The organism is Desulfosporosinus sp. FKB (assembly GCF_002196705.1).
Classification (GTDB): domain Bacteria; phylum Bacillota; class Desulfitobacteriia; order Desulfitobacteriales; family Desulfitobacteriaceae; genus Desulfosporosinus.
Window position 1 is genome coordinate 1 of record NZ_NADJ01000037.1, and the last position, 57,671, is coordinate 57,671.

Below are 57,671 nucleotides of genomic sequence, written 5' to 3' on the forward strand. Positions count from 1 at the left end.
TCACCTGGATGACCTCCGTTATTTTTGATTGGATTCTGTTGGCCAACAGTCCGTCCTTTCAAAGATTAACGTGAGGTCGTCTTTTTTTCAAAGGTCATTTTTTGTTACTTACAGGAATGCTCCTCGTAAATTTTGTTACAAATAGACTCCTGGTCATCAGGTTTACGACAGTGGCAGACCGTACGGGACTTGAACCCGTCCCTTATTTTTCCTCGCAGCACCAGAACGTATTATATCTTGTGCTTAGAAACAGCCTTTTTCTTTCCTAACCAGTTTCCTGCTCAAAAACAGGAACACGATAAACCCCATCAAAACACGCTGTGCAAAACTCTTTAGGCCGCTGCAAAACTTGAAGCATTCCTTTTAAGCTCAGGTAATGAAGGCTGTCCGAGCCGACATAAAGCCTAATTTCTTCAAGAGTCCGGTGCGCAGCTACAAGCTCATCAGATGAAGGAATATCTATGCCATAAAAACACGGAAAGCTTAAGGGAGGAGAAGCCACCAGAAGATGTACCTCTTTTGCGCCTGCTTCTCTGAGCATTTGGACAATTTGACGGCTGGTGGTTCCCCGGACAAGAGAATCGTCCACTACCACTACCCGTTGCCCTTGAATTATATCGCCAATGACATTAAATTTTATCCTGACAGCCAGTTCCCGGTTCTTCTGCCCAGGCTTGATAAAAGTCCTCCCCATGTATCTGTTTCTGATTAAACCTTCTCGAAAGGGTAGATCACGTTGTTCAGCGTATCCCATTGCCACAGCCGTACCAGACTCGGGAATAGAAATTACCACGTCCCCATCAACTTGATGCTCTTTAGCCAGTTCCTTGCCAAAATCTCTACGAACTGAATTTACTGTTCTGCCGTCAATCACACTATCTGAACGTGTAAAGTAAATGTATTCAAAAATACATAGGCATCTACGCCGTCCTGAACAGTTTTGGATGTAATTAACTCCATCTTCATTGATAATCACGCCCTCACCAGGATTAATTTCCCTAACCACTTCACCACCCGCAGCCCCAATTGCACACGTTTCTGAAGCTAATATATAACCAGATTCGGATCCTTTCAGTTTTCCTAAACATAATGGCCGCATTCCGAAAGGATCTCGCAAGCCAATAAGACTGTTTTCTGTCATCATTACCAACGAATAAGAACCCGATATTTCATTCAGATAGAGTTCGAGAAGTTTCTGAAGAGAGAGATTCCTGTAATGGGAGATAAATCTCAAGAAAATTTCACTATCTGAGTTTATTGATCCGGAAATCTTTGTTAGAGTAAACTTCTTTTCCAGTTTATGGACATTGGTTATATTTCCATTATGGGCCACTGCTATACTGCCCTTGTCATCCGTATATACCAAAGGCTGAGCATTTGCTTCCGAACTGTCGCCACTAGTCGAATACCTTACATGTCCTATGGCTACATTTCCCTTTAATTTAGATAATAGATCTCTACTAAAAACTTCCGTAACTAACCCCATTTTCTTGTGTACTTGAATTTTCAGCTCGTCCGAAACTGCCATACCGGCGCTTTCCTCTCCCCTATGTTGCAGCGCATTGAGACCAAGGTACACTTTTAGGGCAACACTATCACCTGGTGCATAGATGCCAAATACACCGCATTCATCACGTGGTTTATCATAAAATTCCCAAGGGCACATTTTCCCTTCCTCCTTAGAAATTGATAACGTTAATTCTTAAAACAAAAAAATCCGCAACTCATTAAGAGCGCGGATTTTTCCATCATCCTCACCAAAATCGACTTAAACACGAAGTCGATGCTAAGTATTTTACAGGCAGGTCTCCTGACTCAGGTTCATAGCTTCCTTGCCTCCTTCCTCCTTACAGAGTGGTCATGGCAATAGCTCCCCTTTACAGTGGCGGGTCCGTCCGGGACTTACACCCGGTTCCCTATTCTCCCTTATCGGGCACCTGTAAAATTCTGTTTAATTACGACCAATACTACTTAAGAAAATAGAATATGTCAAGTATAATTTTCGCCTGTTATTAAAGTTCTTGAACTTATCAAAAAGCATGCTCAAACTGGCATGAATAATCATCTTAAACTCGTTATCTTTTACAAATTCTAAAAGAGTTTTAGTACTAATCATTGAATCGTATCTGAAAACCAAACCTGTCCATATTGAATAAGCTTCACCTAATGAAATTTTATTTTGATTTTCTTCAAAATCTTTACTTAAACCCAATATATTACAGAGGTGAAATTTAAAAGGATGGCAGATCCCGCAGGCTGCGTCAAGGACGACATGATCATCGTTTACAAATGAACTTGCCCATGCGTACTCATACGTCCTACTCCACCAAATCTCCGGCAGTTCAAGGATTACCTTTTTCAGTTGGGGATCATCAAAGGTAATAAAACGCGAAGTCTTTATTTCATTCAAAAGCTCACATCCTTATAAATTTATTCAATCAACTATATTACTTATCAATGCATGATATGTCGCTTGAATATAAGACGTTTTCCAATCACCAAGAGGATAAACATCGTTTAACCAAGACTAAGATCAAGGAGAACCGACATGAACACAAAATTATCCTCGGAATTAAATGTTACAAATAATTGTGTCAATAGTAGTGAAGAAGAAAAAAAACGCGCAAATAACGCGCGACAATTTACTGCAGATATGTTTGAAATAGTAAAGATCTTAAATAATCAAGGGCATAAAGCTTTAATTCTTTATCTTATACCTGAACAAGAGAAGCCCAAGCAAAATTTGATCCGACTCTTAAGGGATATGGCTGCCCAAAACTTTTTATGTTTTGTTTGTTGTCATTCTTTAGATCAAAATAGTTTGAATAGGATTGAAACTTTGGGGCAAAACCTGTTTCTTGTTGAACAAGGGCTTTGTTGGGTTGCCAGGATGTGGCATGGAATCTGTGCCCCTAAACAACATACTATAGCAGTTGTAAAGAACCGCAATTGGATATAATGAAATTACGAAGGAGGACGTACCTTACTTTTTCTCTAACACCTCAAAGCTCCCGACGTGGCGGTTGAAATGTGCATCTCAACATATCATGCTAATTCCACTTTTATCCTTTATTTCATTCAATATGAACACAAAAAAGAGAGTCCAAAAGCGCTCCTTTAATTCACCACCAGTCCAGCTCCGTTAAGAACTCATCGAGTACTTCTACAGCTTCTCCTTCTGGAACACTTTTATCATAAATATCCCTCGTCATAAGAACTCCGAAAGGCTTTACCTTGTCAACGATTTTCAAGATTTCTTTCAAGATATACTTCTGATCCTCCATCATGCTGAACTCGTTTATCCATTTGCCACAAGCAGATCTGCGAGGTGCAACAGTTTCATGGAATTCCTCCCTGCTTTTAAAGGTAGTTTAGGATTTCAAGCCCCAAAAAGTAATCTGAATTACCTGATTGCTCCATTGAATGATGTTTTTATCTAGATGAATCATCTCAGATAAATTTAGCCCTTCCGTATTTATACTGTTTGATATCGCCAATGAGCGTCGCGATTTCGCTTTCGTATTCCTCCAAGTTTGCTTCCTTAAATTTATAACTGGAACAAAAGCTTTTTGCCGCTAAACAGAAGTCTTCCTCACAATAGAAAAAAGAAAAATACGAGATATTCTCAGTCCACTTTTCAATATCTTTATGTATTTTGATTTTGTATTGTAGATAAAAGTTCAAAATAAAGTCTTTGCTTTTAGGGTATCTATTTTGGATTTCTTCCCCAAGCTTGTCCATAGTATGTTTTAGCTTAATTATTTCAGCATCGCATGTCTCCATAGTTAGATATTCGTTAAAGTAAGACATCACGTATTTCATGACAGCAGCCATGTTTTCCGACTGCTTTAAGGAATCGAATTCATCCAGTTTGTCGGTTTTTTTCAATTCAGCAATATACTCATCAATCGTTAGCATGTTCTCACTTCCTTAGAATTAATAAGATTAACCTTATAACCATCGGGACCTATGCAATAACCATATTAATTTAATTCACAGACAGTAGCGAAAAAAACAAAAGCCGATTTTCTATCGGAAAATCGACTTTGCTTAGAGTTGGTACAAAGTCAAATACAGGGCTTAAGGGTGCAGTTAAGCCAATATTTGGAACGGTACCTGCAAGGTAATATAGTAATGAGGGTAAAATCATTTGTCGATAAGTAGACTAGTTATTGGTAAACAGAAAAAGGTTATAGGCATGAAGAAGAGTCATAGGAAGAAGGGGATTGATGGAATAGTGGCTGTTAACTAACCGACTTTTGCCAGTACTTAGTATTCATAGATCTCAATTGGGGCATCAATAGCCGAAGTATCGCCGTCCATAACTATTTCCGCTACAGCCCAAACGTTGGGAACGACGTTGCGCAGGTAGTATCTGGCACTAGCGACTTTACCGGAGTAGAAGTTATAATCAAAGTGACTTGGTCCGATTTCCTGAGCTTTTTTATCTGCCAAAACAGCCTGATCAAGAAGCAGACGACCGCTATATAATTGGGCTGTAGCAGTCAGGATGCGGTGGGAATAAAGAGGAACCATACTCATGTTGCTTTGGCTGGCTTCAGTGAGAGACTTAAGCATCTCTTGATAAGCCTTTAGAGCCTTGCCCAAATTGGCAAATTCTTTGCTTAAGCTTTCATGACCCTTATTAGCTTCATAGAAATCAACCATTTCCTGAACCCAAGCGCTGAAGACGGAGCCGCCTTTCATTTTCATCTTGCGGCCAAGTAAGTCTAAGGATTGGATATAGTTTGTGCCTTCCCAAATGGAGTAAATCTTCATGTCTCGAGCAATTTGAGATACAGGATACTCTTCGCAGAAGCCATAGCCGCCATAGGATTGGATTGCTTCGCCAATAAGCCACCATCCTTCATCAGAAGGATATGCTTTACAAAGTGGGGTGGTAATTTCAATCAGATCGCTGGCTGCTTGCCTTACTGCAGGATCGGGATCACGGTGCCGTTGGTCAAAGGCCAGATAAACCCGGTACATCATAGCCCGCATGGCGTCGATGTAAGCTTTACCCATCATCAGTGTGCGTTTGATGTCTTCGTGATTGATAATTGCTACCCGGCCCGCTTTAGGATTGGTCAGCAAGCGGCCCTGAACTCTTTCTTTGGCATTATCCCTGGCGTTGGCAAAGGCGTTAGCGATGCAGGACAGAGCCATATGACCTGTTTCCATGCGAGCCAAGTTCATCATTTGGAACATTTGAGCCATACCTTCGCCCTTGCCGTTATTTTCCCGCGGGTCGATACCCAGCAGCCAGCCGCGGCACTTACCGTTCTCCCCGGCGGATAAAGCGGCAGTGACTGAACCGTGGAGCCCCATTTTATGCTCTACGCCTGTGGTGATGAAATCGTTGTCCTCCAAACTGCCGTCTTCGTTAACCCACAGCTTAGGAACTACGAACAGAGAAATGCCGCCGGTGCCCGGTTTGGCACCTTCGATACGCGCCAGGAAGAGATGGATAATATTTTCCGAAAAGTCATTATCCCCACCAGTTATGAAAAGTTTATTGCCAACAATGTTAAAAACTCGAGGGTTATCGGTTGGATAAGCTTTGGATGTGATATCCCCGACATCTGAACCGGCACCGGGTTCGGTGAGGCACATGGTTCCGGCCCAAGTTCCGTTCATCATTTTAGGAAGAAACATTTGCTTTAATTTTTCATCGCCATAGGATTGAATCAGATTGGCCGATCCGGTAGTCAGCATAACGTAGGGCATAAAAGCTGGATTAGCTGCACAAATCATTTCCCAAACAGCTGCATTGATCATTTCCGGCATAACCATGGCATCGGGGGAGTCATCAATATTGCTGGTGCCCCAGCCCTCTTCCTGCAGCTTGCGGAAAAGGGCCCCATAGCTCGGCGGAGTGGTAACCATGCCGTCAGCATAGGTTACTGGGTGAGTCTCGTTTTCATCGTTAGTCGGTTCAATCACTATCTTGCACATTTTTAAGATGGGTTCGAGGACTGATTTTACATCATCTCTGGAATAATAATCAGCAAACTGCGGGTAGTTAAAAACTCCTTCCGTCGGAAGCCACTCTTGGATTATAAATTCAAAATCCCGAATATTATTAATGGCAAAATTAGAAGCCATGTTTACGTTCCTCCACTTCAATTTATTATCGCCAATTCATTTATCTTACGTCTGATAAAGCTTGACAATGAGGCTACGATAAATCAAAAGCCATCGCCTACGCTTAATTCGGATAGAACGCTAAACTTTAGCTACACATCTCTTGTCCACAGGGAGGCCAAAGATGCACCGCCGCCAACGCATAGGGAAGCGCCGCCAACTGTCTTACCAAGCCGTTCCAGTTCATAATACAGGCTGACGATGATGCGCAGTCCGGTACAACCTACCGGGTGTCCCAAGGCAATTCCTGAACCATTGTTGTTAACATTGCCATCTTGCTCGATGGTTCCTATATTCATGTCAATGCCTGATTCTTCCTTCAGTTTCCGGCCAACGCCAAGAACTTGGGCTGCGAAGGCTTCGTTGATTTCCCAGTAGTCGACATCTCCATAGTTCATACCTGCTTCGCGCAAACATCTGGGAATGGCAACCGCCGGTCCTAAACCCATAACGCGGGCTTCCACGCCTTCATCACAGATATTAATCAATTTCATCAGCGGTTTGAGTCCCAATTCTTTTGCTTTTTGCTTTGTCATTAAAACTGCGGCGGCAGCAGCATCGTTAAGACCGGAAGCATTAGCAGCAGTTACCACTCCGTCTTTTTTAAAGGCTGGTTTTAACTTAGCCATACTTTCGAGACTGGCATCCCGAATAGGATGTTCATCTTGGGAGAAGAGGTACTCTTTCTTTCTTTCTTTAACCGGTACAGGAACAATCTCTCTATTGAAACGGCCTTCATCAATAGCCCTTACTGCTCTGCGATGGCTTATCAGGGCCAGCTGGTCACATTCTTCCCGCGTAATGCCGTACAGTTCTGCAATATTTTCAGCTGTAACGCCCATGTGGGAGCCAGCTAATTGGCATACCAGTCCGTCAGCAAGCATGGCATCCATGAGTTTGACATCGCCCATTCTGGCTCCCCATCTGGCTGTCGGGTCAATGTAGGGGATGTTGCTCATACTTTCCGTACCCGTTACCAAGGCAATATCATATTTACCTAGTTGGAGTTTCATAGCTGCAATTTCCAAAGCTCTCATAGCTGAGGCGCAGTTTTGATTAACCATGCAGGCGCTTGATTTAGGATCCATACCTATTTGCATGGCCACGATACGTGGCGGGCAAGAACCATTGCCATGACCTAAGCACATTCCGGCCACGATTTCGTCCACTTGTTTCGGCTCAATTCCCGCCCGCCTAATCGCTTCGGTAGCAACTACTTTGGTCAATTCATTGGCCGGTACAGGTTTGAGAGAACCGCCATAATCCCCGATCGGTGTTCTGCAGGCACTAACCAGTACTACTTCATTAGCTTCGATTGCCATTTAAGCCATCTCCTTTTTGCTTTTCTTAAATTTGAGCGAAAGGCTAACTTATCTTATTTGATCTAACCCAAATTTTTTGGGCATCAGCCTCTTTGATAAGTTTTTCGCGGAAGTCAGGATGAGCAATATTTATCAAGGCTTCGGCTCTTTGCCACGTGCTTTTTCCCTTCAGCATGGCAATACCGTATTCTGTGATGACATAATAATTAATACTTCTGGGAACAGTAACAATCGATCCAGGGGTAAGGGTTGGTTTAATGCGCGATTGGAGGTTGCCTTCTTTGTCGCGGAAGGTAGAGGATAGACAGATCAGGCCTTTCCCTCCTTTAGATTTAAACGATCCATAGATAAAGTCTAACTGACCGCCGGTTCCGGATATCTGTCGTATACCTGAGGTTTCTGAGGCAGCCTGTCCGTAAAGATCAACTTCAATCGCATTATTAATGCAAATCATGTTGTCATTTTGGCAAATTACATCCGGGTCATTGGTATAATCGACGGGATAACTTGCACAAATCGGGTTGCTATTCAGAAAATCATAGAGTTTATTGGTTCCCATGGCAAAGGTATAGACCATTTTTCCCTTGTCGAGCTGTTTGCGCAGACCCGTAATCCTTCCGGCTTCGTACATATCTACGAATGAATCGACCAGCATTTCGGTATGAACGCCTAAGTCTTTGAGGTCTGACTGGGCAATCATTGCGCCGACAACATTGGGCATAGCCCCGATTCCTAACTGCAGGCAGGCGCCATCTTCGATTTGTTCCAAGACAATTTGAGCGATCGCCTTATCTACATCGGATATAGGAGTTTTAGGAAGCTGTATAAGGGGGCGATTGTCGCCTTCTACAAAGTAGTCAATTTCGGAAACATGCAAGGTTTCTCTTGTGCCGCCTAAACATCTCGGTACAGATTCATTTATCTCGGCGACAACTGTTTTGGCAGCATCACAGAAGGCATGAGTAATGGAATTAGAAGTGCCTACGTTCACAAAACCATGCTGATCGGGTGGAGTGACCTTGATTAAAGCAACGTCAACAGGCACCCACCCCCGATCGAAAATGCTGGGACCTTCGTGATAATTCAGCGGAATATAGTTGCATAAATTTTTATCATGAAGTTTTCTGCTGGTGCCGCTGAAATGCCAGTCATTGTAAATAAAATGTTTCCTTTCCGGATCATTTATAACGGTTTGAGGCATAAAAGGACAGGTCACTGTTCGAATGTTTACCCCTTCCAACTCACCTCTTCTTTTGGCTAAGGCGGCATCTAAAATATGTGAAGCCATCATAAATTCGCCATAATGAACAAGATCTCCGGACTTGACAACCTTGACCGCTTCATCAGCAGAAACTAGTTTGTTCAGATATTCACTTTTATAATCCAAATTCATCCCTCCTTTTTAGCCTTTGTCAAATATCAGACTCAACGCCCATAACAGCTCACTGTTAACCTGCAAGCTTTGATAATGCTTAGCTAGGCCTAGTTCAACTGCTAACGGTGCCTTGGTCTGTTTTTAGGAATTTTTCCAGCTTCGTCATTACACAAGCCAAATTCAGACTCAACGCCCACAGCAGCGTCACTGTTAACCTGCAAGCTTTGATAATGCTTAGCTAGGCCTAATTCAACTGCCAACGGTGCCCTGGTAACATTTTTCGGCTTGTATCTGCTAAATCAAGCAATTAAGGAGAGATAAAGAACGTCGTACACTTAATTATTTAGTTACTTGCCCTCAAATTTTGGTTTTCTCTTTTCGACAAAAGCGCCCATACCTTCAGCTTTATCAGAAGTTGCGCAGCATATTCCAAACATATCAGACTCAATGCCCATAGCCGTATCAATGTCAGCTTGTAAGCCCTTGTTTATAGCGTATTTGGCATAACCAACCGCTAATGGTGCCTTGCTGGCAATTTTTTGGGCTAATTTTTTAGCTTCATCAATTAATTGATCAAGGGGATAAACATGGTTTACTAAACCGATGCGGTAGGCTTCTTCGGCATTTATTATATCGCCTGTAAAGGTTAGTTCTTTGGCACGTCCTTCACCAATTAAACGAGGAAGGCGCTGTGTTCCTCCAAAGCCGGGTATGACGCCAAGGCCAACTTCAGGTTGACCAAAAGCCGCATTTTCTGAGGCTAGTCTGATGTCGCAAGACATGGCCAGCTCACACCCTCCTCCGAGAGCAAAGCCGTTAATGGCTGCAATTACAGGCTTTTCCAGTAATTCTACTTGCCGCATTACCCGTTCTCCTACATCGGAGAAAAATCTGCCTTCAATAGGCGTAAACGGCAACATGAACGTGATATCGGCTCCGGCCACAAATGATTTATCTCCTGTCCCGGTTATAATCATAACCTTGATATTGGTATCGTCCTTTACCTCTTTTACCGCTGCTTCTAGTTCATACAAGGTATCGGCGTTAAGAGCATTCATTGCTTTAGGACGGTTGATAGAGAGTATGGCTAGATAATCTTCTTTTTCGAAGATTATATTTTTAAATTCCATAGTTTTACCTCCCTTCCATCGGTAACAAATAAGCTTAGAAATTATTTACCTATCGTTTTTCGTTTAATTGCTGTAATCATAAAATCCTTTGCCGGTTTTCCGGCCAAGTTGTCCGGCACGAACCTTTTGTTTGAATGCCAGTGAAGGTCGATATTTGGAATCGCCAAATTCATTGTAAAAAAATTCACAAACAGCCAAGACGATATCGATTCCGACCATATCTGCCAGCGCCAAAGGTCCCATTGGCATTCCGGCACCCAGTTTCATAGCCTTATCAATCTCTTCTAATGTAGCGATACCTTCTTGATAAACGTTTGCAGCTTCATTCATATAGGGAACCAGGATGCGGTTAACGATGAATCCTGGACTTTCCTTGGCTAATACGGGGTCTTTGCCAATTTTCTTGGCAACTTCTATGACAGTATGGGCTGTTTCATCAGCGGTCACGATGCCCGGAATGACTTCTACTAATTTCATCATGACTACCGGATTGAAGAAATGCATTCCAACGAATTTATCTGGACGGTTAGTAGCAGCGGCAATCTCAGTAATACTCAGTGCTGAAGTGTTGCTCGCTAAAATAGCTTCAGACTTGCAAATTTCGCCGAGTTGTTTATGGGCTTTTTTCTTAACATCAATATTTTCTACAATTGCCTCGATTACCATGTCAACATCCTTAAAATCATTGACGTCTGTACTGCTAGTAACTAGAGTCTTATAATTAGCCACGACTTCAGCAGTCGCCTTACCTTTTTCTATCGCCTTGGCCCAAGCTTTATCTAAACCGACGAGTGCCTTATCTACAATTCCTGGTACGATATCTATTAAAACGACATTATAACCTGCTTGTATGCATACTTGAGCAATTCCTGCACCCATGGTGCCAGCACCTAATACTCCTATTTTTTTGATCTCCATGTCTGCCATCTCCTTTACTTCTGTTAAAATAGGATCTTTTCTACATCTAGGTATTCCCTCCCCACCTCCTTAGCTTGTTGCTATTTATCTATAAAGCAATAAGTATGCCAACAAACCTGTGGGGAACTCTCTTTATCAAAATGCCATATATATCGGCTTTCTGGAGTTTCAGCTTCCTTTTTTGTTCAGAATTAACTTCCATTGGATGCAAAATGAGACTATTTTTTAAATTTAAGGGTTCCAAAAGGAGACTAAGGGTTTAATATTGGGACGGTTTTGGGGCGGATTAAATTAGTAACGTGGAGAAAGATTTCACAAGTTAGGACATAAAATTATATTTTTTTAGTTTTCGATATAAGACCGATTTATTCAACCCTAGGATTTTAGCAGTTTGAGCTTTATTATTATGAGTTTTCTGCAAAACTCGCTTTATGGTTTCAACCTCTATTTTTCCAATTGCTTCTTCTAAGTTGTCGACACTCTCCCTTGTCTCGATCTCAACCGGCTGGGTGGCTGGTTCTAGTTGCACAGCCGGTCTCATTAATGAAGGGAAGTATTGCGGGGTGAGACAAGAGTCTTGATTAAAGTCCGCTAAATTAATGGCTCTTTCCAGTAAATTTTCCAATTCCCGCACATTGCCTGGCCAATCATAATTACAAAGAAGCAGAATGCCTTCCTGAGATATTTTCTCTACCCGGGTATGCAAGCGTTTGTTTAATTGAGGTAAAAGATAATTGACCAAAAGAATAATATCTTTTGGTCTTTCCCGCAGGGACGGAATATTTAAAGTTACAACATTCAAGCGGTAATAGAGGTCTGCGCGAAATTTACCTCTTTTAACCATTTGTTCTAAATTACGGTTTGTAGCTGCGATAACCTGAACGTCGACTCGAATGGGCTTTGTTCCTCCGACTCGCTCAACTTCACGTTCCTGCAAGACAATCAACAACTTAGCTTGCATTGCCAGTGGCATATCGCCGATTTCGTCAAGGAAAATCGTACCGTGATTGGCTATTTCAAATTTGCCCGGCTTACCTCCCTTGCGAGCTCCGGTAAATGCTCCTTCTTCATAACCGAATAGTTCTGATTCTAAAAGATTATCAGGCAGTGCTGCACAGTTGACTCTGACAAAGGGATAATTTGTACGCGGACCGGCTTTATGAATGGCGTTGGCAAAAAGTTCCTTGCCGGTACCACTTTCTCCCATGATTAAAACCGTTGAACGAGTTCTCGATGCCCGCAGAGCCAGAGACTTAATTTTGCGCAGAGTTTCATCTTTACCGACAATATTTTCGAAACAATATTTGGCACAGTAGATGCTACCGCTTATTTCTTTACAAGCTGCAATTTCCCTTTCTAAGTAGACAAGGCTTTGCTCCATGGCCCCAATTAATTTCCCTTCCGAATATAGGGGCGTTCGAAAAGCAACGGGATCCTGCCCTTTTGCCGTCCAATAATTAGGAAGTTGAACCTCTCTGGTTTTTAGTACTTCCGGAAGTTTTGAGTGAGGTATGATCTCTAAGATGTGCTTATTCAATACATCAGTTTCATTCATGTTTAGTATTCCGAGATAGGTTTTGTTAACTTTTTTAATGCAGCCCTCGGTATCAACTATAATAATCCCAATGTAGGGATTTTCCATAATCCCATTCAAAATTTCAACAAATATCTCGTTTTTCATATCCCTCACTGTCTCACCCTCTTGTATTTTGTCTGGATTAAGTTTTAAAGGAGCTTAGTACCGCCTTAAAATACCATTGAAAGATACCCACCTCGCAGTCAAGTTTACTTTATACAGATATGATTATACGAACTATTTCAATAGCTATTTGGGGATTCCTGCCTAATTTACCGGTATTAATTAATAAGATCATCAACGCTTGAACAGGCGATCCTCTAAGTGAAGTTCGGCATTGCGAATAGCATAAATGGGCGTTATTGAATACGCGTCAGATAACCCAGCGGATAGAAAAGGAGCTGTTTCGAAATGCATACCCCTCATTAAACAAAACCCTGCATAAATAGTGGTTTAAATCCACTTATATGCAGGGTTTTATTTATAAAAACGGATAGATATTCATTATGCAACGCCCCCTTTTGGCAAGCTTCTTGAAAATTACCACAACATTAGAGTATAAAACATATCGTCTTAAAGATTTTAAGTTACCGCATCCCTGGTGTAATCCATGTTATAATTTTGTTAGTCACATTTTTCAGCAGTCTTCGCGGCTGCTTTTTTTAGTTACAGAATACTTTTTATGATAATGTCAACAGTTTTAGGTCTCTCCTTCATATACAATCCTTTCTGCTTGTGAAAAATATCTTTAATCACTTAGCTAAATGGTAACACTGTAGACAATACAATGTCTATAGGAAATACATATGTTAGTGATTATATTTCTCTATTGCAATGTGTTGATTGCCTCTTTTCATTCCTTCAATAACCCAAAGACAAAGGTTACTTGATATTAAGCCTTACTCCATCCAAATATGTTAAACTTCTCGCTATGCTCTGAACATTATGGGTCCCTTCACGAATCATAAGAAGGCGTTCTAAGCCGAATCCAATCCCCACCCATGGTTCAAAGATTCCCCATTTTTCATCGAGAAAATGGGGACCCATTGCACCGGAACCAAGCTCAATCTCATCTTTCATGACATCAACGGTATCCCCGTAGACGACAGAGGATTCTGTTATCAGTTCATAATTTTCGATGCCGGCAGCATTCATCGCCCAATCAACCATTTCTTTTAGTCGCTGATGTCTCTGTTCGAGTGAAGTACCTAATTCTGTTACATTTAACATTGTAAATTCATTAAGATGCTGTGATCCTTGTGACTCTTTTCGATAACAAGTGCCTATCTCAAATATCCGTATTGGTTTTTTCCATAATCGATTAAGATCTTTCCATAGTGTATATAGATTCGGTGCTAACATTGGGCGAAGGCATCTTTTCTCATCTAGCCAAAAAACTTGATTAAATAACGGATGATCATCCGAAATAGTCATTTTCGCTAAAGAAACCTTCGAAATAATCGTTGGTGTAATGACCTGAACAAACCCTTCCTTCCTGAGTGTTTCAGCCAATTGATTTTCCAGTTCGAGTAAAGCGGGCCGACGCTTTTCAAGCCGTAATAGGTTTAATTTTGTCTTACCTTGGTTTACTAACTGATGTTCTACTTTCTGAAACATACGGTCACGGATTATTGATTCAGTAAAGTTCATTTCTAATATCTCTTGGGATGCATTTAGTTCCTTCAAACGTTGTAATTGGATCGTAGTCCATGAGTCACCCATGTTCAAGAACCCCCTATCACTTTTGTCAATTTATGGCGTCATACATCGGGTATAATTACCCTGCTTGATAATTTACAAGTGTACTCCATAGTGCTGATTCATAACTGTTGACGAGTACTTTTGTAGTTTCCACTCTGGAACCTTGCAGTTAGGGCATACTTCAAAAAACCATTTATTTCGTATCCAGCGTGCAGCTCGGCTATGTTTTGAATTATTAATAACAAAGCGTTTATTACAATGAGTTAAGATCTCTGCCGTATCCCCTCTTCGGTTCATTGCCCTAATTCCATGCAATGTTCCTCCACGAGATGGCCAAAGTTTGATCTTATCAACAAGGTTGAAAAAATCCACATTTTTTCGATAATAACGTTTTTTTTCATTTGAAATTTGTGCCATTTTGAACATACTCCCTTGAAACTCGATATCAACGATCTGATCTACAAAACGAATATATTCCTATAATTCTTTAAGAATACATCGGCAACACTGCAATTGGGACGGGAACAACTACTTTTGTCGGATCCATTCCAACGGCACGAGCAGCAATTTCGGATAGTGAATAATTGGTTTTACTTACTAATTCATCATTGTACTCTTTACTCAACCATATTAACTCCCGTAGAGTAATAAACAGCCGTCGGAGTCTGACTCGGTAAACGTGCATCAATTTCTAAAACTTTGAGCTTTCCATTTTGAAGAATGGTCTCTACATCCATGATCCCATTAAGTGAAAGATCACTTGCTAATTTAAGGGTAATCTTTTCGAATTCTCTTATTAGCTGATCACCAAGCTCCACTGGAGCAAGAACTCTCTTACAATCATAATCCCCGTCCATTTCCAACTCTGTGATCTGAAAAACTTGATAATTTCCTGCAATTCCTATGACTTCAATAGAATAAGATGGCCCCTCTAGATATTCTTCAATAACTAAATTCCGAGATATTTGGTGATTCAAGATAGAATTAAATTCTTTACTAGTGCGAATAACTTTAACTCCTTCACTACCACTTCGGTCTGAAGGTTTTACAAGAATCGGAAACTGACAATTTGGCCAAGGCCAGGGAGCTGGGATTAATTAAATCCACACCCTCAAGGCAGGAAATAAATTGGTTCGAATTCTTAATTATATCGAAACAGAAGAATAAGTCAGCAAGAAGGGCTGTTTGAGCTTGCTCTCTTTGATCAAACAGTATAACTTCCCATCCTGCTTTTTTTGCCAAATAAGTAGCCTCAACCCCTTGCAGCTTCCCGCCGATTATTGCTAACCGCATTGTATTGCACCATTTCCTTCTGCATTTAAGATACTTCGTCGCGATTCGACCCAGCTTTGGTATTCAAAGCGAGTGGCAGGTTCCAATTGAATATTCTTTAAGACAGGAATAATTTTCTCGAGGGATCGATTTCCGTCATCAATATCCAAGGTACTTTGAGATACTCCCGCAAATCCTAACGATGGCGGAATGATTGAAGTAATCACATTTGCTCCAGAATTTAGTCTTTGTTCTAATCCATTTATACCGTCCACATCAAGCGACGCAGGTATCAAGCGGTCTGGCATGACTAAACGCATGACTGCGATTATTAGAAGCTCACGAAAATGTGAATTGGTTTTCCAATTAGCCAAGGGAGTATTTGCTTGAGGGATAAAGCTCATGACCCTTATCTGATCAGCCTTCATATTTTTCATGATAAATATTGAATCTGCAATGTCTTCATCGGTATCCCCAACACCAGCTAACAAACCCTCTTCAATTAAATACCCCATTTCCTTTGCTTTTACTTTTTGACCCATCCGTTCATCATAACTTTGTTCAATTCGCAATCGGTTATAAAGTGACCGATTATGCGTTTCTTGATAACATGCATACCAGTCAGTACCCGCTTCTCTAAAATTCATTAAAATTTCCGTAGATACGACCCCTGGTGAGATCATTATTGCCGTTTTTGTTTCGCGCTTTATCTCTTTTACTAATTGAATTAGCCCATAAAACCCCTGAGTTCTATCATGAAACAACGGATCCTCACCCATCGTAAAATCCAAAAGATGTACTCCAGAATCAACTAATGCACGAGCTGTTGACAAGATTTCCTCATGGTTTTTCCGATAACGTTTAATCCTGCTATTTGATTTGCGATAGAGGCAAAACGTACAATCATTTCGGCAGTAGGTTGAAAAATACACAAAACCATAGAGAAATAATTTATTCTTAAAATATCTAAAGCGAAGTTTCCGAGCAGTAAGACAAATCTTTTGTAAATCTTCCATAGTCGTGATTTTTAATAACTTTAATACTTCACCTCGTTTAATCGGCATTTCTTGGTCAGCTTTTTCCAGAATCTCTTCTAGGATTATATTCCCCACTATTCATGCCCCCTGTGCTTCGTTGTTACTTTCTTCATACTGATAATTTCAACATAGTATAATGACCGAAGGCGCTTATTAAAAAAGCCCAGTTTAACTGAGCAATTTGTATTCTTTTAAATTTTCTAAAGACCATAATGCAGGAACTATGTATCTTCGAGGCCATTTTAGGGCAGCCAGGATTCACTAAAGATAAGGCAACAATATCTACGTCGGTAAGCTGGCTATCCGAGCGTTCCTGTAACCTAACGAAGCAGCCCAACGAGAATTCGATCCACTGAAAAGGCAACTCCTATTAATAGATAACCCTTATTTATAAATGGCGGGGAGTACGGGAGTTTCACCCGCCTGCACGAATTTAGAGTCCGTGTGATCAATTCGATCTACCCCCCTCGATAAGATTATTTAATAATGTTCGGAATTTAACCACCAAAGAATAATCTTTTCATTTAGCGGTTAAATCTAGATTCGCTGGGTTAAAACTCAAATTTTTCTGATCGATATGCTCTTAGATAATTACTGCAATAATCATCCCGTCCAGATAACATTTCAGCTGTAATTAGGTTGGCCATGATTCTCTTATCTAGTGGATTGATAATCAAACCATCGAGACCTTTAGCAATAGCCATTACTGCGAATGCTTGATTAATAAACTTTCGATTTGGTAATCCATAAGAAATATTGGACAATCCACACATTGTATGAACACCCTTAAATTCGGTAGAAATAGCCTCAACCGCCTTAAGAAATTCGATTCCAAAAGTTTTATTGGTTGCTACGGGTTGAACTAGAGGATCAACATAGATATTATCGATTTTCATATTATTTTGTACTAATCCATTAATGAGTCTATCTGCAATTTTGAGCCGTTGCTCGGCTGTTTCCGGCATTCCCTCATCACTCATGCATAAAGCGATAACCTTAAGATCTGTTCCTGCAATGACAGGAATCAAAGCATCATAGCGAGCTTTTTCCATAGAAATTGAATTTATCATCGCTGTCCCCTTGTGCACGGACAATGCTGCTTGAATAGCTGCCGGATCTGGGCTATCTAAGCAACAGGGTGCATCAACGACCTCTTGAACTGTTGTTACCAGCCACTGAAGGTATTCCGATTCTTTCCCTACAAAAATACCGGCATTGACATCAATAAAATTTGCACCTGCTTCATATTGATCAATGGCAACCTTTTTTACCGCTTCTGCGTCTTGAATTGAGATCGCTTCGCCAATAGCTTTTCGGCTTGCATTAATTAGTTCTCCTACAATTAACATTTTCCTCATCCCTTTATCATTCGTTTACATCGTGGTCTGCTTATGCACTTAATAATTGCTTACAAAGGTCAACCGCAGAAGCTGCATCTGGTGCAAAACCATCTGCTCCAATCTTATCTGCATAGTCTTTAGAGACCGGTGCACCACCAATGATACATTTAACGTTTAATCCTTCTTCTTTAATTAATTCAATCGTATCCTTCATACCTAACATAGTCGTGGTAAGAAGAGCCGACATAGCCACGATATCCGCTTTATATTCTTTAACGGCCAGTACAAATGCTTCTGGAGCAATGTCAATTCCTAAATTCACGACCCTAAATCCACCACTTTCAAGCAGCATACCGACTAAATTTTTACCGATATCATGAAGGTCACCTTTCACGGTTCCTAGCACGATCGTACCCATTGAAGGCAATTCTTTATCGGTCATAAGTGGTTTTACAAGTGCAATCCCAGCTGACATTGCTTTTGCAGACATTAGTACTTCCGGAACAAACATGTCACCTGCTTTAAAACGAGGTCCAACGATATTCATTCCAGCAATTAATCCTTGGTTGATAACATCCAAGGGGTCCGCACCAGCGTTAATCATTTCCTGTACTTGCTCTTTAACTTGTGCCTCTCTTCCGGCAATAACACTTTGAGCTAAGGATTCAAAACTAACCATAGGCTTTCTTCCTCCTTATAATTGTCATGCTTATCTAACCTTGAGAAGCCTCACATCAATGCCTTTTTAGCTGCAGCTATAATGGTTGTGAACTCTTTTTCTACCTCCTCACCAAGAGGCGCCGGCTGATGGACAGCTAGAAGATTCTTGGCCTTATCTTTTGCCATATCCTCAATTTTTTGGCCTTGTGCCGCCCATTGTTCAAATGTTTGTCTCTTGCTCAGAGGAGGTATCCAAAGTTCCCCTGAACGCATATATTTTCTAGTGTGTTTATGGCCGAGGAAGTTATCATTTTTTTCAATAATCTCAGCAATAACATTCACTGCTAAGTTATCATCGTTAACATCAAATTCCCTGATTGTTCTTTTAACAACTGAAGAAATTTCATCATCCATAACAAGCATGGTGTAGCATTCAACTAAAGCATTATCCAGTGAACCCGCCGAACCAATGATATCACTGCCAGCAAGAGCTTCCATCAAGGCATTATAGAGATGCTCATAACCGCTCTGCGCATCTGCAATCTTAGAGCTTCCGCAATATCCACCCGGAGCAACCGGTATGTTATAGTAACGGCCCAATTGATTCAGACCAGCGGACATAAGACCCATTTCCGGCATAGCCCATAATGCAAGACCCGTTCTCATATCCATAAACGTGGCACGTGAAGACATGGTTAAAGGACAACCCGGTTTATACAATTGAGCTGCAATGACACCGGCTAAAATCTCCGCATTGTGCATGGCCACGAGACCATTCATGCTCATCGGACCTGTAGCACCCATCTGCGGGCAAGGCTCTATACCTAAAGGCAGGCCCGCTTCGACTATATCCAATAAGGCCTCCGCTGGACCAAATCCGTACTCCAAAGGGCTAACCGGGGATACCGGTAAAGTGGCAATTGGTTTTTCCCTAAGAGCCTGTTCACTCCCTGCAGTTGCGATGAGAAGTTCTTTGATAAATTTCAACTCACGTGAAGACTCTACGCAAATACTTAAGGGTTTGGAAGTACTCCGAAGGCAGGTAGCTGTTTCAATAGTTAATATGATCTCTTGGGGGACGTCCCTAGGAAAGAGAGGCGAAATAATATCGATGTTATCTAATGCATCGGCCAAGCGAGTCGTATCCTCTAAATCTTTCACGAGGGCATCCCTACGTTCGCCGCTCTCTAAATCAATTACAGATGGAGCACCAACTAATGTTTGACAGTAAGCCTTTTTCTGACCAATTTCTAATTGATGGAGATCATTTCGTCCGCATAACTTAAAAACTGCCGGTACAGTCTTCAGCCCTTTATCAATGACATCCTGTGTAAAAAGGATTCTCTTACTCTTTTCAATGCAGCCATTATCTAAAAGTAGGGCCCGAAACCTTTCAGAACTCGTACTAATCCCTACTTTTTTTAGAAGATCTAGGCTTGCTTCATGAACTTTCAACAATTGTTCTTCGGAATAATAATCGAACCTCATCGTTCTACCTCCATTTATATTAACCTCTTATCAATTTCCTCTATGCCAAAAGTCGTTTTGCAACATCAACAGCTACTGATGCATCTTCTGCATATCCGTCGGCCCCTATTGTATTCGCCCAATTCTGATTAATCGGTGCCCCGCCAATCATCACCTTAACCTTACCTTTAAGACCTTCCTCTTCCAGAAGCTCAATTATCTCTTTTTGGCGTCCAACAGTTGTTGTTAAAAGTGCCGAGATTCCAATGATATCAGGTTTGAATTCGCGCGCTTTCTCAATGAATTTTTTCGCAGGAACATCGACCCCTAAATCCAGCACCTCAAAACCAGCCGTTTTCAGCATCATGATGACAATATTTTTTCCGATTTCATGCAGATCCCCTTCAACAGTTCCCATGAGCACCCGGCCTACATAATCCCTTTTTTGATCTACCATAAGTGGCTCTATAACTTTGATTCCCGCATCCATTGCTTTAGCACCAAGCAATAAGTCCGGCAAAAAATAAGTTCCATTCCCGAACAAGGTACCAACTGCTTGAATGCCTTTGGTAAGTCCATCATTGATCACCACAAGCGGCTCGATTCCTGTTGCAATCGCTTTATTAGTCCACTCAAAAACCTTGTCCTCGTCGCCCTCCTTTACCCCTTCTATAATAGTATTTAAAATCTCCTCATTCGTCATTTAAATCGCTCCCATTTAATTATTTCTAAGGAAAGAGTGGTAACAGTTATTCCTTTTTCGCTGCGTACTCTTTTTCAGCTTCCTCAACAATACTGTGAATCTTTTCCATAATATCTTCAGACAAAGGTAAAGGCGTGTAATTGTTAAGAATGTCATTAGCCTCGGCATAAGCTCGCTCAGTCAAATTAGTCTCACCATCAATTACCCAGGTTTCCCGCATGGAACGATCAAATAATTTGCTATGGGATTGTTCCTTCTTAAAGTTATCGAAAGTATGCTGCTGAGTGAGAAATTCACCGCCAGGACCAATCTCCTTGATTATGTCCACAGCCATGTTCGCATCAGTAACACTAATTCCATCGATAACCTTCCGGATCATTTTAAATATTTCGTTGTCTATTACAAATTGGGCAAAATCGAAGGTCATTCCCATGTCAAGCATGCCCGCTCCGTAGATCAGATTCGCGCCACCCTGGGCAGCGAGGAGACCAGTCAGAGTTTTTTCATGTGCAGCCTGAGCATCAGGTACTTTACTGTCTGCCTATCCACCGGCAACAAAGCTGGGAAGATTATAATATTGAGCCATCTTAGCAACCGCGGCACTAATCATTCCCAGCTCTGGAGAACCTACCGGTGCCGTCGTTTTCCGCATATCCATGATCGTCGTTGAACTTCCATAAATACAAGGTGCTCCCTTACAGGCCAATTGGCTGAGTACGATGGTGCTTAACACTTCTGCGTTGTGAGTAATTACTGTTCCCGCCAGAGTCACGGGTGAGGTCGCACCTGCCATAGCCATGGAGATAATGTTAACCGGGATTCCAGCTCTAGCTGCTTCAATCACCACGTCCGTACATTCTGGAATCAGCTTCAACAAACTGGTCGGACAAACATTAAAACTAATTAAAGGCCTTTCTTTTAATTTTTCACATCCACCGGTAACTACTGCTGCCATATCTATTAATTTGCGGGCATTTTTCACTCCGTCAGCGCCAATAAAAAAGTGTTTGCTGGTATTAGGAAAAATTGCTTCTGCATTATGCAAGGCCTGTGCTGGCCCTGGATAATCTTGAGCAACCACTGCACGATAACTGATATCCATCTCGGAAAGATAATCGCTCATTTTAGCAGCATTAGCGACATCTTGCTTTTTGCTGGGACGATATTTCCTTGTAACAGGATCGATGACATTCGTCCCTTCGCCAAAATTAACAAAACCAACCCGTTTGCTTTCCAGTATATAATCTTTCTTTGGATCTCTGGCAGCAAGCAAAATTGTTTTGGGAGCTGAACGAACAGCTTCCTCAACCATATAGGGAGGGATTTTTACAATATCATCCTTTGGATCGACCTTGGCCCCACCGGCTGCAAATATTTCTTGAGCTTCCTTACTTTTCACACTTATTCCTGTATGCTGTAAGACATCAAGAGTTGCACAATGAATAGCATAAAGCTCATCCTGTGAAAAAACATCGACGCCGAAACTACCCGAACGGGTAAAGCTGGAATGTGAATTCCTAGACATTTTCTACCTCCATTTTAATTTTTTTGATGTAACAGTAATTGTTCATCTGTCTACGTAGTAATTGCAAAAGCCATACCAAAACTTTGATCACCTAAGAAATTTTATAAAATTTTATTTTTTACAGTTTTAATTTTGAATTACCTGGTTTCATACGGTTCAAAATTGATTTTTCTTTTTTCTTTCAGTTTCCTTCGTTATTACTAATAAAAAAAGAGAAAAGCAGTGTAGAAATTCGCAAATTTTCTTTGAACAAATTTCTACACCGCTCATATATACAGGATTGATTAAGAATTATCTATTAATACCGAGTTTGTTCATTCGGTAGTACAAAACCTGTCTGCTTACACCGAGTTCTTTAGCCGCTTTTGTAATATTTCCGCCATGTCTTTTTAATGCGTTGACCACTCTCGTGTATTCCTGTTCCCTCATTTCAGTAAAAATGTTTTCTTTTTTTAACTCTTCATCCTTTAGCGTTGTCATAAAGGACTTAAAACTTCTAGGCAAGTGCTTTTTGCCAAAAACGGGCTCATCCTCCGGAACCATATTCATTGCAGATTCAATCCAGTTCCTCAACTGTCTTACATTCCCAGGCCAATCATAACTTTGCAACAATTCAAGAACTTCAGGAGAAATTTCACAGACATTTTTTTTCATTTTAGAATTAAAATATTGTACGAAAGAATGGGCAAGAAGATAAACATCCTCCTTCCTTTCACGCAAAGACGGAACCTCCAAGTTAATCACCGCAAGGCGATAATATAAATCGGTTCGCATTAGATTCTGCCGAATGACTTCTTTGGGTTCGACATTGCATGTGCTAATAATTCGTACATCAATAGGTATTTCATGCTTTCCTCCCAGGCGCCGTATTTTTCTTTCTTCCAAAGCCCGAAGTAATTTACTTTGCAGGCAAAGCGGCATTGAATTTATTTCGTCTAAAAGAAGGGTACCACCATCCGCTTCTTCAAATACACCTTTTCGGTCTATGGCTCCCGTAAATGCACCTTTGACTGTACCAAAAATTATGCCCTCCAATAATGTTTCAGGAATTGCAGCACAGTTAATAGACACGAATGGCTTCTGCCATCGATTACTGTTACTGTGAATACTTTGTGCGAACATTTCTTTACCTGTACCTGTTTCACCATATATAAAAACAGATGAATCTGATTTTGCTGCACTTCTAGCCCAACTGATACTTTCTAAAATACTAGTACTATTACCTCGGATATCCTCAAACGTAAAATATTTTTTGTCTGCTAAGTTATTCACTGGGACAAGATCGCAATCTTGCTGATCAAACTTCAATCCTTTATTAAGTTCAATTAATTTGTTTTCAAATATATTACTTATCTGTAAATTTCTATAGATAGCTACAGCCCCAGCCAACTTATTATCATATTTAACGGGAAAGTTATTACCAGTGACACGAACAAATTGACCATTTGATTTATAAAATTGAACATATGGTCCAATGAAGTTTTCCTTCTTTAAACATTTTCCCAAGGTGCTTATTTCCGGATCAAAGTTATAAACCTCTGAGGCATGTTGACCAATAACTTCTTCAATTTTCAATCCATCAAACTCAAGCTGAACACTATTACAGTAAATAATTTGATTCTTTGAGTCAACAATCATGACTCCTTCATCAATATTATCTAAAACCTCTTTAAAAGCTTCATTTAATAAAAGATGCATTTGTTCATTATGTTCGGCAATTTCAGATACGATAACTATATAATATTCACTCGTACTTTCCTTTCCAATAAAAAGTGTACTAATGCTAATTCTCTTTAAAGATTCAAAAATAATAACCTTAGTTCCTAAATATTGCTTATTAAAGCTAGGAATGACCTCAATAATTCTTTTGTTCTTTAGCTCGTTATACTCTCTATTAAAAATTCTAGCGAAACTCGAATTGTACATTTCGAACTTGCCATCAAAATCAATAATGGCAACTCCTTGATCTATTTCAGAAATAAAAACCCTAAGAAAGTCTTTAAGGAGAGAAACGTCTACTTTCATTAAGACACCTGCTTTCTTAAAATTTTTCACTTTCAAATACGCAAATACTCGCTTATGAGACGGTCAAATAAAGTCTTATGAAGTAGTCCCCCCGATAATGATTTTTCTGAAAACTAATCTTTATATCAGTATTCTGATAATATTTGCTGAATTCTTATATTCTCTCAATAATAGGATTTTCCTGCTCACTTTATATGACATATGGTAATCTTTGTATTTTATTGAGATTGTTTTACCTAACCCTCTATGTTTACTGAGGATGTGTTCTAATGATTTGTTCCATGCATTCTTAGTTTTGCACATATAAAAAGCGTCCACTCTAACGTTATTAAAGGGACGCTTTAACTTTCCAGTTACTCTTCTTATAAACTCTTAGCGTGGTTTCTTCTTGTTTTTCTATACTAATACTATCTAAAACGAGTGTTCCTCAAACTCCTTAATAATTTCATCCATTCTACGGATAGCATCAGAGGAAACAGGTGCTGCTTTGTATGTCGTTAATATTCGATCCGTCTCTGCATAAGCAGGTTCAGTAACATCTTTGCCGCCCGCATACTCCATCCAAACCTCACGTTTTCTACGGTCAAAAACGGTAGACATGGACATTTCGCGCATGTGTTTAAATGTATGAGGATGGGTCATAAATTCTCCCCCTGGGCCAACCTCTTTAATAATATCCAAAGCAAGTGACTCATCACTTAAATCGATTCCGGCAATCACTTTGTGCACTCGTCTGAAGTTTTCGATGTCTAGAACAAATTTAGCAAAATCAAAGGTTAATCCCGATTCCAAACAACCTGCACCATAAGTAATATTTGCACCGGAGAGTGTTGTTAAAAGCATTGTTAATGATGATTCATAACCAGCTTGTGCATCAACCAATTTACTGTCCGTCTGACCGCCATTCCCCCAGAACGGTAAATTGTAATACTGGGCAACGCTGGCCAATGCAGCGCTGAGTATTCCCCATTCCGGTGCACCCACAGCGGCCACTGTGAATCGCAAGTCCATAATGGTGCTGCAAGTAGAATACATGGTCGGTGTTCCCTTTCTGGTCAATTGGGCTAAGACTAAATTACTTAATACCTCGGCATTATGTTGCACTAATGTTCCTCCTAAGGTTGCTGGTGCAGTCGCGCCGCTTAATGCCATTGGGATAATTGCCACACCTCCGCCGCCTCTCGCCGCAGTAATCGTACCTTCACAGCATTGTTTGCTTAAAACCAAGGGACTGGTGGGACAGACAAATGCGGAAACAAAAGGACGTTTCTCAAAATTTTCTTTACTTCCAGCGACTGCATACGCCATTTGTAGAACTTTTTTAGCGCTTTCCTCTCTACCAATGGAAAGGAAAAGATGCTTGGAGGTATGGGTAACCATTGCTTCAAAATTATGCAGTGCTTGAGCGTCAGGGTTTTTATCACCGGAACATAATGCCCGCTCAACCACGGGTACCTCGTCATAGTAGTCACACATTAAGGTCGCCTGAGCCAAATCTTCCTTAAACGATCTCCTCACGGTCCGGCTAAACCGGTCAATTACTTGAACATTCTCACCAAAGGGACTGATACCCGTACGTTTGCCGTCCACAGCATAATCGTTTTTCGGGTCACGACCGTAAAAAACGATATTGCTTGGCGCCCAATGCAAACAATCTTCGATCACATAGGCAGGAATCTTAACAATTGAATAGTCATCGTTTTTTTCGATCATACAACCTGCACCTGCAAAAATTTCTGTTGCTTCTGCTAGTTCAACCTTAACTCCGGAATCCCTCAAAATTTCTAAAGTAGCAAAATGAATTAAATCCAATTGCTCCTTAGTAAACGTATTTAAACTAAAACCCGACATCATTGGAATGCCTGCTCTTAATGTTCTTAAACCCATAATAATTCTCCTCCTTAGATCGATTGAGTAAATAAGTTTTCCTCGATTACTTTAGAGAATCCAATATTGATGATGAAGGATAAACAGCATTCGTAACGATACTATAGGATAGACACGTCATCTAAGGTAGGAATCTATGGAACTCGATTGAGCTAGTGTCAACCCCTTGGTTTCAGGTGCCCAAGCGATTGATGCAATAAGGCCTATCACGGTAATTCCTGCACTAATAAGCATCGTCGGCCCAATCCCAAACGTCTTTATACAATAGGGAAGACCAAACATTGCAAGAAAAGTACAAATTTTACTACATGAAACTGCAACCCCTACCGCCGAGGCTCGAATATCTGTTGGGAAAAGTTCATTGGGATAAAGCCATTCCAATATTCCAGGTCCTCCAGAGAAAAAGGAATAGATAGCGAATGCCCCAAGGATTATGAAAATCGAAGCCGTTGGAAATAACCCAAGGATACTCATTGCTATAGCCATGATTGCAAATCCACCGATAAGCAAAGGTCGGCGGCCGATTGAATTCAACAAGAACATAGCAGGAATACAGCCAAGTAAAAAGAAAAAGCTTATGACAATATCCCCCAAAATTGCTTTATTTCCAGATCCTAATCCGAAAGCATCCAGGATTTGTGGACCGAAAGTATAGATGGCATACATAGGTAATACCTGCGCCGTGTAAAGAATAACAACAAACAAGGTCCTTTTTAGATAACCCTTCTTAAATACTTTGATAAACTGTGTTTTCTCTACAGTCTCATCTAAATCAGGTTCAGCGTCAGGACCGAATACTTGCTTTACAATTTTTCTTGCTTCTTCGATCTTTCCTTTACTTATAAGCCAACGTGGGGATTCAGGCGTCCCCCAGCGGCCTATGATGAGTAATAATGCCGGAATTGCGGAACTTCCTAGCATCCACTTCCAGCCTCCTGGAACATCGACTAATAAGTAGCCAACAATATCTGCTGCTGTAGCGCCTATATACCAGACTGCAGCAATAAATCCCATTGTTAAAGCCCGATGTTTACGGGGTGTAAATTCAGCAACAAGGGCTGTAGTAATAGGGTAATCTGCTCCAACCGCGATTCCCACGCCAAAACGGAGTAAGAAAAGCTCCATCGGAGTTGTGATAAACATCTGTAAGATTGAAAGGAAAATAATCGCGATTAAATCGATGGTGAACATTAACTGCCGCCCTATCAAATCTGTAACGTACCCAAAAATCAAACCACCGACGAACAGTCCTGCTAGTCCTGATGCTCCAATCAATCCCGTCCAAAACACGTTAAGATGAAGATGTGGGCCAAGCTGTGTGAGTGCCAGTCCAATGATTACCATGATATATCCATCGAGGAAGCAGCCCCCACCGGAGAATAGGGTTAATTTTTTCAGGAATGGCGTGAACTCTATATCCTCAAATGAGAATTTCATTTCCATTAAATCTTATCCCCCTATTTCAGGATAATGTCCGTTGCTGATTGAAAGAGTTAGGATTTCCTAAGCAGCAAAGTGTTTAAATCCTTATTGTTTCAAATTCCCCTTTTAGACTGATTGGCTGTAGGATTTCTCTACAGTATCAACATCGGTTGTTGATTTTTTAGTTTTAGCCGCATTACGTTGGAAATTTCCCCAATCGTCTTCTTTAATCACTTTGAAGAAACCAATGAAAATGATGATAAAGATAAACAGCATGGGTAAGGATACTAGAACACTGGATGTTTGTACCGCTTTTAAACCGCCGATAGCCATAAGAACCAATGCCAGGATGCCTAAGACAACGGCCCATGAAATCCGGTTCCAACCGGCAGGCTCTTGCTCCCCAGTAATTCTCTTGGTGCTAAGTATGGCTAGAGTATAAGCTGTGCCATTTATCAAGGTAATCGTTGCCAATAGTGTCATTAGCAGCATAGCGAAGAGGAATACCTTTGGCAGAGGCAGCGTCGACCAGACCTGAACTACAGCTGAAGCATTGCCTAAATTATTTAAGGTGTCTGCCAACTGCGGTAAACGCTCATGTATAAATGTGTGTAAAGTGTAATTGCCGAAAACGGCAAAGAAAATCCAAACGCCTAGTCCTGTAGCTGTCAAAATAGCGATGCAAAATTCCCTAACTGTACGTCCTTTGGAGATCCGGGCAAAGTAAATTCCCATTTGTGATGCATAACTTGCCCACCAGGCCCAGTAGAAAATTGTCCACCATTGGGGGAAACCGTTAAAACTCTTGTTGTCAAAAGGTTCAGTATAAAAACTCATTTTGAAGAAATCATTCATCATATTTCCCAAGCCTTCACAAAAATTATTCAATATGAAGACCTTAGGTCCTACTATAAAGACATAAGTTAATACCGCAAAGATTAACCACATCCGTACATTACTGATCAATTTAATTCCTTTATGTAGTCCAGAGTATACGCAGAGAGAAATGATAATAATCCAGAAAATAATCAAGCTAACGTCCATCGCCATCGAACGATGAATTCCGAATACAGAAACAATCAGTTCGCTGGCCAATGGAGTTGCCAACCCTAAGGTTGTAGCTATTCCTCCTATAATTGAAAGTATCAGCAAAATATCGATTACTTTTCCGATCCAGTTGTTTGCGATTTTATCGCCCAAGAGCATCGCACATGCACTACTTGCTCTATTTACATCTTTCTTACGCACCCAGAACATATAACCAAAGGCTACACCCAAGGCGCAGTACATGGAATTACCTGTAAAACCCCAATGAAACAAGGGATACGCAGTCGCCCATCGGTAAGCTTCAGTAGTATATGGCTTCACACCAAAAGGAGGCCCAATCAGATAATAAAACGGTTCGATGGTAGCCCACAAAACTAACGATCCACCCAAAGCTGCAGTAAAAATCATAGATAGCCAGCTGAAAGTTGAAAATTCCGGTTGTCCCTCGCCAAATTTAAGAGCGCTATATTTGCCAAAAATCATGTATAAACAAATTACTAAACATGCAAATGTAAAGAACTGATAAAACCAACTAAAAGTTCCTGTAACGAAAGCGAAAGTATTATTAATCACCTCACTGGCCCTTTTAAGGTCGAGGCCTAAGTAAATGCAAACTCCTATAACTATGATGATCGGCAAGAAGAACAGAATTTTGTCTGTCTCTAACTTCTCAATTGTTTTCTTAGTGCTCATTAACATCCTCCTTTCTAATTCCCATCGCAAATTTCAGTTTCTAAAAAATAAATTGAATAATTCTCATCCCCTTTCGTCTAAGTGTCCGGCAACAACTCCCAATAACGCGTTGATAACTGAAAGATTATTATCGCAAGATTTATGCCAAAAAGATTGTATGACATAACTTTTGTAAAATCTTTCAAAACAAAACAAATAGCTCTAGAAGAGCTATTATAAATGCGTATTTTTATGAAATATAGATAGACTCAATTGATGACATTACAGCTCCTACAATTGAGTGTAAAAATAAGAAAAAAAGTGTAAAAAAAAGATAAGAAAATTTATACATCTAAGGTATCAGATAAATAGCTAAAGAATTCTTTAGCCCTAGTACCTAATCCCTAAAAATCCATATTAACGAAACGTAATAATGGCATAAAACCTGCATTGTGCTATAAGAAGGATGAATTACATAACATAATCCGCTTAGAAAGGGTGTGTCTATGATTGAACCTGTAGTTCTCCATCTTCCTTACGAAATTAGTGAGAAACAGCTTCTTATGAAACTTTGTCTGCGTGAAAATAGCCCTTACATAAACCGTATATTAGAGCTCGCATTGAAGGCCAAGGAAATAGCGAAGCCTAAGGGACTTATAAAAGCTTCTTTTATCGAATCAAAGGCTAATGATTGCGTAATTATTGACAGTATCGAATTCAGGAGTCGAATACTACGGATCAATTTAGAAGAAGTTCATAGAGTTTTCCCCTTTGTCGTGACATGTGGACATGAATTGGATCTATGGTCAAAAGAAATAACAGATATATTCGAGAGTTACGCAGCCGATGTTATAAAAGAAATGATCCTTTATTCTGCTTCTGCAAACCTTAAATCTTATATTGATCAAAAGTTCAGCCTATCTTCTGCTTCAAATATGAATCCCGGGTCACTACCTGATTGGCCAATTAATGAACAGAGATCTTTGTTTCAACTTTTGGGAAGTGTTCAGGAACTCATCGGCGTAGAACTTACAGACAGTTTTCTCCTCATTCCGGTTAAATCTATATCCGGCATTCGTTTTGCCAAGGAAGGAACGTACGAGAACTGTCAACTTTGCCCTCGAGAAAAATGTCCAGGACGAAAGACTCCCTACGATCCTGATTTGTATGAGCAAAAGTATAAGTAAAAATCAGCAACAGCTGCCATCTGAGCAATCGCAACTCGGCTCAGTTCCGGTTAACCACCCCTTAATGATGGCGGCGGCACAACCTACTCCAGGCTTAACTTCTAACGCTTTAAACGGGCAGTTCTTAACACACGCACCGCATTCAATACAACGATCCTTATCCACGATTATCGATTTCCCTTTACTCATAACAAAAACATGATGCGGGCAAACTTCCAGACACATTCCACAGCCCGTACATTTACCGGAGTCCATTCTCAATGTAGAAACATTTTTTAAATAGCTGTGTTTCATCGCTTACACCTCTTTAACGCTTAAATAAAACTGTTAACCAAAATCAGAATTGCTCCTAGACCGATGGAAATAATCATCGCGGGAATGGCTATCTTCATCTCCTTCAAGACTCCGGAAAATGAGGTATACGTTGATGAGCCGGTAAAATTCATTGCTAAGTAGGCAGATACTGGCGGCAATATCAATAGATAACCCAGAGCCTTTAAGACGCTATATTCAGAAGATGGCCATCCCATCAGTAAATTGACAATAACCCAGATAAATCCTAGAAACCAGCCTTTCCATGCGAAAGCTCGTCCGGGTATCCAGGGTAACAATACCGGGGTAAGTACACTTCCAATAATTACGGCACCAACGTAAGCGTAGAAATCTACAGCGCCAAAAGGGCCAATGCCTATAAGATTCAAAAGAAAGAGCACTCCAAAAATCATGAGTGAAATTCTAAAAGTACTTACTAGTTCAATAGGAGTTAATACAAGCCGATCATAAGCACTAAACGTAACAGTCCGCATTTCATCTGTGGCTTTCATTCCTGATTGAATAAACTCTTTGATATCCTTTGCTCTCACTGGTCCATAGACTACTTTAAACCCAGAAAACTTTTGGATGTCGTGTGCACAGACACCCGATGCTCCTAATTGAGGCAGGATTAAGGTTTTATGAGATACAACGTTATCTAATTGAACCACCGCAAGGCGATTTAGAAGTTCAGTTGTTCCAAATGTACCCTTGCCGGCGGCACACCAAACATTAACCCCCTTAGTATCCAGCACTAGAATCCAGGCATCAAAATTAGTCAATTCTTTTCTCAGAGCATCGAAGGTCATCTTATAATTAGCTGTTACCAGTACTGGAGCATTTGGATCAGGATTACCCAACCGATAAAGTCCCGGCTCAACTTTATAATTCATTCGATTGATTCCCCACCTGGCCTTCCAAGCTCCTAAAATGTCCTGGGTTGTTAATTGACTTGAGGTTGGGTTAATCTTAATTTCCCTATTCAAAACGATATCCAACATACATCGTACTCCTTTTCTAACTTAGACCTATTATTTCATTATTAGATATTCGTTGCATTAAGTCTTAGTTCTTGCCTTCCATTTTTCTTGCGTCCTCACAAGAGCTCATCGTCACCCTTACTTTCAGGTCTCCAAGGTCCCACTCTTCCCTATTGCCATTGTCTTTAACCCTCGTTAGATCATCAAGAAGATTTTTAGCCGCTTCGCATCCCTCTTGACTCAATGAATAATACATCCACTTTCCCTCCGGGCGACCTGCCACAATCCCAGATTCAATAAGTATTTTCATATGGTGTGATAAAGTGGATTGTCCTATATGGAGCCCTTCTAAAATTTCGCAAGCGCATCTTTCACCAGTTTGAAGCATTTTAATAATCATTAGACGGTTAGAATCGCAAAGTGCTTTAAATACTTTAGCGTTCCTTTCGTATTGATTTCGTGTGTTCATTTCAACACCTCAAATCTAATATTTTCGATATGTTAAGTATATGCTTCATATTGAAAAACATCAATATATCTTTTTGCTGGATGCCAATAATTTTCGTTTCGTAAATTCAGTACACAAAACTGCACAAAAGAACCCCCGCCATCATCAGGCAGGGACGAAAAACCACTAAATCCCTGTTTTAAATTATATCTAAAACATGGAATCCGTTTTTGCTGTTTATTTCGCCTTGTTAACTATAATAAAGTGCTTTAGAAATGCACTGGAGTTTAACCTTACCTTAAAATCATAATAAAAAGCAACTAAGTCCAATGCTTAGTTGCAATATGTTTTAGGTTGGACTTGGCGTCTTGCAAATACTAGATTATTCGACGAGCACCAAGGTAACAACTAGTATAGTAAGCATCATCAAGTTTCGAAATACAAATACCTTTATTTGAATCAGCTGCAATAAACCTTCCGCCACCGATATAAATACCTACGTGGGATGCTCCCGGAGCATACGTTGAAAAGAATACCAAATCACCAACTTGTAGTTGCTCCCGGTTCACTGAGACTCCCAATTTAAATTGTTCTGCAGCAGTTCTTGGTAAAGAAATACCTACACCCTTAAATACGTATTGGGTATAACCTGAGCAATCAAACCCACTACGACTGTTTCCTCCAAAAACATAGGGAACTCCTATTAAGCTTAGGGCATCGTCCACAAGTTTTGAACTATCTGACCGTGAAACTTCTGTCACGGAGGTTGTATCCGTGACAGTCTTCACTGTTAGGTATAATCCGGATACCCATCCATTTTGACCATTGTATTTCACGTTATACCAATCATTGGTGTTTTTGGAAATCACATCAACTTGAGCGTTTTTAGGAATAGTAGTAAGTACTGCTGATGTGGCTACATCTGTTTTACGTAGATTTAGTGCTGATGCTGTTACTATCCCAACTGTCTTAGTAACACCTGATATAGTTTCACTGCTCCCGGAAATCGTATCTGTTGTGATTTCTGACGATGTATCAGTAACCGTCTTAACTATTAGATAGGCTCCCGAAACCCAACCAGTCTGACCATTGTACTTTACATTGTACCAATTGTTGGCGTTTTTGGAAATTACATCAACTTGAGTGTTTTTAGGAATGGCAGTAAGTACTGTCGAGGTAAACACATCTGTCTTACGTAAATTAAGTGCAGATGCTGTTACTATTCCAACTGTCTTAGTAACACCTGATATAGTTTCACTATTCTCGGACGTTGTAGCTAGTGAAATTCGAGGTGATGCCAGTATAAGTATGCTCATGACGATAACTACCAATGTAAATGCTTTTTTCAACCATTTCACCCATCTCTATTACTTGATTCTTTTATATATTCTTCATTTCTCCAATATTTCCTTTAGGGATTTAATATTTTGATTTCCGAGAAATTTGGTTAAAGGCAAATATTCTCCTTCATGATTCCGATAAGCCTTATAAGCAAAAATTCATACGCTGCTAGACAAATAATACCAAATTAATACACTTTCTCAATTAATTTGCAAGTGCTCGTGGGATACATATTCCTGGTAAAAAAATATCCTACAACCAATGGCCGTAGGATATGATATCTTAGGAATTATTTATTCATTTCTTTCTTTTCAATGAAATTACTTAATTTATAATAACCCCATGTAGCTACTGAAAACCAAAATATAAAAGCAATCAAGGGAACGAAGAACCTGTCATAACAGTGAAAGACTCCCAAACTTATAACTAGGTTTGTGTAGAGAATGCTAAAAATTATTGCAGTTGCCATATAAATATAGTTCAAAGGTTTGTATTTTGGCAAGAAGTAAAAATATAAAATAAAAAAAATTCCCCACGACACCGGCGAAAAAATTTGAATACCCATATACCCAAGTGGACCGTGGGCATACCATCCATATAACCCAGTTAATTTTCCGAGCATATGAAGTATAACTTCAAAAACGCCGCCAAATATAATTCCATGAATCGATAAGCGCTGAATATCCTTTCTTGGCACACAAACTGATAATATCACTGCAAATACTGCTGCATATAAAGGATAAATAAGATACTTTGGCATTTAATAATCACCATTACCCATTTTTTAAAAATAGTATTGGAACAATTGCAATTTTTAATACATTAAACGACTTAAATTAGCATGTTTGGTTAGATTATCCTACTAACTGTAATTTCTAGTAAGTTTAACACGCTACGCAAAGATACCCCGACAACATTATAGCCGCCGGGGTTTATGGGCTGGATTACCATGATTTGACAAATCCGCTTTATAGGTTTGCCAATCCACCGTTGTAATGTCGCCACTCTGGAGCACATTAACAATCAATCAATTTATCTATGCGATCTTGGGATTAAATATAGTTTCTTTTTCTTTTTTACTGTTAAATGAAACATAAGCGACAAGAGCAAGAATGATTATTGTTGATACCAGACTTACTGGACCTGTTCCAAGGCCACGTTCGTGTGCCAGCCAATCTGCAAAGGAGGCTCCAAGAGGCCGTGTAATTATATAAGCAAACCAAAAGGACGCTATTTCATTCATACCAAATAACTTATAGGCAACAGCTGGAACAGCAATCAAACCGATGAACATCAATCCCGATACAAAATTTCCTAAGTGGAGACTCATAGCGGTGAAATCACCCAGAGCAGTTCCAAGCATAAAAGTGGCAAGTACTGTAGCCCAGTAAAAAATCTCACGGCGGAGTGTATTGATATTATGAACATCCAACGTCTTTTCCGTTATATACCAAGTTATTAGGACAACTGCCAAGATTGCCGCAAATACAGAAGATGTAATCATCAAAGAGCCCAAATGCACAGCATCTGCTGCAGCAGTACCAAAAACGGCGACTGCTGCGACATTTAACCAATATTTCCATGGTTCATAGTGTTTTGATCGGATCTGTATTATCATCGTTAAGATTAGAACTGAACACATGATTCCCATGAATGGAGTAAAGGATATTGACATACCTGACTGAGGGCCTCCTGGTCCATGCCCCATTCCCGAAGGCGGTCCCCCACGGTGTTCGCCCAGGCTTGACAGAAAGTCTGATGCTGCCTCCCCCATAAATGTGGACAACAGTTTAATAATCCAAAACATGATGGTAACTTCCGGAACCTTATTTAGGACATTCTTCAAGGGAGTCATTGTGTTTGATAAAGGTTTACTCATTAATGCTTTCTTCCTTTCTTATTTATTAAAGTTGCCTAACCAATAGTTGCTTTTCTATCCTTCTGTCTGACGTGATTATGTACTGCGAAATCCATGATACCCCACTGAAGGACACTGTTATTATAAAATTACTAGCTGAATTCGATCTGAGGAAAAGCTGAATAATAACTGAAAAAAAGGCTCCCTCCAAGGAGAGAGCCTTTTGATTTCCTCAAAAGCAAGGTCATTTTTTATTTAAATATTACTTTGGTCATTCTATGCTGGCAATTAATTAAGGTTGGGCCGTAAATTCTTCGTGAACTTTTTTAAGTAAGAAGGGTATATTTAGACCCTGTGGGCATTGCTTCATACAAAGTTCGCAAGATATACATTGATCTGCACCAGAACCTGAAGGCAACAAGCTGATTCGATAGACCCCTTTGTCAACCCAATGGGATTTCATAAGCTGGTTACTATTATAGAGACGGAATATTTCAGGAATACTGACACCTTGGGGGCAGGGCATACAATATCTACAGCCTGTACAACCAATGCTATTTTTCGACTCAAAAATTCCTCTTATCTTTTTAATGAGATTTTGATCCTGTTCTGACATAACATTCGATGCGGAATCATTAAAGATTCTCAAATTATCCTTTAACTGTTCCAAATTACTTGTTCCACTTAAAATAACGGATACTTCAGGCATATTATAAAGCCACCGGAAACACCACTCAACAAGAGAGCGTTTTTCTGGATATTGGCTAATTAAATCGTATACCTCTTCGGGTACATTATTGAGCATGAATCCTCCTCTTAACGGTTCCATGATGACCATGGCCAATCCTTTATCTGCCGCATAGTTTAAACCTTCAACCCCCGCTTGCAGGGTTTCGTCTAAAATATTTAACTGGATTTGCGCCATTTCCCAGTCAGAAGTGTCTACAATTTCTTTAAATGCGGTTAATGTTCCATGAAAAGAAAAAGCTTTGTGCCGAATTTTTCCTTTTTGGACCATTTTGTCCAGGAACGTAAAGCCGTCAAATTTTTTGACTTTCTCCCAATTGCCATGACTTAAATTATGGAGAAGATAAACGTCAATATAATCTGTTCTAAGACGCTTTAGTTCCTCATCCAAGTATTTTTCAAAGTCTTCATGTTTATTAATGTGCCAGATAGGGTTTTTCGTAGCTAAGTATGTCTTATTTCTATAACCATCTTGAAGAGCTTTGCCAGTGATTAATTCGCTATCCTTATACATGTAAGCGGTATCAATGTAGTTTACTCCATGATCTAGTGCATACCTAACCATTTCGATCGCATCTTTCTCACTTGAGGGGAATCGCATACAACCGAGCCCAAACCTGGAAACGTTAAGTCCTGTTTTTCCAAATTGCGTATACTGCATTTGACGCACTCCTTTTCTAATATTTATTTCTGGTAGGTAAGGGGCACATAATAACACTCTAAATCAATAACTATTTTTAAAGTACTATTAACTGTATTACTATTACACAAAGGACTTTTATAATGGTAATTTTATTTCATAGTATTTATTTTGTCAAAGATATTCGCTTGTGCCTTGGCAAAGACCGAGGCGAAGCCCACAGTAGAAGCCGGACTCTCGATACAATAGTGTGATTGATCTGAAGGATAAAGCTAAGTGCTTTAATATTCTGGAAGAAAAGTGAAAATCTTAGAAAACTATATCCCATATAGCTATTTTGTATAACACAGTTTTAGACAGAGGCCTTATAATTTAAAAATGACTATTGAGAATATTGTCGAAAGGAACGACATTATTGCAGTTATTCCAGAATATAGTCATTATCGTAATTTGCTTATAATTTGGAGGAGGGCTTAATGCATGAAATTTTAGAAGTATACAATCACGATTTCGAGTGATCTCTTTACATTATCTAATTTTCCATTGCTTATTGAGTGGAAAGGAAGTTCAATCATGAGTAATAAAGAACAAACACCGGTTTCTTCTGAACGCACTATCGATTGGAAGCAGGGCCTGGCCATCGCAATGGGTGTACCCCTGCTGATTCTGCCATCCATCGGTTACTTTACAAAATATGTTCTGGGTTTTTCAATCATTGTCTGGGTCCTTTCCATAGTTCAGGGTTTCATGCAAAATACGGCATATGGCGAAATGGCTTCGGTTTTCCCCCAGGCATCCGGTTTGCCTGGCTTCTCTCAGGAAGCCTTCAAGGGAACCACCATTGGCAAATATGACGTTGGCAAACTTGTGGGTGGATTCAGCGCCTGGGGCTACTGGTTCTCCTGGAACTCCGTTTTGGCCGTATACGCCATGTTGATCGGCCAGTATCTGCATAACCTGTTGCCCGTATTTGCAAATGTCGATACCACAATTTTATCGATCCTTTCCGGTCTCGTTGTGTTTTCTCTTTTAATTATGGTCTGTTATCGCGGTCTGGCCAGTGGAGCCGTCCTCGGCTATATTCTAAGTGTCATTTCCATCGTTCCATTGGTGGTGCTCTCTGTCGCTCCGATGCTGAACGGAAAATTCCATCTCAGCAATATCACGCAAAATATGCTCCCCACTGCCTGGAGCTGGAGCAGCGGCCGGGATCTTCTGATATTTGTAGGAATTATGGCCATGGCTGAATGGAGCGCCTGCGGCTGGGAAACCGCGGCTATCTACGGACCGGAGTATAAAAATCCCAAGAAGGATATCCCCAAATCCCTGTTCACTTGCGGCATTATCTGCGCTTTTATTTATGTTTTCGTACAGGCAGCCTGTATCGGAGCGCTTGGGACTGATGCCGTAATCAATGAACCTAACTCGCCCATGCTGTTGCTCGCCAAGCAGTCTTTCGGAAGCGTCGGTGCGATGATTGCCGTATTTATGCTGATCGCCTCTATGATTCTGATCATCCAGACCGCATTTTTCGGTTCTGCCAGAGCGATGGAGTCCATGGCGAAGGAGGAGAATCTTCCGGCAATTTTCGGAAAAACGAATAAGTATGGAACTCCAGTGATTGCAATGGTGGTCACGGCGCTTTTCAATATAGCGCTAATCACGCTAAAATCCCCTGCGGCGGTTCTTGCCGCTTCGGCAATTGGCTACATTTGTGCCAACGGCATCAGCCTCTTCGCCTATGTAAAAGTATACTCCGACAAAAAGTTTCGTTCGCTGCCCAGAGAATTCAAGGCTCCATCCGGATGGAAAATCATCGCGCTGATTTGCGCTCTGGTCAATATTCCTCTGTACCTAGTTGGAATTACGTATCTGAACGCCCTGGACTCCGGCTGGTCGTCCACACTTGTGGGACTGGGTGTACTGCTTTTATATATCCCGCTGTGGTTTTATACCCAGCACCTTGTCTCGGAAAATCAACAAACCCCTGTTAGCAAATCAAAAGCAGCCTAAGCGTTTCATACCCAGCTCTTTGTTCGAAAAATACGCCCCTTCCTCCATAGTAGCTTACATACGAGGACGAGTGAGCAGACCTTATTCACAAAAAAGCACGTGTCAGGAGAACTCCGGACACGTGCTTTTTTGTGCTTTTGAAAGGACGATTATTCCCCATTTATAGATTATAATAGCGGACTCTTTTGCTCCATCATACCAACTATTTAGAACGTTTTAGTTCTTCCTTACCGGCTCGATAAGACTCAGCCAAAATTTGAACAGTATGCAATACTTCTCGGTCAAATTCAGCATTTTCGACCCCACTTTGCAGCTGTAACCGACATGCCGGACAACCCGTTGCTACTGTATCCGTATTGGTCGTCTGGATATCTGCTGTTTTGCGATCAGAAATTTGTCCAGAGAGATTCGGGTGTACAAGGCTGAATGATCCAGCCATACCACAGCAACGGCCCGGTTCTTTCATTTCAATCAACTCCACCCCGGGAATGCTTTTTAGAATTTCGCGCGGTTCTTTACTAATCCCCTGTCCACGGTTTAAGTGACAAGGTTCGTGATACGTCACTTTACGCGCTACTCGACCCAAACCTTCTTTCTTAAAGGGAACTTGATGAATCAGGAACTCAGAAATATCATAGGATTTTTTAGCCCATTTATCCGCCAAGGCTTTAAGTTCGTGATCATTTTCAAGCAACTCTCCATAAACATGCTTCCAAGCAGTACCACCTGAAGAACAGGCGACAACTAAGGCATCCGCACCCATTCTCTCAAACGCCCGCAAATTGCGCTTGGCCAAAGTACGTGCTGAAGCCACATCCCCATTGACCGAGGCTGGGATACCACAACAAGCCTGGGACTTAGGAATGACAACTTCGATGTCATTTTCCCTAAGCACCTCGATCACCGCTCTGCCAATGTCCGTGTAAAAATAATTGATCATGCAGCCTGTGAAAAACCCAACTCTCATCTTTGGGTTTTTAATCGTAATCACGTCAGGAAACTCGGAACGCAAGGTCTTCTTAGACAACATTGGGAACACTTTCTCCTTACCTATCCCAACGTCCACGCGCATACGTGCTAATTTGCTGTGTCTATTCGGTACGTTTTTTAAGGCAACACCCTGGAAGATACTTCCCGCCTTCATCCCGAAATTAAACACTCGCTGCATCTTCAAGGCGGTAAAGGCAATTTTTTTGACTGGATGGAGCCCCTTTTTACGGACGGCTTCCGCTCTTGCTGCAAGAATAATTTTATCAAACCGAACCCCGCAGGGACAGTTGGTATTACAAGCCATACAGGTCGTACAAAGGGAAAACCGATCCCCCATTCCCTTAGTCATCTCTGCTTCTCCCGAGAGAATGTATTCCGCTAAACTAATCTTTCCCCTTGCAACTCCGACTTCTTTGCGTGTTTCCTTGTAAATGGGACATACCGCCATGCAATTTCCGCATTTCATACATTTATGGAGTTCTTCGGTAATCGAATCCAGTGAATCATATACGGACACGATCAGTCCCTCCTTACCATCTTCCAAGGGTTCAACAAATAGTTGGGATCCATAGCTTCTTTAATGCGCCGCAAGGCCGCCACACCTGCTTCTCCGAATTCCAAATCAAGATATTTCATTTTGGCGATACCAATCCCATGTTCACCGGAAAGGGTTCCTCCAAGCGCTATCGCTGTTTCGAAAATCTCGTCTACTGCCAGGTGCACTCTTTTCATTTCTTCTAATTCACGCTCATCTGTTAAAATTGTGGGATGTAGATTTCCGTCTCCTGCATGGCCGAATGTAGCAATTTGCAGACTATATTTGGTTGCAATTCTACGAATTGCTTTAAGCATATCCGGAATTTTACTTCGGGGAACGGTCGCATCTTCAAGTACCGTCGTCGGTCGTTTTTGAGCGAGAGCAGGAAGCGCGCTGCGACGAGCCAACCACAAAAGATCGCGCTCTTTATCATCTTTAGCGATTTTTACCTGAACGGCTCCTTCTTCTTGCAAAATTCGTTCTACCAAAACAGCCTCTCGTTGGACGACTTCCTTGTAGCCGTCCACTTCACATAAGAGGACCGCTTCCGCGTCCATCGGAAGTCCCGCATGCACAAAGTTTTCCACGGTCTGAATCGTCGCATTATCCAAGATTTCTAGCGTCGCAGGAATAACTTTATTGCGAATTATGGCTGCAATGGCCCTCCCAGCTTTATCAATGTCATCAAAGACCGCTAAAATGCTCTTACGTGCTTCTGGAGCCGGAATTAGTTTGACGATTATTTCCGTGATAATCCCCAACGTTCCTTCAGCCCCAGTAAAGAGAGCCACTAAATCATACCCTGTAACGTTCTTGACCGTTTTTCCTCCCCAACGAATGACTTCACCATTCGCCAAGACCAATTGCAAGCCCATAATATAATGTTTGGTTACACCGTATTTCAGACCACGCAATCCACCCGAACACTCCGAAACCGAGCCACCCATTGTTGCAGTGGTGACTGTACCAGGATCCGGCGGATACAATAAACCGTATTTTCCTGCTTCATCATTGAGAGCCTGAATGATCACCCCAGGTTGAACTGTTGCCGTTAAGTTATCCTGATCTACTTCCAGAATTTTATTTAGATTAAGCATTGAGAGAACAATCCCCCCTTCAATGGGAATAGTTCCCCCACTAAGGTTCGTTCCAGAACCACGAGGATAAATAGGGACATGGTGACGGAGGGCGATTTTAACGACATCTGCCACCTGTTCTGTAGATAGAGGTGCAACCACAACATCCGGCTTATGATGTTTCATCGCCGCAGTTGCGTCATAGGCATAGGTCAATAAGTCTTCCTGCTCTGTGAGTACATTTTCACGACCGAGCACTTGAACAAGTTCTTCCAAGACTTCACGAGCTAACATCCTTATACCTCCTTTATAACGCTTGGATATGTACGCCGGTCAGACCACTTTATGTAAAATCAATTTAAGCAAAACTTCAATAAGTAACTATAATTCTCAACTGAACAAACTAAGTGGGAAGGGTCAAATACTACCTCTTCCCACTTAGTCATGATACAAACAAGCAACAAGAGACATAACTTAAAGAGATACACCTTAAATTTCTATTCACTTAGAAATAAGTTCTATGCACTTAGAAATTACAGCATTTCACTAAAGCTTTGAACTCTGGTTTTAGTCTGTTCAAAGGATGTTGTTTCCAGGTCAATTTCGATGAATAAGCTCTTAATTCCAGCCTCTTCCAACTGTCTGTAGTAGATTGGATAGTCAAATTCTTCTGGGTCACAGAACTTCATCATGCAAACCACAACTGCATCTGCCTTAGATGCTTTAACCGTATCTATAAGCATTGGGCCTCTTGATTTTTTCGCATCTGTAGCAAGAGAACAACCATCGAATTCTTGCCACCATTTAGCCAATCTATAGAGTGGGTCTGTGCCTAATGGAACATCATTTCTGAACTGTCTTGATTCCTGTGCAAGGTCGTCTGCAACAACAGCAAAACCGTTTTCTTTTAAAATTTCTAATACTTCATTTGGTTCAGCCATAATTCCCGTTAAAACAACCCTTTTACCAGTAAAGTCTTCAACAGGTAAAGATTTAAGCTCTGAATTCAATTCTTTTACCATAGCGGTATGTTTGGATTTTTCCATAAAAGATCTTGCTTTTATAATAGCATGACGTTTTATTGGATCAATAATCTGAGGATAAGCAGCAGCTATGTCTGTAAATTCACGCATTACTTTACGATTTTCGTTATAAATGTCAATGCTTTTGTGTAGTGCTTCATCTGAAATCTTAACATCCAATATTCTTTCTAGTTTTTCACGAACAAGCCTATATTCCTCAGCAAGAAACTTATTTGCTGCTTCTAGTTTTCTGTTCTGAGGATGAGTAAATACGATAACAGGTGATGTTCCTTTCCATTTTTGGCTAAGACATTTTAATGTGTCACAAGGAACGGGGAAAAGTATAGCTTCTAAATTATCATATACACCTTCCAGCTGCATTTCCATAACTGATTGCATAATCGAACAAGCAAATGGAGGTAAATAGGCACGGGCTTTAGAAATACTCTTCTGTCCTCCCCAAATACCTACTGGAAGAAGACCTGCGGCATGAATTATTTCTTCAGGAGCATAATAAGGCATAACACCTACTGCCCCCTTGCCGGTTTCTTTTTTATAATCCTCCATAGCCTTTCGAGGATTATTTGAAATTGAAGATAATTCACTGATAATAGTTTCAATTCTACTCATTAGAAACTCCCTCCTTATTCTGCTTCATCATTTCATCTAATGCCTGTATACGTGTATCAAACTGTGCAGGAGCAAAGTTACGAGGATCAGTTTGGTCTCCATCAAAGCTTACATATGGTAAATGATTTTGTTTTTGTAGTATATCAGCAGTTTCTACGTTTAGAAAACTCATTAGTTTACAGCTTCTGTTCTGATGATAAATAACTCCGTCACACTTTCCGCCACTGATTATGTCACTAAGAACCTTAACTTTGTTATCAAGACAAGTATTAATATAAATTCTAGTATAAGCTTCTGCCATTGAACTCATATCACCTGGTGTATAAGAAAGATTCCACAGACCAGGATAGGCTGAACCTGTCATTATATTTCCAAGATTCTTTAATCCTTTAAATGTATGTCCAAGGTGTGGCCAAACAGCGATACCCTCCCAAGTTACACGCTTTTGTTCATTTCCTTTAAATGCGAAGATACCATTTTTAAGATTTTCCTCAAGTTCATCTGCAAACTTTTTAAATGTAATTTCAGCGTAGTCTCTACTTCTTGCACAAACGATGAGTGCCATATAGTTGAAAAGATCAAAACCGTTTAACGGTGATGGTTTATGTGATGACAAAGAAGCGATTCTGTTCCATTGGGCAACAGAACGTTGTGTTTGTTCCTGTACTTTTAAAAATTTGTCGTAGTCGAATTTCCTACCGCAAATTTCCTCAAGCTGAGAAATAGCATTCTTAAACTGTTCCGCGATATAGTCCTTAGAATACTGTGGAATGGGCATTGTATGATTAAATGGAACATCAATGATGATGAGAGGAATATTTAATTCAACGGCAAGATTCTCATACCATTTAAGCAATGTGTTACAAATGTTGTTACATGTTATTACCAAATCGGGAAGTGGAATTCTTGCCGCTGGGGACTTTTCAAGCTTTTCTGGTGTTTTTCCTGTTAAAGCTTCTTGTTTTAAAAGTTCCATATAACCCATATTCACTCTTGCATAAGAGCAAGTATCCACGTTATAGCCTTTTTCATCTGCAACCTCAAGCACATCTAAGGCACCTTTTCTTGCACCAATACCCGCAGCATGTGTTTCAGGATAGATCATAGCAATATCCATAGCTACGCAAAACTCCGAAGGAGCAACAGATGCAGACCAGCAAACAAGTTTTCCTTCTTTTTTTGCCCGTCTCGCTTCTTCATACAATTCTTCTTGATAGAAACCTAACAACTCTTTGGCACTCATATTTGTTGTATCCGTCATTTACCATACCTCTTTCCTTTTATTTATTAGTTCCCATGACTTCTTCGAAGGCAAATATTGCGGCTCCAAGGGCAGCTGTAATTTGTGGATTAGGCGCAACAATTACGGGTTTTTTTAGTTCTTTGCTTATTGCCCTTACAACTCCCTCGTCTTTAGCAACACCTCCGCACATAACAATGTCCTCTTCCACCCCACATCTATAGGCAAGTCCACAGGCTTTGCTAGCAACTGACTGGTGAACCCCTGCAATAATGTTCTCTTTAGCAACTCCGTTTGAAAGTTGAGATATTACCTCAGATTCTGCAAAAACTGTGCAAGTGCTGCTGACAGTAGCAGGTTCTGTTGCACGAGAATCGTATTCTGCCATTTCATTAAGATTAACTTCAAGTACTCGTGACATAACATCGAGAAAACGTCCTGTTCCGGCGGCACATTTATCATTCATAAAAAACTGCTTAACGCAGCCTTTACTGTCAAGTTTAATTGCCTTAACATCTTGACCGCCGATATCAATAATTACTTTTGCTGAAGGAACTAAAAAGAAAACGCCCTTAGCCTGACAACTGATTTCGCTAATTTGTTTGTGCGCTTCGTCCACAGAAGATCTTCCGTAGCCTGTAGCAATAATTCTAGCCATGTCTTGCAATTTAAGACTTGATTTTGAAAGAGCTTCATCTAGTACACGTTTAGGTCCCGTAGAACCTGTTCCAATCTGAATAACTTCTCCAGCGATAATATTAAATCCATCTTCAAGTATTACAACCTTTGAGGATGATGACCCAATATCAATCCCCATAGTAAACATAGATTAATCTCCTTCTTTAATTATTTCTTCAATTATTTCAATCATTATTTCTTCAAGCCCATTTTTTCTTCCCCAAAAAGTCTTGAGTCCATAATCTTAATATTTTTGTCAACCGTAGGGACAAAATCCATTAAATCTATAATTTGTGTTTGAATATCAATTCCAGGAGCAACTTCTATTAAGTTAAGCCCACCTTCTTTTAATTCAAATACAGCTCGTTCTGTAATATATAAAACAGGTTGTTCAATTTTAAGTGCATATTTTCCGCTAAATGTAACCTGTTCAACGTGTTTAATAAATTTCCTTTGCTTACCTTCTTGGTCTATTATTAGCTTGCCATCTACGATTCTTTCTTTTAAGCCTCCCGCTGTAAAAGTACCTAAGAAGAATACTTTTTTGGCATTTTGGGTGATATTGATGAAACCGCCACATCCAGGTATCTTGGGGCCAAATTTGCTAACATTAATGTTACCCTCTTCATCACATTCAGCTAAGCCTAAAAATGCCAAGTCAAGACCGCCGCCATCATAAAAATCAAACTGACTATTTTGATCAATAATAGCGTCAGGATTTAAAGTCGCACCAAATCTAGCTCCACCTTGAGGACTGCCGCCTATTGCCCCTGATTCAACAGTTAATGTCATATAACTTGCTATTCCTTCTTCACTTGCAACTTGAGCAACATACTCAGGTGTTCCTACACCTAAATTAACAACTGTATCCTCTTCTAATTCCATAGCGGCTCTTCTGCCGATAACTTTTTTAATTGTCAAGGGGGTCATTTCCACGTTACCTTCAGGTGCTCTTACTGCCCCACAAAGTGCTGGATTATATTCATGTCCAACACTTTGTTCATGATCTTTCATATCAACTACTTCTACAACAGCATGAACATAAATGCCAGGTATTTGAACCAATCGCGGGTCTAAAGTACCACCTTTTACAACCTTTTCCACTTGCACAATTACTTTTCCACCATTATTTATAACTGCCTGTGCTATAGATGTAACCTCAATAGTAGCTACTTCTTTTTCCAGGGTTACATTACCATACTCATCTGCATAAGTACCTCTAAGGAAGGCGATATCTATAGGAAATGATTTGTAGAAAAGCTTTTCTTCATCGCCGATTTTTATAACTTCTACTAAATCTTCTGTCGTCCTGGCGTTAATTTTACCGCCTTCATTTCTTGGATCAACAAAAGTACCTAAGCCAACATGTGTAATTGTACCAGGCCTATGACCCGCAGCATCTCTAATAATATATTCCAAAGTACCTTGGGGTAAGTTATAACCTTCACATTTATTAGCTAGACACAGTTCGCCTAACTTTGGAGCAGTATTTAAATGACCTGCTATTACTCTTTTAACTAAACCTTCGTGAGCAAAATGATCACCGCCTGTGCCGTTCCTGCTGCCTTGTGATGCTGGGTAAAACAACGTTATATTTTGAGGATAGCCGGTCTCTAGGAATTTCTTTTCTATAGCCTTAAAAAGTGCTTCTGGAAGTAAATTTCCAACAAATCCACATGTACAAAGAGTGGTCCCATCTTTTACTAAATCAACAGCCTCTTCTGCTGTCAGAATAGCAACCTTCTTCATATATGCCCCTCCTCCAATGTTTTCCTCAGTGACTTAACCTGCCCCGCAGATTGCGTGCGGGGCATTTGATACGGATATTCCGATTATTAAATTACAGTGGACACGTCAGTCATGATTCCGTTAAATTTTAAAAAGGATCTGAGATCAGAGTCGTCAAGCAATTCTCATATGGTTGACATTGATCTTAGTAAATATGGGCGTTTCCGCCCATACTCCTAGCCGGAACCGTACGTGCCCTATTAAGGCGTATGGCTACTGGTTAGATATTACCTGATAGGATTTTCCTACTATATGTTAATAACTTACTAATAAATACAGAATAATAGAACAACTTACATTTCAAGAGGATAGATCACACCTTGGCGTGCTGCTTCACAACTCGCACCTGAATACTAAACTATCACTTAGAGAGATCTCATTAATTCAGTATTCAAAATACAAGTTGACTTGAGTATACGACTCATCTATTATTGATAAGTACTTCAAAGGGTCTATAGAGTCAATTTTCTGTATTAAGGCAAACATGAACATGATATGATAATACCCGTCCCTGTCTTAATAAGTAACTGAGAAAAATACTTTAATTCCGCTTATAGGTGATAGATAGGAGCGTAATAACGGCGGCGTTATGGGGACGAGTATTCATTCCACTTGCGGCCTTATTCATCTATTTGATAGCAGTTTTCTTAAAAATAGTCCTCAGCGTAAAGGTTTATGAATCCACAATTTAAACAAACAAACTTTATTATCTTTTGACTTTGTGGAGGACTAACAACTACTTCGCTATTCTCAATTAATGTAAATTCGTCATCTCTTGTTATGATATCCACCTGTTTTAATTGTCCTGAATGACAAGCAATACACTCTTTCATTCATATCTCTCCTATCAACTTAACGACATCACTCCACAAACCGTCGGTTGATCTTAAAAAAATAAATTATTTAAAAATAGCTCCGGCAATAATCATTCTCATGATTTGATTTGTTCCTTCATAGATCTGAGTGATCTTAGAATCTCTCATCATTCTTTCAACATGATAATCCTTCATGTAGCCATTTCCGCCAAGCATCTGAACGCATTCTACAGTTACATGCATCGCTGCATCTGTACAAGCCATTTTTGCCTTCGCTGCTGAAACTGAATAAGGTCTTCCAGCTTGTTTATCAAGAACTCCTTTGTATAAGAGGTACTTAGCTTGTTCAATTTCGATCTCTAATTCAGCCATTTTAAATGCTAAATACTGATTCTTGTATAAAGGCTTGCCAAACTGGATTCTATCTTTCAAATATTGTTTCGCAATATCAAATGCTCCTTCTGCGAGACCAAGTCCTTGTGCTGCGACTCCGAATCTTCCGCCATCAAGAGTCTTCATTGCAATGCCAAAACCTTTTCCTTCTTGTCCTACTAAGTTTTCAGCTGGGACAATACAGTCATCAAAAAGCAGTTCTGAAACTTGAGTAGCTCTGATCCCACATTTGTTTTCAATAGTGCCTATTGAAAATCCCGGGAAACTTTTTTCAACAATAAACGCTGATAATCCTTTTGTTCCTTGACTTATATCCGTTGAAGCAAATACTAAGAAGGTCTCTGAGAGAGGACCATTTGTAATAAAGCATTTAGAACCATTTAATACATAGTGATCTCCATCTCTTTTAGCTGTAGTTCTTACACCAGCTGCATCTGAGCCCGCATTTGGCTCAGTTAATCCGAAGGAACCAAATTTCTTTCCAGAACATAGATCTGGAAGATATTTTTTCTTTTGTTCCTCTGAAGCATTTTGATATATTCCTCCCATACAGAGAGAGGTACTTACCGAATATGAGATACCAACGGCACTATGCACTTTGGAAATTTCTTCGACGGCTAAAATGTAGGATAAGTAATCTCCGTCGGAACCACCATATTCTGATGAGAACGGTAAGCCCAACAAACCCATCTCGCCCATCTTCTTATACTGTTCTACAGGAAATATACTATTTGCATCGCTCTCATAGACAATAGGTTGAAGTTCCTTTTGTGCAAATGATCTTGCCGTGTTCATAATCATTTCCTGTTCTTCTGATAAACTAAAAGAATTAACATCCATTTTTAATTGCCTCCTCCTAAATTTTAAATAGCCTCTCGGCATTTGCCGAGGCAGTTGGGACAAGAGTTTCCTTGAACCAACTTTATTTTCCCCGGTGTTGGTACCTTCTACGACTTCTTCAAACGCCTTTGGACTGCCAGTAGAAACAATCTCAAACCCTAAAAAAGGCCGAGGAGACGCAAGAAGAAAACTAAGAGAGGTAAAAAGGGAGAAAAGGCTCAACGACCACGCCGGGTAAAGTTAACGTTTGGTCGAGTGGATGACATCTCTGCGAATCATGGTTTACTTGGAGACGTTAACGCGCTTACTGTCAGCCGGGGATGAGACCCCCATCGCCACTTCTGCTACAAGCGTGAAAAGATCGATGTTTGTTACATTTCTCTTTGAGCTTCACTAATTCCAAGTTATTTTCAGGGAATTTTTCCATTTCAGCTCTCGAAATGCCTAATTGTTCGCTACTTGTCTAGAAATATTGAATTTTCATTCAGCCTACTTAAAAACGGATACTAAAATCCAATAACACCTCCAATATTTTGCAATTTAATAAAATATTCAGATATGCTTGACTATTATATATTACATCGAATTTTCAATTAAATCAATATTTAAAATTTATTGAATATTATACTTAATTGTCGTGTCCTGTCGCTTCTCCCCTCACAAGGCGTTCTGTCTCTTGCCGTCAATGGCGAAAGAATTGTCCTGACACGTCCCAAAACCAGTAGAATTCTTCCGTCAATAGTTGCCTTTGCCTATTTCAGTCAATGTAATGTGTCCTTAATTTTAATCCCCTAAACTCTCTTTAGAAATTAAACCTTCTTCCAAACTTTTCAAAAATACTGGAACAACGTTAGGATCGAATTGTTTTCCGGAATTTATTTAGATTTCATATAAAGCCTGTTCTTGGCGATTTCTTCTTCAAACGCTCATTGATCTCTTTAACTCTGCATTAGACTGTTCGAGCATATAGTTTGCCGTAATTTAAACAATGTTGATTTCATCATGGCAAAACTGAACCACTGGCGACTATAATATAAATACCAGTGGTCCTAATTAATAAACTCAATATTCGAATTAAAAGTAACTTATCAAATAATGTATGTTTTTATATAAAAATTTATGATTAATGAATAATCCGATTCAAACAAAACTATAATTCAATTTTATAAAGTATATAAATAAAAACATTTTTTTAAGCATTGTAAGCTAATTTTAAATATGTAATAATTAGTACAAATAGAAGGAAGTATAGATTTAACAAAAAACACTATAATGTACTATATAGGGTGCCCTGTATATAAAAAGGAGTCGAATTAGAATGCTTAATAAAAGCTTTTTAAGCGATGTTCGGAAAGCTTTGACAACAAATCAGAAATTTAACGAAAATAACTTTTTAGTTAAGGAAGTTGAAACCCAATCGGATATTACTCTTTCTATCATTTATCGTTTTGACCCGGAGTTCTATTTCCAAGCTAGGGTATCTAAGTCAGGTGAAAATAGTATTCCAACCCAATTTAGCCCTCAAGCCACAGAAAACGGTGAATTGAAGAGAGTTACTGATTTGAAAAATTCTATATCTTTATGGACTGAGCAAATATACAAAGAACTAATGATACGATTTTATAACTAGTCCTATAATGGAGGATGAGAGAGCAGACCTTATTCACTTAAAGCACGTGTCAGGAGGACCCCGGACACGTGCTTTTTTATGCTTTTGAAAGGGTGATTATTCCCCTGACAAATTAAGGACGAACTCTTTTGTTCCCTCCAAAAAAACTCAAGACCATCAGCTATTGGTCGAGGGATAAGGAGCAAAGGATGACAATGTCCCCATCGCTTCTGGTATTCATAATAATATACCTAAATCATTTAAATTGACCTGATTTACTTGCCCTGTTACGAGGATATTTTTCTCTTTTTGCCACTGGCAAACGGATTTCTCTGTTCGTCCTTCGAATATCCCGTCACAAATACCACCATAATACCCTTGCTCTTTTAATGCTTGTTGAATTAATTGTACCAAATTGCCACGCGATCCGTTAACAGAAAGGTTATAGGCGATTGGACCTTTGATATAAACTTTAGTACCTAGTTCTACCTGTTCATAAACTTCTTCTACATCCCTATTATGCATTCTGATACATCCATGGCTAACTTGCTTACCAATTGAATCTGGTCGATTTGTTCCGTGAATACCATATGTCCCCCATGGAACACTTAGCTGCATCCATCTGGTGCCAAAACCACCTCCCCAATGGGCCTTATTAATGACGTTATAGTTGCCGACCGGACTAGGGGTTTTCTTGGCCCCAACTGCCACTGGGTATGCTTTGATAATTTTATCCTCTTTGCACAACTCCAATTTACATTTAATTAAGTCAATAAAGATTTCTAGCAGCATATCATTACCTTCTTTTTGTATTAGTTTATGTTAGAAAGTTTAATGTGTAATTTGTGCAGAAATCTTACCAACGTTGTCTCTTCCTCTAATGAAATTTAGGTTAGCCCAATATTATAGGGATCGAGGCGCTTTGATATAGAGGTTTATTTTTTGCAGTAACGGGAAAAATCTTTTAATGTAAATTCATTTGAATAAAGAGGTGAGCCTATTGAACGTTCCGGGTGAAATTAGTTTTGCCACCTTTGCAGGTGGATGCTTTTGGTGCATGGTATCCCCGTTCAAACAACTTCAAGGTGTTATTAATGTGGTTTCGGGCTACACCGGTGGTCATACTGAAAACCCAACCTATAAAGAAGTATGTTCTGGAACGACTGGACATTTCGAATCTGTCCAAATTTCGTTTGACCCAAATCAAATATCCTATGATAAACTTCTAGAAGTTTTTTGGCGACAAATTGATCCAACTGATCCAGATGGTCAGTTCAATGATCGAGGGGAATCATACCAAACGGCTATTTTTTATCATGACGAGGAACAGCATCGTAAAGCCGCAGCTTCTAAACAAGCTCTAATTGAAAGTTGTCATTTCCAAAGACCTATTGTTACCAAAATTCTCCCAGCAACAAATTTTTTCCCTGCAGAAGAATATCATCAAGATTACCATGAGAAAAACTCTTTCCGCTATTCTCTATATCGTCAAGGGTCTGGACGAGATGATTTTACAAATCATAATTGGCCAATTGATAGGTTGCAGATAAAATCCAGACTAACTGATTTACAATATCATGTTACGCAAGAGAATGGTACCGAACCGCCTTTTCAGAACGAATATTGGAATAATGAACGTGAAGGTATATATGTCGATGTAGTCTCCGGCGAACCTCTATTTAGTTCAAATGATAAGTTTAATAGTGACTGCGGATGGCCTAGTTTTACTAAGCCCATCGTTTCAAAATCTTTAAAAGAGAACGTAGATTTAAGCCATGGAATGACTAGGACGGAGGTTCGTAGTAAAGAAGCCGATTCCCACTTAGGACATGTATTTCCCGATGGTCCAGGTCTAAATAGGCTTCGATACTGCATAAATTCTGCATCACTACGTTTTATACCCAAAGAAGAGTTAGACCGCGAAGGATATAGCGAATTTAACTTATTGTTTAAGAATACCTAATACCATGGACCATAGTGTTTAAATCGAGTGAAATTTACAGTTGCATTAACTGCTGACCATATAGCTATCTTTTTGGCCTTCTTTATTCTATAGTAACAATCTTTTTTATAAAACCTTTGTAACACTCCGTCAAATACAACCTCATTATCCAGTTCAACCCATGCATGATCAATGTCAGCATAAACATTTATTTTCCCATGAACTAACCATGCATTAATTGGCGTACCTAACGACGAAATATCTACCACATAATTCCATGCCGTCTTGAAACAGTCATGAAGATGTACCTTGCCGTCCCCCGGTATATATCCATCGGGACATTCAACCTCGCAAAGTATGAGTTCTTCTGTTAACATGATTTCTGGCCCTACAATTTTCTTTTTCATCTTTCCGCCTCCTAATAAAAAACATCATTCATTTTTTATTTTTGGCGTCCAGTTTCTTATCCATTTCCCTTTATGGTCTGTTTAAGTGCATACACGCTTTATTAAAGCTCACTATTGCAGTTCTCGCTCTTGGACAAAAGAGCAACATTTTATAGTCGTTTATCGATTTTGTGGCAACATAAAGGATTCCGCTCTTTTCCATTGTAAGTGAGTGTATCACCACTAATATTTATTCTACTGTCTCGTAAAATTCCACCATCACTCATAAACTTTTTATTTTGCATCTGATGGCTTATTGAGCTTAATCATGAACTGCTTACCACTGTGCCCCCGCATTATAACCCCTTGATATAAGAACGCTGGCTTCCATGTGCCATTATGAGAAAATATCAATTGCTTTATAACCTTAATGAAGTAACACCAAGTGCTTGGAGTTGCAAAGTCGGCTCGGTAGAAAACCCATTTAATTTAAGTACCACAAAATGTACGGTAGGGAATACCAGATGGCTCTGGCATTGATGTAAATTCTTCCTGTTCCTGAGAGTATGCGAAGGGTTCTTTTAGAATATCTAAAAATCGCTCCATTACATGATAGTCCTCATTTTTAACCGCTGCTTCGAGTGCAGCTTCTACTCTATGGTTGCGAGGGATAACCGCAGGGTTGCTATTTCGCATCAACTCTAGAGCGGAACATTTTGTTTCCTGTTGCCCGCTTAGTCTTGATTGCCACTTTTGATACCATTCTTTGAATTCCTGGGTGCCAAACAAGACTGTATCTGTGGGATTATCGAATGTTAATGCCCGGAAAGTATTAGTATAGTCCGCATGATATTTTTGCATTATGCTCAGTAAATCTCCGATCAGCAGTACGTCCCCTTCCTCTTCGTTGAATAATCCAAGTTTTGCTCTCATTCCAGTAAGCAAGTTTCGGTTAAATAACTTGTTAAAATCTAAAAGCGCTTCTTGAGCTAATTGGACAGCTTGATCCTGGTTGTCGTCGAGGATTGGTAATAAGGTTTCAGCAAGTCTGGCAAGATTCCAAGCGGCGATATGCGGCTGATTTCCATAGGCATAACGTCCTTGAGTATCAATAGAACTAAACACAGTATTTTCATCGTATTCGTCCATAAAAGCACACGGACCAAAATCAATCGTTTCTCCACTAATTGTCATATTATCGGTGTTCATTACACCATGAATAAAGCCAAAAAGCTGCCATTTAGCAATTAATTCAGCCTGACGCTTAATCACTTGTTTAAGTAGCGATAGATAGCAGTTTTCATCGTCTTCTATATTTGGAAAATGCCGTTGTAAAGCATAATCGGCCAATGCTCGAAGTTCATCTTTACTCCCCCACTTTGCAGCGTATTCAAAGGTACCAACGCGCAAATGACTGGCGGCTACACGAGTTAGAATTGCTCCTGGGAGCACCATTTCACGGATTACAGGCTCTCCGGTTTTTACAACTGCCAAGCTGCGGGTTGTAGGGATACCGAGTGCATACATTGCTTCGCTTATGATATATTCCCGGAGCATAGGCCCAAGTGCCGCTCGTCCATCACCCCCTCGTGAAAAGGGAGTTTGGCCCGAACCCTTGAGCTGAATATCGAAGCGTTCACCCGAAGGAGTCATTTGTTCTCCTAGAAGTATAGCCCTCCCGTCCCCCAACATTGTAAAATGTCCAAATTGATGTCCAGCATAAGCTTGGGCTAATGGCAAAGCGCCTTCAGGAACTAGATTTCCTGCCAGGCCAGCTTCGCCATCTTTGCTTTTAAGTTCTTCAATATTTAATCCTAGGGATGTTGCTAAGGGAGAATTTAAAATTATTAGCTCAGGAGAAGTTACAGGAATAGGATTCTGACATGAATAAAATGATTTTGGGAGAAGAGAATAACTATTTTCAAAGTTCCATCCAAATTGAGTTTCTTCCTTTAAATTAGTCACTTGAACCTCCTCCTTTCTTTATTAATACGATTTTAGTGTCTTCTAAGGAGCAATTAATATACTCCTTTCGAGAGGCCCTTGAGTATTTAAACAAAAAATCCCTTTGCTAAAGATGCCAAAGGAAGGTTGGAAAATTCGATTAATTTTTTATGGAAACTGTCTGACAGAGATTATGTAAATATAAAGATTAGCGGCCTAATTAAGCCTCTGAAATATAGTGTTTATACCCCTTTATCCAGTTTTTAAGACCTCCACTTCTATAAGTTTGCCTGGAATTGCGTCATTAATGCCACCCGATAATTGAAAATCCAGAGCATTTAACACGCTCTGGATTACATTTCATTAATTCCCCGCAAAGCCGTTTAGATTATTTGGTTTTTAACCCCGCTCTCGCAGGTGGGCATTTTCACCCTACTTTTTAGTCTTCCTCTAACAGTGGAGGCCTGACCTACTCAGTAAGTTTTTTTAATTCCCTAAATTTTAATAGGATCAAAACCAAATCAAATCTTCGTACATCGCAGGTTTGAAGGAACTTAATAATATCAAGTTTTCATTATAAAAGCATTAGGGAAGTTATGGCTATTTTTGAACTCAAACACTCCATCCAAACTAACTTTGTTTTTTACAGCAGTCTTTAGTGAGTCGAATGCTAGATAAAGCTTATAATTTCAGATAACTGTTATTTTTGGATCCTTTTCCTTACGAATTAAGAAATATTCTCTACCCACATTGCTCCTGAAAACATATTTGTTAGTGTAAAAATTAATTGGTTTATTCCATCCGCACGCAGGATCCTGGCACTGAATGTAACCTCCATCGTAAATCAATGGATCTCCACACAAGGGACAAGTGTTTTTATGATCCATTCTAATTATCACCTCATTTTCTAGGCCTATCCACTTATCAAGAATTATTTTTCTTTTATGCTCGAGAGATTATTTAAATCTTAGCATATAATTCTTAATAAATTTTGAAAATCACTTGATGATTTGCTGAATTTTTAATGATAATCTTGTTAATCCTCGCCAAAAAACTCCAGTAGAATCAAATCAGAAGAGTTCAGCATATTTCTTAAGCTATAAATTATATTCGTTATTTCATTTCTACAAATCTATAACCAATTTATTAACCTTTAATATTATGAGAAAAATAGCTTGCCAATACTTGAAGACTTTCATCTCGCAATATTCCTGCAGTCACAACTGGCTTAAATGGCGAGTTTTTAAATACAACTTGACAGCAACGGCTGCCACTTTCCCCCAATATGCTGCATAAGTCAATATCACTAGCTCCATAAACTAGTCTGCCAAGCTTTGTCCAAACTATTGCACCACAGCACATAAAACATGGCTCACAACTTGAATATAGCGTATATTCTTGTAAATCCACTATATGTGTTTCACTGCAAAAATTGCGAATTAATCCAGCTTCAGCGTGAAATGTTGGGTCAGTTGCAGTATATATCTGATTCTCATTTGTATATACTATTTCATTATCTTTTACAAGAACCGCCCCAAAAGGTTCATTTCCATGTTCAACTGCTGATACAGCCAATTCTATTGCTTTCTTCATGAAAAATTCATCTGTTCTCATATATACCTCCTAAAAATCTACAACAAAGCTCTTTTCCCCGCCTCACTCAACTTCAGGCTAAAAGCCCAGCCTTCTTATTTTTATAAATTGCTATCTGATCATAGATGCCATCAGTCCCTAGCTTAGTTTAATATAACATACTTGATTTTTTCTTAGGTAGACAAATCTATTTTTATGTTTTATGATTAATCCAATAGATTTATCATACTAATTTTATCGGAATAGGTTGTATTAATATGCCGGACATTTACAAAAAAGAATGGGCTCTTAATCCCGGTAATCTAAACAGTTTTGAATTAATTAAATTGAACACGGATGGACTCGACATTTTAGAGAAGCTAAACGTTTTTAAGAAGAGAGGTTTTACCTCCATCAGCGATGAAGAAAAAGATCTGCTTAAGTGGGCAGGTATCTATATCCAACGCCCCCGATCAGAAGGATATTTTATGATGCGGGTCAAAATCCCCTTTGGAGTTATGACAAGTTCTCAAGCTCGTATCCTTGCCTCTATTTCTAGGGATTACGCTCGAAGTATCTTAGATATTACTACCCGACAATCAGTTCAGTTTCATTGGCTAAGCATTGAAGATATCCCGAGCATACTAAACGGACTTACATCAGTGGGCTTGAGCAGTGTTGAAGCCTGTGGTGACTGCCCACGAAATATTATCGGGAACCCTTTGGCAGGAATAGATCCTAATGAAATTTTAGATACCCGTGAGATCCAACAAGAAGTTCAAAACTTTTTTCAAGGAAATAGGGATTTCTCAAACCTTCCCAGGAAATTTAAGATTTCGATCTCTGCAAACATATTTGATACAGGTTACGCTGCAATTAATGACATGTCCTTTACGCCTGCTTCCAAATTCATCGATAATGAAGTAGTCAAAGGTTTCCACGTTTATGTGGGCGGAGGATTATCTGCCAAACCCCATTTAGCAAAGAGACTGGATGTTTTTCTAAGACCTGACGAGATTCTCAAAGTAACCATTGGAGTTGCAACTCTATTTCGTGATTTTGGGTATCGTCAAAACCGACAACATGCACGTCTGAAATTTTTAGTAGCCGATTGGGGGTCTGTAAAATTCAAACAAGAACTCGAAAAGTTGGTTGGACCTCTTTTAACCAGCGGAGATGATTTAACTAGTGATTGGAATGCGGGATATTTTAATGGCATCCATCAACAAAAACAACCCGGGTTTCATTATTTTGGTTTGTCTGTCCCACTTGGTCGTTTAAGTGCGAATAATCTCATAGAGCTCGCTGACTTAACAGACAAATACGGAGACGGCATGATACGAACCACGAATTCCCAGAATATAATTATTGCCGGAATTCCAGATAGTCACGCGATGTCCTTCTTACGCGAACCCCTTTTAAGAGTATTAACCCCTTTTCCCAAAACATTTAAAACTCA

The 57,671-nt window shown here is 39.9% G+C and carries 48 protein-coding genes, 1 other RNA gene, 2 pseudogenes and 1 riboswitch (1 of these 52 running past the window's edge); of the genes and pseudogenes, 6 read left to right on the forward strand and 45 right to left on the reverse strand.

What is annotated here, in order from left to right:
* Positions 1-265: 265 nt before the first annotated feature.
* Positions 266-1,666: an amidophosphoribosyltransferase gene (purF, locus tag B5Y67_RS15080; RefSeq protein ID WP_088227260.1), complete on the reverse strand. Its 1,401-nt coding sequence runs from the start codon at positions 1,664-1,666 to the stop codon at positions 266-268.
* Between the two features lie 116 nt (positions 1,667-1,782).
* Positions 1,783-1,956, reverse strand: a riboswitch (cobalamin riboswitch).
* Positions 1,952-2,410: a hypothetical protein gene (locus B5Y67_RS25620; protein WP_088227261.1), complete on the reverse strand. Its 459-nt coding sequence runs from the start codon at positions 2,408-2,410 to the stop codon at positions 1,952-1,954. It overlaps the preceding riboswitch by 5 nt.
* Positions 2,411-2,548: 138 nt before the next feature.
* Here B5Y67_RS25620 and B5Y67_RS15090 point away from each other — a divergent pair, with 138 nt between their 5' ends.
* The gene (locus tag B5Y67_RS15090; RefSeq protein WP_088227262.1) at positions 2,549-2,959 is read left to right on the forward strand and encodes a hypothetical protein; all 411 of its coding nucleotides are present in this window, start codon (positions 2,549-2,551) and stop codon (positions 2,957-2,959) included.
* Between the two features lie 163 nt (positions 2,960-3,122).
* Here B5Y67_RS15090 and B5Y67_RS26370 read toward each other — a convergent pair whose 3' ends face one another.
* The 23 genes and pseudogenes from B5Y67_RS26370 to caiT form a co-directional block, all read right to left on the reverse strand.
* The gene (locus B5Y67_RS26370) at positions 3,123-3,263 is read right to left on the reverse strand and encodes a hypothetical protein (protein WP_207652421.1); all 141 of its coding nucleotides are present in this window, start codon (positions 3,261-3,263) and stop codon (positions 3,123-3,125) included.
* A 187-nt stretch (positions 3,264-3,450) separates the two neighbouring features.
* Positions 3,451-3,918: a hypothetical protein gene (locus tag B5Y67_RS15100; RefSeq protein WP_088227263.1), complete on the reverse strand. Its 468-nt coding sequence runs from the start codon at positions 3,916-3,918 to the stop codon at positions 3,451-3,453.
* A gap of 351 nt (positions 3,919-4,269) precedes the next feature.
* Positions 4,270-6,105, reverse strand: coding sequence for an acyl-CoA dehydrogenase (locus B5Y67_RS15105; RefSeq protein WP_088227264.1), 1,836 nt, complete (start codon positions 6,103-6,105; stop codon positions 4,270-4,272).
* Positions 6,106-6,236: 131 nt separating this feature from the next.
* Positions 6,237-7,466, reverse strand: coding sequence for a thiolase family protein (locus tag B5Y67_RS15110; protein WP_088227265.1), 1,230 nt, complete (start codon positions 7,464-7,466; stop codon positions 6,237-6,239).
* A 43-nt stretch (positions 7,467-7,509) separates the two neighbouring features.
* Entirely contained in the window at positions 7,510-8,853 is a 1,344-nt protein-coding gene (locus B5Y67_RS15115) for an acetyl-CoA hydrolase/transferase C-terminal domain-containing protein (protein ID WP_088227266.1), read from the reverse strand.
* Positions 8,854-9,188: 335 nt separating this feature from the next.
* Positions 9,189-9,971 carry a short-chain-enoyl-CoA hydratase gene (locus B5Y67_RS15120; RefSeq protein WP_088227267.1) on the reverse strand — a complete coding sequence of 261 codons (783 nt, stop codon included), beginning with the start codon at positions 9,969-9,971 and terminating at the stop codon, positions 9,189-9,191.
* A gap of 63 nt (positions 9,972-10,034) precedes the next feature.
* Positions 10,035-10,889 (reverse strand): 3-hydroxyacyl-CoA dehydrogenase NAD-binding domain-containing protein, encoded by an 855-nt coding sequence (locus tag B5Y67_RS15125; RefSeq protein ID WP_088227268.1) that lies wholly within the window; start codon positions 10,887-10,889, stop codon positions 10,035-10,037.
* Between the two features lie 319 nt (positions 10,890-11,208).
* Positions 11,209-12,570, reverse strand: coding sequence for a sigma 54-interacting transcriptional regulator (locus B5Y67_RS15130; RefSeq protein WP_088227522.1), 1,362 nt, complete (start codon positions 12,568-12,570; stop codon positions 11,209-11,211).
* A gap of 777 nt (positions 12,571-13,347) precedes the next feature.
* Positions 13,348-14,187 carry a pyrrolysine--tRNA(Pyl) ligase large subunit gene (pylSc, locus tag B5Y67_RS15135; protein ID WP_088227269.1) on the reverse strand — a complete coding sequence of 280 codons (840 nt, stop codon included), beginning with the start codon at positions 14,185-14,187 and terminating at the stop codon, positions 13,348-13,350.
* A 72-nt stretch (positions 14,188-14,259) separates the two neighbouring features.
* On the reverse strand, positions 14,260-14,592 hold the full coding sequence (gene pylSn / locus B5Y67_RS15140) for a pyrrolysine--tRNA(Pyl) ligase small subunit (protein WP_170932706.1): 333 nt from the start codon (positions 14,590-14,592) through the stop codon (positions 14,260-14,262).
* 61 nt (positions 14,593-14,653) lie between these two features.
* Entirely contained in the window at positions 14,654-14,791 is a 138-nt protein-coding gene (locus B5Y67_RS25390) for a hypothetical protein (protein ID WP_170932707.1), read from the reverse strand.
* Entirely contained in the window at positions 14,784-15,260 is a 477-nt protein-coding gene (locus tag B5Y67_RS25950; RefSeq protein ID WP_348982307.1) for an ATP-grasp domain-containing protein, read from the reverse strand. Before B5Y67_RS25950 ends, B5Y67_RS25390 begins: the two co-directional genes overlap by 8 nt.
* Positions 15,190-15,459 carry a hypothetical protein gene (locus B5Y67_RS25955; protein WP_242975988.1) on the reverse strand — a complete coding sequence of 90 codons (270 nt, stop codon included), beginning with the start codon at positions 15,457-15,459 and terminating at the stop codon, positions 15,190-15,192. The genes B5Y67_RS25950 and B5Y67_RS25955 overlap by 71 nt, the downstream gene beginning before the upstream one ends.
* Positions 15,450-16,550: a methylornithine synthase PylB gene (gene pylB, locus B5Y67_RS15150; RefSeq protein ID WP_088227271.1), complete on the reverse strand. Its 1,101-nt coding sequence runs from the start codon at positions 16,548-16,550 to the stop codon at positions 15,450-15,452. The genes B5Y67_RS25955 and pylB overlap by 10 nt, the downstream gene beginning before the upstream one ends.
* 476 nt (positions 16,551-17,026) lie before the next feature.
* The gene (locus B5Y67_RS15155; protein ID WP_088227272.1) at positions 17,027-17,824 is read right to left on the reverse strand and encodes a methyltetrahydrofolate cobalamin methyltransferase; all 798 of its coding nucleotides are present in this window, start codon (positions 17,822-17,824) and stop codon (positions 17,027-17,029) included.
* 40 nt (positions 17,825-17,864) lie between these two features.
* Positions 17,865-18,494, reverse strand: coding sequence for a corrinoid protein (locus tag B5Y67_RS15160; protein WP_088227273.1), 630 nt, complete (start codon positions 18,492-18,494; stop codon positions 17,865-17,867).
* A 50-nt stretch (positions 18,495-18,544) separates the two neighbouring features.
* The gene (locus B5Y67_RS15165; protein ID WP_088227274.1) at positions 18,545-19,963 is read right to left on the reverse strand and encodes a trimethylamine methyltransferase family protein; all 1,419 of its coding nucleotides are present in this window, start codon (positions 19,961-19,963) and stop codon (positions 18,545-18,547) included.
* 40 nt (positions 19,964-20,003) lie between these two features.
* Positions 20,004-20,645 (reverse strand): corrinoid protein, encoded by a 642-nt coding sequence (locus B5Y67_RS15170; protein ID WP_088227275.1) that lies wholly within the window; start codon positions 20,643-20,645, stop codon positions 20,004-20,006.
* Between the two features lie 46 nt (positions 20,646-20,691).
* Positions 20,692-22,170: pseudogene (locus B5Y67_RS15180) on the reverse strand (trimethylamine methyltransferase family protein).
* A gap of 291 nt (positions 22,171-22,461) precedes the next feature.
* Positions 22,462-24,195: a sigma 54-interacting transcriptional regulator gene (locus B5Y67_RS15185; RefSeq protein ID WP_088227278.1), complete on the reverse strand. Its 1,734-nt coding sequence runs from the start codon at positions 24,193-24,195 to the stop codon at positions 22,462-22,464.
* Between the two features lie 411 nt (positions 24,196-24,606).
* Positions 24,607-26,082 (reverse strand): trimethylamine methyltransferase family protein, encoded by a 1,476-nt coding sequence (locus B5Y67_RS15190; RefSeq protein WP_088227279.1) that lies wholly within the window; start codon positions 26,080-26,082, stop codon positions 24,607-24,609.
* A 117-nt stretch (positions 26,083-26,199) separates the two neighbouring features.
* Entirely contained in the window at positions 26,200-27,525 is a 1,326-nt protein-coding gene (locus tag B5Y67_RS15195) for an MFS transporter (RefSeq protein WP_140419105.1), read from the reverse strand.
* 105 nt (positions 27,526-27,630) lie between these two features.
* Positions 27,631-29,244, reverse strand: coding sequence for an L-carnitine/gamma-butyrobetaine antiporter (gene caiT, locus B5Y67_RS15200; RefSeq protein WP_242975989.1), 1,614 nt, complete (start codon positions 29,242-29,244; stop codon positions 27,631-27,633).
* A 485-nt stretch (positions 29,245-29,729) separates the two neighbouring features.
* Between caiT and B5Y67_RS15205 the strand changes: the two genes are divergently transcribed.
* Entirely contained in the window at positions 29,730-30,410 is a 681-nt protein-coding gene (locus tag B5Y67_RS15205) for a vitamin B12 dependent-methionine synthase activation domain-containing protein (RefSeq protein WP_242975990.1), read from the forward strand.
* Between the two features lie 3 nt (positions 30,411-30,413).
* Here the strand turns inward: B5Y67_RS15205 and hgcB are convergent, their stop codons facing one another.
* The 7 genes and pseudogenes from hgcB to B5Y67_RS15240 form a co-directional block, all read right to left on the reverse strand.
* Positions 30,414-30,704: a mercury methylation ferredoxin HgcB gene (gene hgcB / locus B5Y67_RS15210; RefSeq protein ID WP_088227281.1), complete on the reverse strand. Its 291-nt coding sequence runs from the start codon at positions 30,702-30,704 to the stop codon at positions 30,414-30,416.
* A gap of 20 nt (positions 30,705-30,724) precedes the next feature.
* Complete coding sequence (gene hgcA, locus B5Y67_RS15215; protein WP_088227282.1) at positions 30,725-31,723, reverse strand: mercury methylation corrinoid protein HgcA; 999 nt, start codon at positions 31,721-31,723, stop codon at positions 30,725-30,727.
* Positions 31,724-31,883: 160 nt separating this feature from the next.
* A pseudogene (locus B5Y67_RS15220) lies at positions 31,884-32,171 on the reverse strand (metalloregulator ArsR/SmtB family transcription factor); the annotation flags it as partial.
* Between the two features lie 356 nt (positions 32,172-32,527).
* Positions 32,528-33,466, reverse strand: a complete 939-nt coding sequence (locus B5Y67_RS15225) for an NlpC/P60 family protein (protein ID WP_140419106.1) — start codon at positions 33,464-33,466, stop codon at positions 32,528-32,530.
* A 314-nt stretch (positions 33,467-33,780) separates the two neighbouring features.
* A complete protein-coding gene (locus B5Y67_RS15230; protein ID WP_088227285.1) occupies positions 33,781-34,251 on the reverse strand; it encodes a hypothetical protein in 471 nt (156 codons plus the stop codon).
* A gap of 276 nt (positions 34,252-34,527) precedes the next feature.
* The gene (locus B5Y67_RS15235) at positions 34,528-35,370 is read right to left on the reverse strand and encodes a hypothetical protein (protein ID WP_088227286.1); all 843 of its coding nucleotides are present in this window, start codon (positions 35,368-35,370) and stop codon (positions 34,528-34,530) included.
* A 271-nt stretch (positions 35,371-35,641) separates the two neighbouring features.
* Positions 35,642-36,757 (reverse strand): aldo/keto reductase, encoded by a 1,116-nt coding sequence (locus B5Y67_RS15240; protein WP_088227287.1) that lies wholly within the window; start codon positions 36,755-36,757, stop codon positions 35,642-35,644.
* A gap of 552 nt (positions 36,758-37,309) precedes the next feature.
* Between B5Y67_RS15240 and B5Y67_RS15245 the strand changes: the two genes are divergently transcribed.
* Positions 37,310-38,749 carry an APC family permease gene (locus B5Y67_RS15245; RefSeq protein ID WP_088227288.1) on the forward strand — a complete coding sequence of 480 codons (1,440 nt, stop codon included), beginning with the start codon at positions 37,310-37,312 and terminating at the stop codon, positions 38,747-38,749.
* Positions 38,750-38,951: 202 nt separating this feature from the next.
* Here the strand turns inward: B5Y67_RS15245 and B5Y67_RS15250 are convergent, their stop codons facing one another.
* From B5Y67_RS15250 to B5Y67_RS15285, 8 genes are all read right to left on the reverse strand, one after another.
* Entirely contained in the window at positions 38,952-40,256 is a 1,305-nt protein-coding gene (locus tag B5Y67_RS15250; protein ID WP_088227289.1) for a (Fe-S)-binding protein, read from the reverse strand.
* A gap of 2 nt (positions 40,257-40,258) precedes the next feature.
* Entirely contained in the window at positions 40,259-41,647 is a 1,389-nt protein-coding gene (locus B5Y67_RS15255; RefSeq protein WP_088227290.1) for an FAD-linked oxidase C-terminal domain-containing protein, read from the reverse strand.
* A gap of 239 nt (positions 41,648-41,886) precedes the next feature.
* The gene (locus B5Y67_RS15260) at positions 41,887-43,005 is read right to left on the reverse strand and encodes a 2-hydroxyacyl-CoA dehydratase family protein (protein ID WP_088227291.1); all 1,119 of its coding nucleotides are present in this window, start codon (positions 43,003-43,005) and stop codon (positions 41,887-41,889) included.
* The gene (locus B5Y67_RS15265; RefSeq protein ID WP_088227292.1) at positions 42,998-44,266 is read right to left on the reverse strand and encodes a 2-hydroxyacyl-CoA dehydratase family protein; all 1,269 of its coding nucleotides are present in this window, start codon (positions 44,264-44,266) and stop codon (positions 42,998-43,000) included. The genes B5Y67_RS15260 and B5Y67_RS15265 overlap by 8 nt, the downstream gene beginning before the upstream one ends.
* A 19-nt stretch (positions 44,267-44,285) precedes the next feature.
* On the reverse strand, positions 44,286-45,071 hold the full coding sequence (locus B5Y67_RS15270; protein WP_088227293.1) for an acyl-CoA dehydratase activase: 786 nt from the start codon (positions 45,069-45,071) through the stop codon (positions 44,286-44,288).
* A gap of 44 nt (positions 45,072-45,115) precedes the next feature.
* Positions 45,116-46,672 (reverse strand): CoA-transferase, encoded by a 1,557-nt coding sequence (locus tag B5Y67_RS15275; protein WP_088227294.1) that lies wholly within the window; start codon positions 46,670-46,672, stop codon positions 45,116-45,118.
* A 686-nt stretch (positions 46,673-47,358) separates the two neighbouring features.
* Positions 47,359-47,544, reverse strand: coding sequence for a hypothetical protein (locus B5Y67_RS15280; protein WP_088227295.1), 186 nt, complete (start codon positions 47,542-47,544; stop codon positions 47,359-47,361).
* 66 nt (positions 47,545-47,610) lie between these two features.
* Entirely contained in the window at positions 47,611-48,759 is a 1,149-nt protein-coding gene (locus B5Y67_RS15285; RefSeq protein WP_088227296.1) for an acyl-CoA dehydrogenase family protein, read from the reverse strand.
* A gap of 1,318 nt (positions 48,760-50,077) precedes the next feature.
* Between B5Y67_RS15285 and B5Y67_RS15290 the strand changes: the two genes are divergently transcribed.
* Complete coding sequence (locus B5Y67_RS15290) at positions 50,078-50,389, forward strand: hypothetical protein (RefSeq protein WP_088227297.1); 312 nt, start codon at positions 50,078-50,080, stop codon at positions 50,387-50,389.
* 216 nt (positions 50,390-50,605) lie between these two features.
* Here B5Y67_RS15290 and B5Y67_RS15295 read toward each other — a convergent pair whose 3' ends face one another.
* A complete protein-coding gene (locus tag B5Y67_RS15295) occupies positions 50,606-51,160 on the reverse strand; it encodes a L,D-transpeptidase family protein (RefSeq protein ID WP_088227298.1) in 555 nt (184 codons plus the stop codon).
* A gap of 208 nt (positions 51,161-51,368) precedes the next feature.
* On the opposite strand from B5Y67_RS15295, the gene msrA reads away from it, so the two are divergent.
* Positions 51,369-52,331 (forward strand): peptide-methionine (S)-S-oxide reductase MsrA, encoded by a 963-nt coding sequence (msrA, locus tag B5Y67_RS15300; protein ID WP_088227299.1) that lies wholly within the window; start codon positions 51,369-51,371, stop codon positions 52,329-52,331.
* Here the strand turns inward: msrA and B5Y67_RS15305 are convergent.
* The 4 genes from B5Y67_RS15305 to B5Y67_RS15325 form a co-directional block, all read right to left on the reverse strand.
* A complete protein-coding gene (locus B5Y67_RS15305; protein ID WP_088227300.1) occupies positions 52,328-52,717 on the reverse strand; it encodes a hypothetical protein in 390 nt (129 codons plus the stop codon). The two genes, msrA and B5Y67_RS15305, sit on opposite strands and share 4 nt — an antisense overlap.
* Before the next feature lie 468 nt (positions 52,718-53,185).
* Positions 53,186-54,661 (reverse strand): protein adenylyltransferase SelO, encoded by a 1,476-nt coding sequence (locus B5Y67_RS15310; RefSeq protein WP_088227301.1) that lies wholly within the window; start codon positions 54,659-54,661, stop codon positions 53,186-53,188.
* Between the two features lie 343 nt (positions 54,662-55,004).
* Positions 55,005-55,188: non-coding RNA, 6S RNA (gene ssrS, locus B5Y67_RS15315), on the reverse strand.
* Between the two features lie 598 nt (positions 55,189-55,786).
* On the reverse strand, positions 55,787-56,254 hold the full coding sequence (locus tag B5Y67_RS15325; RefSeq protein ID WP_088227303.1) for a nucleoside deaminase: 468 nt from the start codon (positions 56,252-56,254) through the stop codon (positions 55,787-55,789).
* Between the two features lie 236 nt (positions 56,255-56,490).
* On the opposite strand from B5Y67_RS15325, the gene B5Y67_RS15330 reads away from it, so the two are divergent.
* Positions 56,491-57,671 carry the 5' portion of a ferredoxin--nitrite reductase gene (locus B5Y67_RS15330; RefSeq protein WP_088227304.1) on the forward strand. It continues 469 nt past the right edge of the window, so 1,181 of the gene's 1,650 nt are visible here — the first part of the coding sequence; its start codon is at positions 56,491-56,493; the stop codon falls past the right edge of the window.

Coding starts and splice junctions, on each gene's coding strand:
- purF (WP_088227260.1), bottom strand. CDS start 1,666: ATGTGCCCTTGGGAATTTTATGATAAACCACGTGATGAATGCGGTGTA.
- B5Y67_RS15090 (WP_088227262.1), top strand. CDS start 2,549: ATGAACACAAAATTATCCTCGGAATTAAATGTTACAAATAATTGTGTC.
- B5Y67_RS15100 (WP_088227263.1), bottom strand. CDS start 3,918: ATGCTAACGATTGATGAGTATATTGCTGAATTGAAAAAAACCGACAAA.
- B5Y67_RS15105 (WP_088227264.1), bottom strand. CDS start 6,105: ATGGCTTCTAATTTTGCCATTAATAATATTCGGGATTTTGAATTTATA.
- B5Y67_RS15110 (WP_088227265.1), bottom strand. CDS start 7,466: ATGGCAATCGAAGCTAATGAAGTAGTACTGGTTAGTGCCTGCAGAACA.
- B5Y67_RS15120 (WP_088227267.1), bottom strand. CDS start 9,971: ATGGAATTTAAAAATATAATCTTCGAAAAAGAAGATTATCTAGCCATA.
- B5Y67_RS15125 (WP_088227268.1), bottom strand. CDS start 10,889: ATGGAGATCAAAAAAATAGGAGTATTAGGTGCTGGCACCATGGGTGCA.
- B5Y67_RS15130 (WP_088227522.1), bottom strand. CDS start 12,570: ATGAAAAACGAGATATTTGTTGAAATTTTGAATGGGATTATGGAAAAT.
- pylSc (WP_088227269.1), bottom strand. CDS start 14,187: ATGGGTGACTCATGGACTACGATCCAATTACAACGTTTGAAGGAACTA.
- pylSn (WP_170932706.1), bottom strand. CDS start 14,592: ATGTTCAAAATGGCACAAATTTCAAATGAAAAAAAACGTTATTATCGA.
- B5Y67_RS25955 (WP_242975988.1), bottom strand. CDS start 15,459: ATGCGGTTAGCAATAATCGGCGGGAAGCTGCAAGGGGTTGAGGCTACT.
- B5Y67_RS15155 (WP_088227272.1), bottom strand. CDS start 17,824: ATGTTAATTGTAGGAGAACTAATTAATGCAAGCCGAAAAGCTATTGGC.
- B5Y67_RS15160 (WP_088227273.1), bottom strand. CDS start 18,494: ATGGTTAGTTTTGAATCCTTAGCTCAAAGTGTTATTGCCGGAAGAGAG.
- B5Y67_RS15165 (WP_088227274.1), bottom strand. CDS start 19,963: ATGAGGTTCGATTATTATTCCGAAGAACAATTGTTGAAAGTTCATGAA.
- B5Y67_RS15170 (WP_088227275.1), bottom strand. CDS start 20,645: ATGACGAATGAGGAGATTTTAAATACTATTATAGAAGGGGTAAAGGAG.
- B5Y67_RS15185 (WP_088227278.1), bottom strand. CDS start 24,195: ATGAAAGTAGACGTTTCTCTCCTTAAAGACTTTCTTAGGGTTTTTATT.
- B5Y67_RS15190 (WP_088227279.1), bottom strand. CDS start 26,082: ATGGGTTTAAGAACATTAAGAGCAGGCATTCCAATGATGTCGGGTTTT.
- B5Y67_RS15195 (WP_140419105.1), bottom strand. CDS start 27,525: ATGGAAATGAAATTCTCATTTGAGGATATAGAGTTCACGCCATTCCTG.
- caiT (WP_242975989.1), bottom strand. CDS start 29,244: ATGAGCACTAAGAAAACAATTGAGAAGTTAGAGACAGACAAAATTCTG.
- B5Y67_RS15205 (WP_242975990.1), top strand. CDS start 29,730: ATGATTGAACCTGTAGTTCTCCATCTTCCTTACGAAATTAGTGAGAAA.
- hgcB (WP_088227281.1), bottom strand. CDS start 30,704: ATGAAACACAGCTATTTAAAAAATGTTTCTACATTGAGAATGGACTCC.
- hgcA (WP_088227282.1), bottom strand. CDS start 31,723: ATGTTGGATATCGTTTTGAATAGGGAAATTAAGATTAACCCAACCTCA.
- B5Y67_RS15225 (WP_140419106.1), bottom strand. CDS start 33,466: ATGAGCATACTTATACTGGCATCACCTCGAATTTCACTAGCTACAACG.
- B5Y67_RS15230 (WP_088227285.1), bottom strand. CDS start 34,251: ATGCCAAAGTATCTTATTTATCCTTTATATGCAGCAGTATTTGCAGTG.
- B5Y67_RS15235 (WP_088227286.1), bottom strand. CDS start 35,370: ATGAGTAAACCTTTATCAAACACAATGACTCCCTTGAAGAATGTCCTA.
- B5Y67_RS15240 (WP_088227287.1), bottom strand. CDS start 36,757: ATGCAGTATACGCAATTTGGAAAAACAGGACTTAACGTTTCCAGGTTT.
- B5Y67_RS15245 (WP_088227288.1), top strand. CDS start 37,310: ATGAGTAATAAAGAACAAACACCGGTTTCTTCTGAACGCACTATCGAT.
- B5Y67_RS15255 (WP_088227290.1), bottom strand. CDS start 41,647: ATGTTAGCTCGTGAAGTCTTGGAAGAACTTGTTCAAGTGCTCGGTCGT.
- B5Y67_RS15260 (WP_088227291.1), bottom strand. CDS start 43,005: ATGAGTAGAATTGAAACTATTATCAGTGAATTATCTTCAATTTCAAAT.
- B5Y67_RS15265 (WP_088227292.1), bottom strand. CDS start 44,266: ATGACGGATACAACAAATATGAGTGCCAAAGAGTTGTTAGGTTTCTAT.
- B5Y67_RS15270 (WP_088227293.1), bottom strand. CDS start 45,071: ATGTTTACTATGGGGATTGATATTGGGTCATCATCCTCAAAGGTTGTA.
- B5Y67_RS15275 (WP_088227294.1), bottom strand. CDS start 46,672: ATGAAGAAGGTTGCTATTCTGACAGCAGAAGAGGCTGTTGATTTAGTA.
- B5Y67_RS15280 (WP_088227295.1), bottom strand. CDS start 47,544: ATGAAAGAGTGTATTGCTTGTCATTCAGGACAATTAAAACAGGTGGAT.
- B5Y67_RS15285 (WP_088227296.1), bottom strand. CDS start 48,759: ATGGATGTTAATTCTTTTAGTTTATCAGAAGAACAGGAAATGATTATG.
- B5Y67_RS15290 (WP_088227297.1), top strand. CDS start 50,078: ATGCTTAATAAAAGCTTTTTAAGCGATGTTCGGAAAGCTTTGACAACA.
- B5Y67_RS15295 (WP_088227298.1), bottom strand. CDS start 51,160: ATGCTGCTAGAAATCTTTATTGACTTAATTAAATGTAAATTGGAGTTG.
- B5Y67_RS15305 (WP_088227300.1), bottom strand. CDS start 52,717: ATGAAAAAGAAAATTGTAGGGCCAGAAATCATGTTAACAGAAGAACTC.
- B5Y67_RS15325 (WP_088227303.1), bottom strand. CDS start 56,254: ATGAGAACAGATGAATTTTTCATGAAGAAAGCAATAGAATTGGCTGTA.